This window comes from Mycobacterium angelicum, assembly GCF_002086155.1.
GTDB classification, from domain to species: Bacteria; Actinomycetota; Actinomycetes; order Mycobacteriales; family Mycobacteriaceae; genus Mycobacterium; species Mycobacterium angelicum.
Genome location: NZ_MVHE01000029.1, coordinates 1 through 56,077, shown reverse-complemented (window position 1 = coordinate 56,077; position 56,077 = coordinate 1). Strand labels below are relative to the sequence as shown.

General features: G+C 66.2%; 55 protein-coding genes, 1 tRNA gene and 2 pseudogenes (1 of these 58 cut by a window edge). 19 read left to right on the top strand and 39 right to left on the bottom strand.

All coding sequences use genetic code 11. From position 1 onward, the window contains the following. On the bottom strand, positions 1-212 hold the 5' portion of the coding sequence (gene lipL / locus BST12_RS17410) for an esterase/beta-lactamase LipL (RefSeq protein WP_083114375.1). It extends 1,048 nt beyond the left edge of the window; only the first 212 of its 1,260 coding nucleotides appear in the window; the start codon lies at positions 210-212; the stop codon falls past the left edge of the window. 51 nt (positions 213-263) lie between these two features. After that, positions 264-3,518 (bottom strand): LuxR C-terminal-related transcriptional regulator, encoded by a 3,255-nt coding sequence (locus BST12_RS17405; protein ID WP_083114374.1) that lies wholly within the window; start codon positions 3,516-3,518, stop codon positions 264-266. A gap of 226 nt (positions 3,519-3,744) precedes the next feature. On the opposite strand from BST12_RS17405, the gene BST12_RS17400 reads away from it, so the two are divergent. Together BST12_RS17400 and BST12_RS17395 are read left to right on the top strand one after the other, a co-directional pair. Then, positions 3,745-5,571 (top strand): FAD-dependent oxidoreductase, encoded by a 1,827-nt coding sequence (locus BST12_RS17400; RefSeq protein WP_083114373.1) that lies wholly within the window; start codon positions 3,745-3,747, stop codon positions 5,569-5,571. Then, positions 5,522-8,680 carry an MFS transporter gene (locus BST12_RS17395; protein WP_083114372.1) on the top strand — a complete coding sequence of 1,053 codons (3,159 nt, stop codon included), beginning with the start codon at positions 5,522-5,524 and terminating at the stop codon, positions 8,678-8,680. Before BST12_RS17400 ends, BST12_RS17395 begins: the two co-directional genes overlap by 50 nt. 558 nt (positions 8,681-9,238) lie before the next feature. Here BST12_RS17395 and BST12_RS33500 read toward each other — a convergent pair. The 4 genes from BST12_RS33500 to BST12_RS17375 form a co-directional block, all read right to left on the bottom strand. Beyond that, positions 9,239-9,385 (bottom strand): DUF4926 domain-containing protein, encoded by a 147-nt coding sequence (locus BST12_RS33500; RefSeq protein ID WP_245850380.1) that lies wholly within the window; start codon positions 9,383-9,385, stop codon positions 9,239-9,241. 691 nt (positions 9,386-10,076) lie between these two features. Beyond that, positions 10,077-10,562 carry an ankyrin repeat domain-containing protein gene (locus tag BST12_RS17385; RefSeq protein ID WP_083114371.1) on the bottom strand — a complete coding sequence of 162 codons (486 nt, stop codon included), beginning with the start codon at positions 10,560-10,562 and terminating at the stop codon, positions 10,077-10,079. Next, positions 10,549-10,836, bottom strand: a complete 288-nt coding sequence (locus BST12_RS17380; RefSeq protein ID WP_170062140.1) for a GH-E family nuclease — start codon at positions 10,834-10,836, stop codon at positions 10,549-10,551. The genes BST12_RS17385 and BST12_RS17380 overlap by 14 nt, the downstream gene beginning before the upstream one ends. Before the next feature lie 422 nt (positions 10,837-11,258). After that, entirely contained in the window at positions 11,259-11,684 is a 426-nt protein-coding gene (locus tag BST12_RS17375; protein ID WP_139801736.1) for a hypothetical protein, read from the bottom strand. 114 nt (positions 11,685-11,798) lie between these two features. Between BST12_RS17375 and BST12_RS32030 the strand changes: the two genes are divergently transcribed. Beyond that, on the top strand, positions 11,799-11,972 hold the full coding sequence (locus BST12_RS32030; RefSeq protein ID WP_170062139.1) for a hypothetical protein: 174 nt from the start codon (positions 11,799-11,801) through the stop codon (positions 11,970-11,972). A gap of 52 nt (positions 11,973-12,024) precedes the next feature. On the opposite strand, the gene BST12_RS17370 is transcribed toward BST12_RS32030, so the two are convergent. The 3 genes from BST12_RS17370 to ligD form a co-directional block, all read right to left on the bottom strand. Continuing rightward, on the bottom strand, positions 12,025-12,306 hold the full coding sequence (locus BST12_RS17370) for a hypothetical protein (protein ID WP_139801735.1): 282 nt from the start codon (positions 12,304-12,306) through the stop codon (positions 12,025-12,027). A gap of 135 nt (positions 12,307-12,441) precedes the next feature. Next, complete coding sequence (locus tag BST12_RS17365; RefSeq protein WP_083114367.1) at positions 12,442-12,645, bottom strand: hypothetical protein; 204 nt, start codon at positions 12,643-12,645, stop codon at positions 12,442-12,444. A gap of 51 nt (positions 12,646-12,696) precedes the next feature. Next, the gene (gene ligD, locus BST12_RS17360; protein ID WP_083114366.1) at positions 12,697-13,737 is read right to left on the bottom strand and encodes a non-homologous end-joining DNA ligase; all 1,041 of its coding nucleotides are present in this window, start codon (positions 13,735-13,737) and stop codon (positions 12,697-12,699) included. Positions 13,738-13,773: 36 nt separating this feature from the next. Here ligD and BST12_RS17355 point away from each other — a divergent pair, with 36 nt between their 5' ends. Continuing rightward, positions 13,774-14,859, top strand: a complete 1,086-nt coding sequence (locus tag BST12_RS17355) for an ATP-dependent DNA ligase (RefSeq protein WP_083114365.1) — start codon at positions 13,774-13,776, stop codon at positions 14,857-14,859. 45 nt (positions 14,860-14,904) lie between these two features. Continuing rightward, positions 14,905-15,339, top strand: a complete 435-nt coding sequence (locus BST12_RS17350) for a hypothetical protein (RefSeq protein WP_083114364.1) — start codon at positions 14,905-14,907, stop codon at positions 15,337-15,339. Between the two features lie 13 nt (positions 15,340-15,352). Here the strand turns inward: BST12_RS17350 and BST12_RS17345 are convergent, their stop codons facing one another. Beyond that, on the bottom strand, positions 15,353-16,591 hold the full coding sequence (locus BST12_RS17345) for a cytochrome P450 (protein ID WP_083114387.1): 1,239 nt from the start codon (positions 16,589-16,591) through the stop codon (positions 15,353-15,355). Positions 16,592-16,683: 92 nt separating this feature from the next. Here BST12_RS17345 and BST12_RS17340 point away from each other — a divergent pair, with 92 nt between their 5' ends. Further along, the gene (locus BST12_RS17340) at positions 16,684-17,736 is read left to right on the top strand and encodes a DUF2330 domain-containing protein (RefSeq protein WP_083114363.1); all 1,053 of its coding nucleotides are present in this window, start codon (positions 16,684-16,686) and stop codon (positions 17,734-17,736) included. Here the strand turns inward: BST12_RS17340 and BST12_RS17335 are convergent. Continuing rightward, positions 17,733-18,200 (bottom strand): NUDIX hydrolase, encoded by a 468-nt coding sequence (locus tag BST12_RS17335; RefSeq protein WP_083114362.1) that lies wholly within the window; start codon positions 18,198-18,200, stop codon positions 17,733-17,735. The two genes, BST12_RS17340 and BST12_RS17335, sit on opposite strands and share 4 nt — an antisense overlap. A 5-nt stretch (positions 18,201-18,205) precedes the next feature. Further along, positions 18,206-19,564, bottom strand: coding sequence for a WS/DGAT/MGAT family O-acyltransferase (locus tag BST12_RS17330; protein WP_083114361.1), 1,359 nt, complete (start codon positions 19,562-19,564; stop codon positions 18,206-18,208). A 92-nt stretch (positions 19,565-19,656) separates the two neighbouring features. On the opposite strand from BST12_RS17330, the gene BST12_RS17325 reads away from it, so the two are divergent. Beyond that, on the top strand, positions 19,657-20,685 hold the full coding sequence (locus BST12_RS17325) for an AraC family transcriptional regulator (protein ID WP_083114360.1): 1,029 nt from the start codon (positions 19,657-19,659) through the stop codon (positions 20,683-20,685). 7 nt (positions 20,686-20,692) lie between these two features. On the opposite strand, the gene BST12_RS17320 is transcribed toward BST12_RS17325, so the two are convergent. The 7 genes from BST12_RS17320 to BST12_RS17290 form a co-directional block, all read right to left on the bottom strand. Beyond that, complete coding sequence (locus tag BST12_RS17320; protein ID WP_083114359.1) at positions 20,693-20,983, bottom strand: WXG100 family type VII secretion target; 291 nt, start codon at positions 20,981-20,983, stop codon at positions 20,693-20,695. A 30-nt stretch (positions 20,984-21,013) separates the two neighbouring features. Continuing rightward, positions 21,014-21,307, bottom strand: a complete 294-nt coding sequence (esxG, locus tag BST12_RS17315; protein WP_083114358.1) for a type VII secretion system protein EsxG — start codon at positions 21,305-21,307, stop codon at positions 21,014-21,016. A 43-nt stretch (positions 21,308-21,350) separates the two neighbouring features. Continuing rightward, complete coding sequence (locus tag BST12_RS17310; protein WP_083114357.1) at positions 21,351-22,541, bottom strand: PPE family protein; 1,191 nt, start codon at positions 22,539-22,541, stop codon at positions 21,351-21,353. After that, on the bottom strand, positions 22,538-22,852 hold the full coding sequence (locus BST12_RS17305) for a PE family protein (RefSeq protein ID WP_083114356.1): 315 nt from the start codon (positions 22,850-22,852) through the stop codon (positions 22,538-22,540). Before BST12_RS17305 ends, BST12_RS17310 begins: the two co-directional genes overlap by 4 nt. A gap of 191 nt (positions 22,853-23,043) precedes the next feature. Further along, a complete protein-coding gene (locus tag BST12_RS17300) occupies positions 23,044-24,390 on the bottom strand; it encodes a WS/DGAT/MGAT family O-acyltransferase (RefSeq protein ID WP_139801738.1) in 1,347 nt (448 codons plus the stop codon). Positions 24,391-24,426: 36 nt separating this feature from the next. Then, positions 24,427-25,920, bottom strand: coding sequence for a flavin-containing monooxygenase (locus BST12_RS17295; RefSeq protein WP_083114354.1), 1,494 nt, complete (start codon positions 25,918-25,920; stop codon positions 24,427-24,429). Between the two features lie 124 nt (positions 25,921-26,044). Continuing rightward, positions 26,045-26,464, bottom strand: coding sequence for a hypothetical protein (locus tag BST12_RS17290; RefSeq protein WP_083114353.1), 420 nt, complete (start codon positions 26,462-26,464; stop codon positions 26,045-26,047). Positions 26,465-26,569: 105 nt separating this feature from the next. Here BST12_RS17290 and BST12_RS17285 point away from each other — a divergent pair, with 105 nt between their 5' ends. After that, positions 26,570-27,646 carry an NAD(P)H-dependent amine dehydrogenase family protein gene (locus tag BST12_RS17285; protein WP_083114352.1) on the top strand — a complete coding sequence of 359 codons (1,077 nt, stop codon included), beginning with the start codon at positions 26,570-26,572 and terminating at the stop codon, positions 27,644-27,646. Between the two features lie 22 nt (positions 27,647-27,668). Here the strand turns inward: BST12_RS17285 and BST12_RS17280 are convergent, their stop codons facing one another. Continuing rightward, entirely contained in the window at positions 27,669-28,655 is a 987-nt protein-coding gene (locus tag BST12_RS17280; protein ID WP_083114386.1) for a D-2-hydroxyacid dehydrogenase family protein, read from the bottom strand. 160 nt (positions 28,656-28,815) lie between these two features. Between BST12_RS17280 and BST12_RS17275 the strand changes: the two genes are divergently transcribed. Beyond that, positions 28,816-29,706: a PfkB family carbohydrate kinase gene (locus BST12_RS17275; RefSeq protein WP_083114351.1), complete on the top strand. Its 891-nt coding sequence runs from the start codon at positions 28,816-28,818 to the stop codon at positions 29,704-29,706. Here the strand turns inward: BST12_RS17275 and BST12_RS17270 are convergent. From BST12_RS17270 to BST12_RS17260, 3 genes are read right to left on the bottom strand one after another with little or no spacing between them, the layout of a single operon-like run. Then, positions 29,681-30,601, bottom strand: a complete 921-nt coding sequence (locus BST12_RS17270; RefSeq protein WP_083114385.1) for an HpcH/HpaI aldolase/citrate lyase family protein — start codon at positions 30,599-30,601, stop codon at positions 29,681-29,683. The genes BST12_RS17275 and BST12_RS17270 overlap by 26 nt on opposite strands. 14 nt (positions 30,602-30,615) lie before the next feature. Then, on the bottom strand, positions 30,616-31,800 hold the full coding sequence (locus BST12_RS17265) for a CaiB/BaiF CoA transferase family protein (RefSeq protein ID WP_083114350.1): 1,185 nt from the start codon (positions 31,798-31,800) through the stop codon (positions 30,616-30,618). Beyond that, entirely contained in the window at positions 31,793-33,184 is a 1,392-nt protein-coding gene (locus BST12_RS17260) for an LLM class flavin-dependent oxidoreductase (RefSeq protein ID WP_083114349.1), read from the bottom strand. The genes BST12_RS17265 and BST12_RS17260 overlap by 8 nt, the downstream gene beginning before the upstream one ends. Positions 33,185-33,251: 67 nt before the next feature. Here BST12_RS17260 and BST12_RS17255 point away from each other — a divergent pair, with 67 nt between their 5' ends. From BST12_RS17255 to BST12_RS17245, 3 genes are all read left to right on the top strand, one after another. Next, the gene (locus BST12_RS17255) at positions 33,252-33,896 is read left to right on the top strand and encodes a GntR family transcriptional regulator (protein ID WP_083114348.1); all 645 of its coding nucleotides are present in this window, start codon (positions 33,252-33,254) and stop codon (positions 33,894-33,896) included. 187 nt (positions 33,897-34,083) lie between these two features. Beyond that, the gene (locus tag BST12_RS17250; protein ID WP_083114347.1) at positions 34,084-37,983 is read left to right on the top strand and encodes a Pls/PosA family non-ribosomal peptide synthetase; all 3,900 of its coding nucleotides are present in this window, start codon (positions 34,084-34,086) and stop codon (positions 37,981-37,983) included. Beyond that, positions 37,980-39,305, top strand: coding sequence for a M1 family metallopeptidase (locus BST12_RS17245; RefSeq protein WP_083114346.1), 1,326 nt, complete (start codon positions 37,980-37,982; stop codon positions 39,303-39,305). The genes BST12_RS17250 and BST12_RS17245 overlap by 4 nt, the downstream gene beginning before the upstream one ends. Here the strand turns inward: BST12_RS17245 and BST12_RS17240 are convergent. Both BST12_RS17240 and BST12_RS17235 read right to left on the bottom strand, forming a co-directional pair. After that, a complete protein-coding gene (locus BST12_RS17240; RefSeq protein ID WP_083114345.1) occupies positions 39,302-39,709 on the bottom strand; it encodes a DUF2237 family protein in 408 nt (135 codons plus the stop codon). The two genes, BST12_RS17245 and BST12_RS17240, sit on opposite strands and share 4 nt — an antisense overlap. A 44-nt stretch (positions 39,710-39,753) precedes the next feature. Then, complete coding sequence (locus BST12_RS17235) at positions 39,754-40,065, bottom strand: PE family protein (protein ID WP_083114344.1); 312 nt, start codon at positions 40,063-40,065, stop codon at positions 39,754-39,756. A gap of 235 nt (positions 40,066-40,300) precedes the next feature. On the opposite strand from BST12_RS17235, the gene BST12_RS17230 reads away from it, so the two are divergent. Then, positions 40,301-40,696 (top strand): hypothetical protein, encoded by a 396-nt coding sequence (locus BST12_RS17230; RefSeq protein ID WP_083114343.1) that lies wholly within the window; start codon positions 40,301-40,303, stop codon positions 40,694-40,696. Here the strand turns inward: BST12_RS17230 and BST12_RS17225 are convergent. The 5 genes from BST12_RS17225 to BST12_RS17205 are packed head-to-tail and all read right to left on the bottom strand — an operon-like array spanning position 40,693 to position 45,428. Beyond that, entirely contained in the window at positions 40,693-41,670 is a 978-nt protein-coding gene (locus tag BST12_RS17225; RefSeq protein ID WP_083114342.1) for an LLM class flavin-dependent oxidoreductase, read from the bottom strand. The genes BST12_RS17230 and BST12_RS17225 overlap by 4 nt on opposite strands. Continuing rightward, entirely contained in the window at positions 41,670-42,137 is a 468-nt protein-coding gene (locus BST12_RS17220) for a VOC family protein (protein ID WP_083114341.1), read from the bottom strand. Before BST12_RS17220 ends, BST12_RS17225 begins: the two co-directional genes overlap by 1 nt. A gap of 19 nt (positions 42,138-42,156) precedes the next feature. After that, complete coding sequence (locus BST12_RS17215; protein ID WP_083114340.1) at positions 42,157-42,906, bottom strand: SDR family NAD(P)-dependent oxidoreductase; 750 nt, start codon at positions 42,904-42,906, stop codon at positions 42,157-42,159. Further along, positions 42,903-44,099 (bottom strand): MBL fold metallo-hydrolase, encoded by a 1,197-nt coding sequence (locus BST12_RS17210; RefSeq protein ID WP_083114384.1) that lies wholly within the window; start codon positions 44,097-44,099, stop codon positions 42,903-42,905. Before BST12_RS17210 ends, BST12_RS17215 begins: the two co-directional genes overlap by 4 nt. A gap of 51 nt (positions 44,100-44,150) precedes the next feature. Next, positions 44,151-45,428: a sulfotransferase family protein gene (locus BST12_RS17205; RefSeq protein WP_083114339.1), complete on the bottom strand. Its 1,278-nt coding sequence runs from the start codon at positions 45,426-45,428 to the stop codon at positions 44,151-44,153. 134 nt (positions 45,429-45,562) lie between these two features. Between BST12_RS17205 and BST12_RS17200 the strand changes: the two genes are divergently transcribed. The 5 genes and pseudogenes from BST12_RS17200 to ribH all read left to right on the top strand — a co-directional run bounded on the left by BST12_RS17200 (position 45,563) and on the right by ribH (position 48,546). After that, on the top strand, positions 45,563-45,985 hold the full coding sequence (locus BST12_RS17200) for a YbjQ family protein (protein ID WP_083114383.1): 423 nt from the start codon (positions 45,563-45,565) through the stop codon (positions 45,983-45,985). A 65-nt stretch (positions 45,986-46,050) separates the two neighbouring features. Beyond that, on the top strand, positions 46,051-46,410 hold the full coding sequence (locus tag BST12_RS17195; protein ID WP_083114338.1) for a hypothetical protein: 360 nt from the start codon (positions 46,051-46,053) through the stop codon (positions 46,408-46,410). A gap of 291 nt (positions 46,411-46,701) precedes the next feature. After that, entirely contained in the window at positions 46,702-47,967 is a 1,266-nt protein-coding gene (locus BST12_RS17190) for a bifunctional 3,4-dihydroxy-2-butanone-4-phosphate synthase/GTP cyclohydrolase II (RefSeq protein ID WP_083114337.1), read from the top strand. 15 nt (positions 47,968-47,982) lie between these two features. Continuing rightward, positions 47,983-48,053 (top strand): annotated as a pseudogene (locus BST12_RS34905) (hypothetical protein); the annotation flags it as partial. 16 nt (positions 48,054-48,069) lie between these two features. Continuing rightward, positions 48,070-48,546, top strand: coding sequence for a 6,7-dimethyl-8-ribityllumazine synthase (gene ribH, locus BST12_RS17185; RefSeq protein WP_083114336.1), 477 nt, complete (start codon positions 48,070-48,072; stop codon positions 48,544-48,546). Positions 48,547-48,625: 79 nt separating this feature from the next. On the opposite strand, the gene BST12_RS34290 is transcribed toward ribH, so the two are convergent. From BST12_RS34290 to BST12_RS17160, 4 genes are all read right to left on the bottom strand, one after another. Next, positions 48,626-49,402 carry a PE family protein gene (locus BST12_RS34290; RefSeq protein ID WP_083114335.1) on the bottom strand — a complete coding sequence of 259 codons (777 nt, stop codon included), beginning with the start codon at positions 49,400-49,402 and terminating at the stop codon, positions 48,626-48,628. A 137-nt stretch (positions 49,403-49,539) separates the two neighbouring features. Next, positions 49,540-49,629 (bottom strand) — tRNA-Ser (locus BST12_RS17175). A gap of 29 nt (positions 49,630-49,658) precedes the next feature. Continuing rightward, positions 49,659-50,141 carry a nucleoside deaminase gene (locus tag BST12_RS17170; RefSeq protein WP_083114382.1) on the bottom strand — a complete coding sequence of 161 codons (483 nt, stop codon included), beginning with the start codon at positions 50,139-50,141 and terminating at the stop codon, positions 49,659-49,661. Between the two features lie 170 nt (positions 50,142-50,311). After that, positions 50,312-50,842, bottom strand: a complete 531-nt coding sequence (locus tag BST12_RS17160) for a tRNA adenosine deaminase-associated protein (protein WP_083114334.1) — start codon at positions 50,840-50,842, stop codon at positions 50,312-50,314. Between the two features lie 48 nt (positions 50,843-50,890). Here BST12_RS17160 and BST12_RS17155 point away from each other — a divergent pair, with 48 nt between their 5' ends. Then, complete coding sequence (locus tag BST12_RS17155) at positions 50,891-51,895, top strand: prephenate dehydrogenase (RefSeq protein WP_139801734.1); 1,005 nt, start codon at positions 50,891-50,893, stop codon at positions 51,893-51,895. Here BST12_RS17155 and BST12_RS17150 read toward each other — a convergent pair. From BST12_RS17150 to BST12_RS17130, 5 genes and pseudogenes are all read right to left on the bottom strand, one after another. Next, on the bottom strand, positions 51,858-52,457 hold the full coding sequence (locus tag BST12_RS17150) for a putative glycolipid-binding domain-containing protein (protein ID WP_083114381.1): 600 nt from the start codon (positions 52,455-52,457) through the stop codon (positions 51,858-51,860). The genes BST12_RS17155 and BST12_RS17150 overlap by 38 nt on opposite strands. Before the next feature lie 4 nt (positions 52,458-52,461). Further along, positions 52,462-53,209, bottom strand: a pseudogene (locus tag BST12_RS17145) (ABC transporter permease). After that, positions 53,206-53,898, bottom strand: a complete 693-nt coding sequence (locus BST12_RS17140; protein WP_083114331.1) for an ABC transporter permease — start codon at positions 53,896-53,898, stop codon at positions 53,206-53,208. The pseudogene BST12_RS17145 and the gene BST12_RS17140 overlap by 4 nt, the downstream one beginning before the upstream one ends. A gap of 3 nt (positions 53,899-53,901) precedes the next feature. Next, positions 53,902-54,996, bottom strand: coding sequence for an ABC transporter ATP-binding protein (locus tag BST12_RS17135; protein ID WP_083114330.1), 1,095 nt, complete (start codon positions 54,994-54,996; stop codon positions 53,902-53,904). An 8-nt stretch (positions 54,997-55,004) separates the two neighbouring features. Next, a complete protein-coding gene (locus BST12_RS17130) occupies positions 55,005-55,943 on the bottom strand; it encodes an ABC transporter substrate-binding protein (RefSeq protein WP_083114329.1) in 939 nt (312 codons plus the stop codon). Positions 55,944-56,077: the final 134 nt, after the last annotated feature.

Below are 56,077 nucleotides of genomic sequence, written 5' to 3'. Positions count from 1 at the left end.
TCTGCGGTCCACAGGACCTCGCCGCGACGGTCCGACCAGCCGGTCCAGACGTCGACGACGGGTTCACCGTCGACGTACACCGATAGGGCACCGCCGCCGAACCGCCGGCCGGCGAACAGGCGCGCGAAGGTTTGCACGGCACACGAGAAGCGCGCGTCGGCAGCACCCTGCACGTGGGCTGGCAGGCCGTTGCCGGGTTCCAGAATGCTCATGGTGATACCCCCTGTGGGCTGCGGCAATGCCGATACATGAGAATCATATTATCACTTACGAATAAAGCGATTCTCAGAATGCTGCGTCGCTTGCTGGGCAAGTTGGACCCGGGAGTTGAAGCCGAGCTTGGTGTAGACGTGAGTGAGGTGCGTCTGCACCGTGCGTGGCGAGACAAACAGCCGCTGGGCGATGTCCTTGTTGGACAGGCCTTGGCCCACAAGACGTACCACGTCGAGTTCGGCTCGAGTCAGTGCCGCCCAGCCGCTCGATGCCCGCTTACGTTCACTGCGGCGGTGCTGGAGATAGTCGATCGCTTCCTCGGCGGAGAACGCGGCGCCATGGGCCCACGCACTGTCGAATTCGTCGCCGCTCATCGCGGCGCGCAGGGCGGCTACCGACGTCTGGTAGCCGGCGTCATAGATCTCGAACCGCACCGCCCCGGTCCGCTGCCGGATGCCCTCGGCCGCGCTGAGCAGGCGGGCGGCCTCGCGGTGGCTGCCCTGGTCAACAGCCAGGCCGCCGAGGCACTCGAGGATGTCGGGCAGGCAGGTGTGCGCCCCGACGTCGGCCGCGCACGTCAGCGCGTCGTAAGCGACACGTTCGGCTTGTTCCGGCTCGCCCTCGGCCATCGCCACCCGGGCGCGGATGGTCAGCGCCAGGCACAGGTGCCACCCCGTCGTCACCGAGACGGCCTCGTCGGCGCAGTGCCTGGCCCCGGTCACGTTCCCGCCGGCCAGGGCGATCTGGGCCTTGAAGCTGTGCCAGAACGTCGCGGCGTGCGGCTGGACCCTGAGCTTGTGCCACGCCAGATCGCTTGCATTGCGCGCTGTTTCGATGTCGCCGCCGGCCAGCGCCGCCAGTGCCACCGTCGAATAGCCAAGCCCAAGCGTGTATTCGCTTGAGTCCTGGGCATTTTCGAGTGCCGCCTCCGCTGCCGTTCGAGCCGCGCTCACTTCTCCGCGATAGGCCAGGGCATCGCCGAGTCCCTTAAAGCTCAGCGACGCAAGTTGTTCCGCGTCGGCCAGCTCATTGAATTGTCTTGTGGCACCGGTCAAGTCGCCCCGCCAGAGTTGCGCGTATCCCAGGCTCAGCCGGCACAACCGCGAACTGAACCGGTCACCGATCGCATCGGCGAGATCGCGTCCTTCGCTACCGATTCGGTGTGCCGCAACCGCGTCACCGGCCACCACCGCCGCGTTGCTCTGCCAGCTCAGGATCCGGCTGAGTCCCCACTGATCGTCCGATTCCTGAGCCAGGGCGGCCGCCTCGGCGAAGTACTGCCCCACGGCTTGGGTGTGGTGGCTGAAGCTCGCCGTCAATCCACACGCCGTCAGCGCCCGGACCAACAGGGCCGGGTCGTCGTGCTCACGCGCGATCGCCAACGCCTGGGCGGCGTGATCCAGACTGGCTGCGGCGTCGACGAACATGGTGAGCACGGCCGCATCGGCCAGCGCCCGGGCCCGCACCACCGCGCTCACCTCGAGCGTGTTCACCCCGGCCAGTACCGCGTCGAACCAGGCCCGTCCCTCGCTGATGCGGCCCCGCACCAGCCACAGCGGCTGCAGCCGCGACGCCAGCGCCAGCGCCGAATCGCCATCGGCGTTTTCCAGCAACCACCCCGAGGCGGCGCGCAAGTTCTCCAGTTCACCCTCGACCCCGGCCAGCAGGAGGTCGTAGTCGGATCGCCCGGGCTGATCCAAGTCGACGGCCAGCGCCGTGTAATGGTCACAATGGCGTGCCCGGGCGGTGTCGGCCTCGCCGGCCTCACGCAGCTTTTCCAGCGCCAGCTGGCCTACCCCCTCGAAGCGCCGGTAGCGCGTTCTGCCGTTCGAGCTGTCCGCCACCACCAGGGATTTGTCGACCAGCTGCGACAGATCTCCGAGCACGTCGCGGGGCTGCACCTCGCCGAAGCCCGTCACCGCTTGCGCCGCTTCGAGGTTGAATCCGCCCACGAACACAGCAAGTCGGCGAAACAACACCCGCTCGGTGTCGGTGAGCAGGCCATGAGACCACTCCAGCGATGCCCGCAGCGTCTGCTGGCGCGGGACCGCGGTTCGCGCACCTCCGGTCAGCAAACGAATCTTGTCATCCAGGCCGGCCGAGATCTCGGCCAACGACAGCGTCCGCACCCTTGCCGCAGCCAGCTCGATACCCAACGGCTGGGTGTCCAGCCGCTGGCAGATCTGGCTCACGATGCCCGCGTTGTCGTCGGTGCGGGCGAAGTTCGGCTGGGCCAGGCGCGCCCGGTCGGTGAACAATGCGATCGCGTCGCTGACCGCCATCGGCGGCACCCGCCAGGTCACTTCGCCGGTAACCTTGATCGGCTCACGGCTGGTAACCAACAATCTCAAGCCGGGGCAGTCGCGCAGCAGGGCACCCAGGCGGGGTGCGTTGGCGTCGAGCAGGTGCTCGCAGTTGTCGACCAGGATCAGCAGCTGCCGATCGCTGAGGTGGTGCAGCAGCGTGTCCATCGCCGAGCGGCCGGGCTGATCCGGCAGCCCCAGCGCGCGGGCCATCGCGATCGGCGCGAGGGCGGGATCGGTGATCGACCCGAGATCGACATACCGCACGCCGTCGCTGAATTGCGTCGTCAGTTGCGTCGCGACTTGTTCAGCCAGGCGGCTCTTGCCTACTCCACCCGAGCCGATCAGCGTCACCAGCCGGTTCTCCACCACCAGCCCGTGCACGTCGGCCAGCTCGCGGCCACGGCCCACGAAACTCGTCAGGTGCACCGGAAGATTGGACGCGGCAACGCTTTTCGTCACACAAAGCGGCGGGAACTCGTTGCGCAGGTTGGGATGGCACAGCTGCGCGACGCGTTCGAAGTGAATGAGATCGCGCAGCGGCGCCGATCCGCGGTCGGTCAGCCAGGCCTGCTCGGGAAGCTGGTTGACGACGATGTCTCTGGTCGCGGACGACAGCAGGGTCTGGCCGCCACGGGCCAGGTCCCGCAGCCGCGCCGTGCGGTCGGTCGTCGGGCCGACGTAGTTGCCGTCGTCACGCGGCTGAGCGTCGCCGGTGTGGATTCCGATACACAGCCGAATGGGCGTCAGCGGCGCCTGCTGCAATCGCAAAGCGCACTCCACCGCGTCCTCGGCTCGCCCGAAGGCGACCACGAAGCTCTCGGCCGGCCCCTGCTCGACGGCCCGAACACCGCCGAGAGCCGATACGACATCGGCCACGGTGCGATCCAGCTTCGCCAGCGCCGCGGTGAACTCCGTGGACTGTGCCTGCCGCAGGCGCGCGGAATCCTCGATGTCGGCCGACAGCAGCGTCACCGTGTCCGTCAGCAGCAACTCGCCCACGCTCCAGTCAATGACGGCCGGTCTGCAACCTGATCATGTTAACCAGCAACCCACCGGCGCGATCGACGAATATCGGTCGAAGTACGTATAGACGGCCGGCGGCCCTCCTAAAAGCTACGACCCCCGCGTGCGCGATTTGCGCGTTCCTACCGATTGCTGCGGTCATCGCACATAGGACAGTCGGAATGACCGCAATTTCCCATTCAGAGCATGAAGGAATTCTGTCGTGCAACCTCCCGAAGAACCGGCAAGACCGCATGTGGTCATTGCCGGCGCAGGAATTGCCGGGATGGCCGCCGCGATGATCCTGGCCGAAGCCGGAGTGCGGGTCACATTGTGCGAGTCGGCGCCCGAAGCCGGCGGGAAGGCAAAGAGCCTGCGCCGCCCGGATGGTCACCCGACCGAGCACAGCCTGCGGGTCTACCTGGACTATTACCAAACTCTGCTGACGCTGTTCTTGCGGATACCCGCCGACGGCGGGAAGACCGTGCTGGACAATCTCGTCGGCGTTAACGCGGTGCGTGTTTATCGCCACCGCACGTTTGGCCGGGCCAGCGCTCCAGTTGCGGTGCGACGACGGCAAGCCTTTGCGTGGCTCGGCAAAGTCTTTGCGCCGCTTGCCCAATTCAGCCGGATCGTGGTGCGCAGTGCAGCGGTGACGGTCGGAATGACCTCCAGGGGTGTGTCGCCCGTCGATGCCATCCGCTATCTGTATGCACACGTGCGGCTGCTCTGGATGTGCCGCGAGCGACTGATCGCGGAGCTGGCCGACGTCTCGTACGCGGATTATCTGCAACTCGGCGACAGGTCTCCGCAGGCGCAGACGTTCTTTTCGGCATTGCCACGCATTTTCGTCGCGGCCCGTCCGAGTGCCGAGGCGGCCGCCATTGCGCCCATCATTCTCAAAGGCCTGTTTCACTTCACCAGCCGGCCGCCGGCGCTGAACGGCATGGCGGCGCCGTCGATCATGATGATGAACGGCCCCACCAGCGAGCGCATGGTCGATCCCTGGGTTCGGCACCTGCGGAATCTGGGTGTCGACATCCAATTCCACACGCGCATAAGCGATCTCGAATTTCAGGATGGCCGCATTACAGCAGTGCTGTCCGCCGACGGCCGCCGATTCGGCTGCGATTACGCCATTCTCGCGCTGCCCTATCTCATGCTGCGCATGCTGGCCGAATCGGATGGCGTCAGCCGGCATCTCCCCCACCTCACCCAGCAGCACGCCATTGCGCTGGAGTCATCGAACGGAATGCAGGTATTTCTGCGCGACATTCCCTCGACGTGGCCGTCATATGTGCGCCCGGGGGTCGTAGGTACCCATTTCGAAAGCGAGTGGGCGCTAATTTCCGTGCTGCAGGGAGAAGGTTTTTGGGAAGGTGTCCGCCTGCCCGCGGGCACCAAATACGTGCTGTCGATCACGTGGAGTGACGTGGACAAGCCCGGTCCAGTTTTCGGCCGGCCGGCCAGCGAATGCACTCCGGACGAAATCGCGACCGAATGCCTGGCGCAATGCGGCCTTGATCATTCGCACATCCTGGGCTGGCAGATTGACCACGAGCTGAAACACCTGAGCGAGGCCGACTATCAAATTCTGGCCGGTGAACTGCCTCCGCATGTGGCCGGCCCGCCGGCCCGCGGCCAGCGCATGGTCAACCTTTCGCCGCTCACCATATTGATGCCCGGCGCGCGCCAACGATCCCCGCGCATTCGCACGGAGGTCGCCAATCTATTTCTGGCCGGCGAGGCCAGCTATTCGCCGGACTTGACTTTTGTGGTGCCCACCATGGAAAAGGCCGCAAGCTCCGGCTATTTGGCGGCCCACGAAATCGTCGGCGTGGCCGCCGCGCATGCCGCGCCCGATTTGCAGATCGACTTCACAGATCCCGTCCCATTCGCGGTTCTGCGGCGGGTGGATCGATGGTTTTGGAACCGTCGCCGCCCGCCTGAATCACCCTGCGATCCTCGCGACGCAGCCCGCATAGAAACCGGAGTCATCGATGGCTGTCCAGGCCTTGCCCACCACGAAGAACGCACCGCCCGTCGGTGACGCGGAGCCTGATAGACCCGGCCGCTTCGGCGGCCCTCATTTCCGGCTCGCGCGGCGCCGCCAGCCGTCGCCGGCAACGGTGCTGTTGGTAGCGGCTTTCGGCGCCTTCTTGGCTTTTCTCGACTCCACGATCGTCAACGTCGCGTTCCCCGACATCCAGCGGTACTTCCACAGCGGGATCAGCGACCTGTCGTGGGTGCTCAACGCCTACAACATCGTCTTCGCCGCGTTCCTGGTGGCCGCGGGCAAGCTCGCCGATCTGCTGGGGCGCAAGCGGCTTTTCGGCTACGGCGTGGTGTTGTTCACCCTCGCGTCGGGGCTGTGTGCGGCAGCCGACAGCGTCGGGCAGCTGGTCGCGTTCCGGGTGCTGCAGGGCATCGGCGCAGCCGTGCTGGTGCCGGCGTCACTCGGGCTGGTCGTCGAGGGTTTTCCTGCGCAGCGGCGTGCCCACGGGGTGAACCTGTGGGGCGCGGCCGGGGCGATCGCGGCCGGTCTGGGCCCACCGATCGGCGGTGCACTCGTCGAGGCACTGAACTGGCGCTGGGTCTTTCTGGTGAACCTGCCGCTGGGCGTGGTGGCGGTGTTGGTCGCGCGCCGGGCACTGGTGGAGAGTCGCGCTTCGGGCCGCCGACGGATGCCCGACGTGCGGGGAGCGGCCCTGCTGGCCATCGCGCTGGGATTGCTGACCCTGGGCTTGATCAAGGGCCCGGATTGGGGTTGGTCCAGCCTGCCGGCAATCGGATCCTTGGTGGCTGCCGCGGTCGCAATGATCGGGTTTGTCATGAGCTCGCGAATCCACCCGGCGCCGCTGGTGGAGCCCGCGTTGTTGCGCATCCGCTCGTTCGTGGCCGGCAGTGCATTGACCGCCATCGCGAGCGCCGGCTTCTACGCCTATCTGCTGACCCATGTCCTGTTCCTGAACTATGTGTGGGGTTACACGCTGCTGCAGGCCGGCCTGGCGGTGTGTCCGGCCGCGCTCATTGCGGCCGTGGTCGCGGGGCTGCTGGGCCGGGTGGCCGACCGGCACGGTTACCGCGTCATCGTCGGTGTCGGCGCACTGATCTGGGTCGCCAGCCTGGTCTGGTACCTGACATGCGTCGGGGCCACGCCCAACTTCCTCAGTGAATGGCTGCCCGGCCAGATATTGCAGGGCATCGGCGTGGGCGCCACCTTCCCGCTGCTGGGCAGCGCCGCCCTGGCCGGGCTGGCCACCGGAAGCAGCTACGCCACCGCTTCGGCGGTGACCGGAACCATCCGTCAGGTCGGTGCCGTGATCGGCATCGCGCTGCTGGTGATCCTGGTCGGCACCCCCGCGCCCGACGCCGCCGAAGAGGCACTGCGCCGCGGCTGGACGATGGCGGCGATCTGCTTTGTCGCGGTCGCGCTCGGGGCCGTCTTCCTCGGCCGGATCCGCCCAGCCCATACGGAAGCTGTCGCGCCCGAATCGGCCCCGCTGCCGGCGGCGGACTTACCGCGGCCGGCCGCGCCGCCGGTGCCGCCGGCCGCCCCGGATATCGACGTGCTGCAGGCACTGCCCGACCTGCACCGCCACGCCGAACACGTTGAGCTGCAGGCGGGTTCGTACCTGTTCCGGGCCGGCGACGTATCGAACTCGCTTTACGTGGTGCGCAGCGGGCGCCTGCAGGTGATCGACGAACACGGCTTGGTTGCCGAACGGGGCCGCGGGCAAATGGTGGGCGAGGTCGGGGTGCTGCGCAATGCGCCCCGCTGCGCGTCCGTCCTGGCCGTGCGCGACTCGTCGCTGCTGCGCTTACCCAAGGCCGAATTCGCCAAGATCGCCGACGCCCGCCTACTCGGGGTGTTGGCCTGGGTACTGGCCAACCGGCAGGTACCGAGTCCGCGCGTGGTTACTCGCCCGACGGCACGCGAGACCGTCGTCGCCGTAATCGGTGTCGACACCGGCGCGCCCGTAGCGGTGGTGGCCAACGAACTGTGCGCTGCCCTGTCCAAGCGGCTGCGGGCGGTGGCCCCCGGCCGGGTCAACGCCGACGGTCTGGAACGTGCCGAGCAGTTCGCCGACCGGGTGGTGTTGCATGCGACGGTCGGCGACGGGCCGTGGCGGGACTTCTGTGTGCGCGCCGCCGATCGGGTGGTGCTGGTGGCCCGCGACTTCGCGGCGCCTTCCCGGCGGCTGCCACCCCGGGCGCCGGGAGCCGACCTGGTGTTGACCGGACCGGCCGCGGCACCCGAGTACCGGCGGGAGTGGGAGGAACTGATCGCCCCGCGGTCCGTGCACGCGGTTCAGCCCACAACTGTTGCCGACGACCTGCGCCCGCTGGCCGCGCGCATCGCCGGCCGTTCGGTCGGGCTGGTCCTTGGCGGCGGTGGCGCGCTGGCGTGTGCCCACCTGGGCGTGTTGGAGGAGCTGGAGGCGGCCGGGATCACCGTCGACCGCTACGCCGGTACCAGCATGGGCGCGATCATGGCGGCGCTGGCCGCCGACGGCGTGGACGCCGCCGGAGTGGACGCCTATATCTACGAGTACTTCGTGCGCAAGAACCACAGCGACTTCACCGTGCCGAGCAAGGGATTTCTGCGGGGCAAGCGCACCGAGGTCGCCCTGCGCAGCGCCTTCGGGGACCGGCTGGTCGAGGAGTTGCCGAAGCAGTTCCGCTGCGTCAGCGTCGACCTGCTGGCCCGGCGATCGGTGGTGCACCGCAGAGGTTTGCTCACCGACGTGATCGGCTGCTCGATGCGGCTGCCGGTGATGTACCCGCCCATGGCCTACGCCGGTTCACTGCACGTCGACGGCGGCGTACTGAACAACGTGCCGGTCACCGCGCTGGCCGGGCAGGAAGGCCCGTTGATCGCGGTGAACGTGGCCGGCGGCAACCCGAACGGCGCCCCGAACAGCCGCCACGGCAAACGCCTGCAGGTGCCCGGCATCACCGATACTTTGTTGCGCGCGTTGACAATTGGCAGCGGGATGGCCTCGGCCGACGTGCTGGCGCAGGCCGACGTGGTGATCCAGCCCAATCCTGGTGGCATCGGGTTCCTGGAGTTCCACCAGATCGACCGCGCCCGTGAGGCCGGACGGATGGCGGCTCGTCAGGCACTGCCGCAGATCATGGAGTTGGTGTTTCGGTGAGCGTGAAGTCGCCGGCTACTTCCGGTCGGTGTCCCGGCTCGGCTGCACCCGCGGGTTCACCCGGCATCTTCGGGGTGCCGCACCGCTAAGCGCTGTACTGAACAGGGGAAATGCAGGTCTGTCGGTGGCGTTGTGCACCTTGTTATCGGGCGAATTCTCGCCTTCTGCCGAGAGGAGCACTCGATGTCCACCACCCACGACGACAACGCCACGGCTGGCTTCGATGCGTTCGTTGCTTCGTTTGGCGATCGCGTCGCCTGCGAGTTTTCAACACCTCCGTAGCGGAGGCCAGTGCCAACGTCCAACGAAAGCCAAACAGATTGCGACGGCCGTAGACGAATGCGTAGCTGAGCTGCGCGGCACCTGTCAGGGTCAGGGCGCCGAGGCCGAACGGTGAATAACACCAAAAGTGGGTAACAGCCGACCAGCAGATACGCGAAGGGCTTTCCACGCTACAGAAAAATGCTGAACTAGCGCGGCCGCGCGAGCGGAATCGAATATCCTGCGCGGCCACCAGAACCAAGGCAGGAGAACACAAAGCCGAGTCGGGGCGGACGGCTACTTATCCGGATCTGGACGCCAGACGACCTCCAGGTCTTCTTCGCGAACTGTGACCAGGGCTTGGGTTATACCGTCGGCGTCTGAGAATTCCACTTCGTAAGCAGGGGGCAGGTCGCCATGCGCAGACTTCGTATAGTCCAACACGACCGCCCCCCTTTAACCGGCCGGAAGGTTGTACTCCAACAGTGGCCGCCGCAATTGGACTACGTCGTGTTCTTTGGGTTTCATGTCTGTCGTTCTCTCAACTACTGGCAGGAATCGCCGTGACCAAACGCACGACTCCGTCATTGCCGCGTATCCATGCAAATGTTACGTCAATAAGTTTTTCCATTCGCTCCTGTAATTGATATTACTTGGTTGTATTTTATCCCGTATTGTGTCACACCCGTTTGTACCGCCTTGCTATCGTTAAAAACGATCTGTCTGGCAAGGTCGGATTCATTCTGGCGGGTGAAACCTAAAGCCTGCTCGAACCATTTCGCCTCGGGGCCCGGCCGGTTACTTCAGCCCCGTGTCCCGGCTCGGCTGCACTCGTTTGGGTTCGCGCGGCATCTTCGGAGTGCCGCCTGTCCCTCCAAGCACGCTTCTATGTCTGTCAGTGCACGACTGAGGCATTGAAGGCGCAACAGAGTTCGCGGGCGGCATAGCGCCTGAGAGCGCGGCGGAATCCGCAAGCATTGTTGTCGATCGGCAGTGTCGCCATCGCCGTACGGTTGGTGGTGATGACGCTGCGGATCTTCAAATACCGTTGGGAGACAACCTGAAACAGCGCGCAGGCGCGGGCGCAGGCGTAGCGCCGGTGGCTCGATCAGAAGAACTCGCAGCCAGTTGGGTTCTAGAGCAAATCGGCAAAGGCTTCCTTCTCTTCTGGCTTGCCGTAGCGGGTTACAAATCGCAATGCACTTGATCCGTTCGCTGTTTCGATCGTGGGATCAGCGCCACGCTCGCGAAGCAACCGGACGATGCTAAGGGCCGCGTCAGTCGTGTTACGGACAGCGTTGTACAACGGCGTCTCACCCTTTGCATTCTTGGCGTTGACATCGGCGCCGGCGTCGAGAAGTAGCCGGACGATATCCTCGCTGTCACGTGACGCTGCTGCGTGCAATGCCGTGAACCCTTGGTCGTCTACCGCATTCACATCCGCGCCCTCCGATAGCAAACGGATGGTGTTGGCGATCTTATACTCGTTGGCTTTGCGGAGGTTCGCTTCAGCCAACACCGGATCAGTCAACGCCGAGGTGTAGTCGAGGCCGACGGGGTCGTCACCGACCGCGTAGTGCAGCGGTGTCCGGCCCGCTCGGTCACGGTCATTTACGTTCATCCCGCCTCTCTCGGTAATTCAAACGCGTGGCTGAGGTTTCCAGGCGCGTCTTCGAGCTGATAAAGCTTGGGCTGTTGCAGTACTCGATGAGCTGCTGGCGAGTCCAGTGTTCCCGGATAGCGGTGTCGCGAATCCGCCACCACTCTTCGTTCGGAAGGTGGCCCAGATGGTAAACCGGGTCCACCGGATAGCGCACCCCGTCAGGACCGAGGTAGTACTTGCCGTCGGCGCTCTTGGACAGATTCAAAATCGCATCCTCGTACTGCTTGGCCACCGGGACCAACATATTGTCATCGCTGGCGCTGATGTAGTACTTCCCGTCGGGCGTCTTCCTAGCTACCGCCTGCCGAGCGGATACCATGCGCTAGGGCAACAGCCAGGAAGGTCGTCCTCTTTATCGTGGCTGAATTCACGGGCGCTTGCGTAACCGATCACCTTCGCCTGGTTCCTCACGGAGTACGTACTCATTCAGCATGTCGAAGACCGTCGGCCACGTAGAGGGTCCGGGTATCGCGGTCCAACATCCAATCCGCGTTGGGCGTCAGGTCATGCGTCGTCAAAGCCGATGATTCGTATCCGGCGACCCTGCACTCAGGTGCCACCATTTCACTCTCGTCCCACTGGCTGAACCCCGCCGCGGGTCGGCACGTTACCGGCACGGGGGTTCGTCGGCTGCGTTCAGCGCGGCGAATCGCGTTACGCGGTAGCGAATTCCACGGTCTTGGCGTCACGCGCGCAAGCTGCGTGGCCCACAGCGGCGGACACCGTGACGCCGTTCGGGTGAAGTTCGAGGTAGTCGAAGAACATTCCCACAGTGGCGTCTGCGCCCGGGCTGTCATCGGGGCCGAGCATTTTGTCGTCAGGCTTCGGGATCGCGCAGCGTTCGCCGATCACGGACGCAGTGCGGACACGTCCGTCGACGCCCTTCACGAATAGGTTCGCGAAGCCACCGACGGCACGCAGCCGGCCGAGCAAGACCGAGTATCGTTCGTCCTCCAACGCAACAACTACAGGAAATCCGCCGTCATCACTGGTGACGGGCAATTCCACGCCCGCCAGGGCGCCACACGCGAGGTTCCAGTCAACTACCCGGCGGAACACATCAGGTCGGTCAGCACTCATTACCTGCTCACGCTCCTCATCCCCGGATAATACGCAAACGTTCGTAGATCAGCGGTTGTGCCATCCCGTATGCATTCTGCACGTCTTCAACGACATCCAACCGAACAACCGTGCGTGTCAGACCGTTTTGTGGGTGATGGTGGCAGCAGCCGTGGCAACAGCTGCCTCGCGGCGCGCTTTCCGCAGCTCCTGCTGCCCCTGCTGCTCGCGCCTAACCATGCCGACCACCATACGGGCGAGGTTCAGGTGATCAACTGCAAACTGCCGCCGATGCTCTGGTCGATGTAGCGACTATCCGCAGGAGATGAAGCGGTATCCCCCGGATCGGGAAGAGGGTTCGTCACCGGAACCACTCAGCGGGATGCGCCAGTGCGCCAGGGTATTCGCTGTCCAGACCATGACCGATCTGGGTGACCGGCATGGTGTTGTCGGGCACGGACGCCAGGACGTCGGCCATGCCGGAGTCGGCGGTGATGAGGGTCCCATCGAGACAGTTGTCCTCGATGCCGTCAAGGCCGGCAAAGGCCGGCAAGATCGCCCCAGCCCGCCAAAAGCATTGGGTCAGCTCGATCAGCGGTCGCGCCAATACGCGTAACCCGCTACCGCACAACGTAATTGACAATCTAAAAACCTTTGTTCCGCAACGTGTTTGGCGGCAATATTTTTACCTCGTGTGTAAAAGTCGTGAAGATCGTCGCGACTGCCTTGGGAGTGGCCCGTCAGAATAGACGGGGGGACCGTTGTAGCACAATGCATTTCACGCATCTAATGCCATTGTGCCGCAATGGATTTCGGTCTCCCGATCCAGGCTTGACAGGTCGACCGGCTGCCCGCGTAGTGCCAGCCAGTTGGAGAAGTAGGTAATCGACTGGCAGTAGAGAACCAGGGTCCGGTCCGCCTTGCCCTCGACGCGCAGTGAGCGGTTGAAGCGGCCCCGCCGCGATTCGAGGGATTCGGTCACGAGTATTGAGGTTGTCGGGCGAGCATGCGTCATGCTAGGCGCCGCACGATGTCAATCCGGGTTGTTTTCCCTTTTCAGATCGGTATTTCGAGAGGGCTGCACACGTTTGGGTTCGCCCGGCATCTTCGGGTAGTTCGGCGGATACGGCATGTCGCCAAGCCCGCGCTCTTCGTCGGCTTCGACCATCTCCAGCAACGGCGCGATCGACTGAGCCACATCGTCCATGCCGGCCCACGGATCCTCGCGGCTGGCGACCAGATCGGGAACGGTGGCCATGGTGTAGTCGTCGGGGTCGGCGCCGGCCAACTCCGCCCAGGTCAGCGGCGTCGACACGGTCGCGATCGGGGTACGGCGCACCGAATACGCCGAGGCCATCGTCCGGTCGCGGGCGTTCTGGTTGAAGTCGAGGAAGATCCGCTCGCCACGCTCCTCTTTCCACCACGACGTGGTCACCGCGTCGGGCGCACGGCGCTCCACCTCCCGCGCCAGCGCGATACCCGCCCGGCGCACTTGGACGAAATCCCAGTCGGTGGCGATCCGCAGAAAAACGTGTACTCCGCGGCCGCCGGACGTCTTCGCAAAGCCAACCAGCCCGAGTTCGTCCAGGAGCGGCCGCAGCACATCGACGGCCACCGCACGCGCTTCCACGAAACCGGTGCCGGGTTGGGGATCCAGATCGATGCGCAACTCGTCGGGGTGTTCGGTGTCCGGACAGCGCACCTGCCACGGGTGCAGCGTCACCGTGCCCATCTGGGCGGCCCACACGATCGCCGCGGGATGGGTCACCTTCAGCGCGTCGGCGGTCCGGCCGGACGGAAACGTCACCCGGCACGTTTCCAGATAGTCGGGATGATGCTGCGGCACCCGCTTCTGGTAGATCTCCTCGCCGTCGATGCCGTCGGGGAAGCGCTGCAGGTGCGTCGGCCGGTCCTTCAACGCGGTCAGCATCGGGCCACCGGCCACCGCCCGGTAGTAGTCGACGAGCCGGCCCTTGGTGCCTTCGGCGCCGAGGGCGGGAAAGTACACCTTGTCGCGGTTGGTCACCCGCACGGCGATGCCGTCGACGTCGACTTCTTCTGCTGCAGAGGCCATACCTGATTCCAGCACGGCGCAGGCCAGAATGAACCAATGGACTTACCTGTGATGCCGCCGGTCTCGCCGATGCTGGCCAAGTCGGTCAAGACCATCCCGGCCGATGCTTCGTACGAACCGAAATGGGATGGCTTTCGGTCCATCTGCTTTCGCGACGGCGACGAAGTCGAGCTGGGCAGCCGCAACGAACGGCCGATGACCCGCTACTTTCCTGAATTGGTCGCCGCGGTCCAGGCCGAGCTGCCGCCCCGCTGCGTGATCGACGGCGAGATCGTGATCGCCACAGACCACGGGCTGGATTTCGAAGCGCTGCAACAGCGCATCCACCCCGCCGATTCGCGGGTGCGGCTGCTCGCCGCGCAGACGCCGGCCTCCTTCATCGCCTTCGATCTGCTCGCCCTGGGCGACGACGACTACACCACCCGCCCGTTCAGCGAGCGGCGCGCGGCACTGGTCGACGCGCTCGAAGGCTCCGGTCCTTCCATCCACGTCACGCCTGCCAGCACCGACCTGGCCACCGCGCAGCGGTGGTTCGACGAGTTCGAAGGAGCCGGCCTGGACGGCGTCGTCGCCAAACCGCTGACCATCACCTACCAGCCCGACAAGCGGGTCATGTTCAAGATCAAGCACGAACGCACCGCCGACTGCGTGGTCGCCGGCTACCGGGTACACAAGTCCGGCGATGACGCGATCGGCTCGCTGCTGCTCGGGCTCTACCAGGACGACGGCCAACTCGCGTCGGTCGGCGTGATCGGCGCATTTCCGATGGCCGAACGGCGGCGGCTGTTCACCGAACTGCAGCCGCTGGTCACCGGTTTCGACGGGCACCCGTGGAACTGGGCGGCACACCAGGCCGGCGAACGCACACCACGAAAAAACGAGTTCTCCCGCTGGAACGCCGGCAAGGACCTTTCGTTCGTGCCGCTGCGGCCCGAGCGGGTGGTCGAAGTGCGCTATGACCACATGGAAGGCGTGCGTTTTCGGCATACCGCTCAGTTCAACCGGTGGCGTCCCGACCGTGAACCGCGCTCGTGCACCTACGAACAGCTAGAGCAACCAGTCACTTTCAGCCTGGACGACATCGTGCCCGGCCTCGGTAGCAACAATGCCGATAAGCCGTAATACAAATGCGAACACTTTTCTCCCAACACACCTTAGGCTGTCGCAATGCACATAGCCGCATTGTTCGTGGCCGGCTCGGCCACCCTCGATGGCGCCGCGATTAACGCCACACAGATCCCCACGACCAGCTACGACGTCGACCAAATCCCCATGTGGTTGACGGTTCCGGTAGTGCTGGTGGTGCACGCGCCGTCCGGTGGCGACTACGACCCGCAGATCTATGTCGTCTGCAAGGACCCCGCCGGCGAACGGCGCGGAGCGATCCGCTCGATTTGGGACTGGCCCGACGAAGACAACAAACCATCGAAGTACCGCTGCTTCACCTACGATCTGTCGTTCGCCATCGAGTCCGAAGGCGAGTACACCGTCGGCGCCTATCGCGACGCGGAAGCCACCGACGAGTTGGGCACGCCTATACCGTTGGCGATCAGGCTGGGCGGTCCGCGCGCAGCCGGCAACAACGGGTCCGGGGCCGACTAGGTCGAGCGACGAATCACACCGCGACCGCCAATTCCGCTAGCCCGCGCAGGGTGACGTTGGGTTTGTAGTGCGGCTCGCTGTCCAGTAACCGCGCGTCGGGGAAGCGTGCGGTCACTGCCGCCAGCGCGACGCCGGCTTCCAGGCGCGCCAGCGGCGCGCCCAGACAATAGTGCGTGCCGAGGCCAAATCCCAAGTGGCGCACCGTACCTCGGTCCGGGTCGAAGACGTCGGGCCGGTCGAACTCGGTGTCGTCGCGCTGCGCGGCGGCCAGCAGCAGCATCATGCTGTCGCCCTTGGGCACGGTGAGCCCCCCAATCGTCATGTCCTCGAGCGCAATTCGGCTCGTCAACTGCACCGGCGGGTCGTACCGCATCGTCTCCTCGACGACGGCCGGGGCGCGACCGGCGTCCGCACCCAGCGCGGTCCATTGCCGGCGGTGACGCAGCAGCGCCAGGACGGCGTTCGCGATCAGGTTCACCGTGGTCTCATGTCCGGCGATCAGCAGCAGTTGGCAGGTGGCCACGATCTCTTCGGTGGTCAGCTGGTCGCCGGCCTCCTCCACCGCGACCAGACCCGACATCAGGTCGTCGCCGGGATGGGCACGCCGTTGCTCGATCAGGTCGCGCAGGTAACTTCGCAACCATCGCCCGGCCTGCAGCCGCTCCTCGACGCCGTCGTTCGATTCGCCGTTGAAGGAGACGAACGGGTCCAGCGACTGCGCCAGCTGACCCGATGCACGGCTGAATTGCGGCTCGTCTTCCAGCGGCACGCCGAGCAACCGGCAGATCACGGCTACCGGTAGCGGGTAGGCGAAGTCGCGAATGACGTCGAACCGGCCGTTTTCGGCCACCCGGTCCAGCAATCCGTCCACGAGCGCGCTGATGTCGGGTTCCAGTGCATTCACCACCTTCGGTACGAACGCCTTGCTGACCAGTCTGCGCAGCCGGGTGTGGTCCGGCGCGTCGAGGAAGATGAATCCCGGCGGACCCAGCGGCCGTATCTGCGCACCGTTGCTGATCGCGCGTTGGGCCTCGGTGGAATTGAGTTGGTCGCTGCTGGACGCGTGGTGGCGCAGCACCTCGTCGCAATGCCGATACGCGGAGAAGACGGCGAGGTTGGCCGCCGGCAGCAGAAACGGCCCATGCTCACGGAACTCGGCGTAAACCGGATACGGGTCGGCCCGGTTGGCCGGATCCAGCAGCTGCTGCAACAGCGCCTGCGATTCGGCCTGAACAGTCGGGGAGGTCGTCATCTGCACAGTTTGCCTGCCATATCTGAGAACGCCTGAGAACACCGGATGCAAAGTCTGGGGTCTGCGACATCCCTCCGCGTAGCATCGGCGGAATGGCGATGCGTCGTGGGGGCCGCTTAGGAATCGTTGTCGTCGTGCTGGCCGCCATGATGGTGCTGGCGCCGCCCAGCTACGCCTGCGCATGTGGTGCCGCGATCGCTCCGGCGGGTGCGCAGGCGACGATGAACCATGAAGTCGCGCTGGTGCATTGGGACGGGACCACCGAGAACATCCTGATGCAACTTGCGATGAACACCTCTACCGACAACGTCGCCTTGGTGGTGCCGACGCCCACACCGGCGACCGTCTCTGCCGGCGACAAGGCCGCATTCTCAGAACTCGAGGAAGTCAGCGCGCCGCAGATACAACACCAGCGGCACTTGCGGCTCAAGATGTCGCTGGGTGCCCGCTACTCCACAGCGCGGGAGGGCGCCATGGCGGCGTCCAGGGCCCCGGAGGTCATCAACCAGGTGCACCTGGGACCGCTGGAGGCCACCACGCTGGCCGGCGGTGATCTGGCCGGTCTGCAGAAGTGGTTGGCGGACAACGAATATGCCATCCGGCCCGAGGTGGCCGAGGCGCTGGATCCTTACGTGCGCGACGGATGGGCGTTCGTCGCCATGCGCCTGACCAGCGCCGCACCGATCCAGGGCGGCCTCGACCCGGTGCGACTCACCTTCGGGTCGTCGCAGTTGGTATATCCGATGCGTCTTTCGGTCGCCGCCCAGGAACCGCAGCACGTCACCATCTTCACTTTGTCCGATCACCGGCAGCAGCGCACCGACGCCGACGTGGCCGGCCAAACCACCACCGTCCAATTCGCCGGCAACATAAGCCAATCCGTTCACGAGTCGCTGCTGCGCGAATTCGCCGGCAATCACGGGGCGTATCTGACCAAGACCCAAACCGACATCTATCAGACGTCGAAGATCACTTCGGATTTCGTCTTCGCCAACGCGCCCAACGACGACGCCTTCCGGCAGGTGGTCGTCGTCAACGACTACATCGATATCCCGGTCGAGCTCATCGTATTGGCCGCGGTAGTGATCGCCATCGTCGCTGTGGTGATCGTGTTGCTACTGCGCACCCGGCGCGTTCATCCCTAGTGCGCTAAGTACCCCTGCAACCGGTCGAGGAACGGCCGCTGCCCCTTGAGCAGCTTCTCGTGAGCCTGCGCCACCGAAAACCAGCCCACCCGATCGACTTCGGGAAACTCCCGCAGCTTGCCCGAACCCTTCGGCCACTCCATCTCGAAGGTGTTGCTGCGCGCGTCGGTGATGTCGAGGTCGCCGCGGACCGCGAACGCGGTCACCGTCTTGCCGCCGGCCTGCTGCACCGAGCCCAGGTCGATGCGCGGCCCGTCGGGCACCGCCAGCCCGAGCTCCTCGGCGAACTCACGTTGCGCCGCCAGCCACGGATCTTCGTCGTCGCCGTACTCACCTTTGGGAATCGACCAGGCGCCGTCGTCTTTTCGGGCCCAGAAGGGGCCGCCGGGGTGCGCGATGAGCACCTCGACGTCACCAGCGGCACTCCCGCGGTACAGCAGCAGGCCCGCGCTGAGTTTGGGCATGGTGGTTAGACGCCGACGGCCTGTTCCAGATCTTTCAGCGACGACTCCAAGTGTGCGAGCAACCGCTGCAGGTGCGGCACACTGCGGCGGCAGCCGACCAGCCCGAAATCGAGACTGTCGGCATTGTTGACCAGGGTGATGTTCAGCGCCTGCCCATCGGGAATGTTCGACAGCGGGTAGCTGCCGTCGAGCCTGGCGCCGCCGTAGTACAGCGGCTGCGACGGCCCCGGCACGTTGGAGATCACGATGTTGAACGGGGGCGGCACGGTGGACAGGAAACCCGGGACACCCGCCAGCGCCAGGGGCATCATGTTCAGCGCCGAAAGTGCCAGCACCTGCAGCCGCGGCAGGTCGGCGAGCACCTTCTTGTTGCCGCGCATGGAGTCGCTGATGACCTGAATCCGTTGCGCCGGATCATCGACGTCGGTGGCGAGGTTGCACAGGATGCTGCCGACCTTGTTGCCGCCGTCGTCGGCCTCCTTCTCCGAACGCAGGCTTACCGGAACCATCGCGACCAGCGGGGTGGCCGGCAACGCATCCTGCTCGATCAGGTAGTAGCGCAGCGCACCGGAACACATCGCCAGCACCGCGTCGTTGAAGGTCACACCGGCGGCCTTCTTGACGTTCTTGATGCGATCCAGCGACCAGGACTGAGCCGCACACCGGCGGGCTCCGCCGATTTTCACGTTGAACATGGTGTGCGGCGCCGCGAACGGCAGGGTCAGCTGCTGTTCGATCAGGGCGCCGCGGGCCAGCCTCAGCGTCGAAGGGGCAAGTCCCACAACGGATCCCGCCAACTTAGCCAACGAATCCAGCGGTGACGAGCCGGCGGACGGCTCGCGCGGCGGCCGGGGCAGGCTCCACATGGCCCGCACTTGCGTGTCGTCCGGGTCCGGCGACAGCGTGCGCTGCATCAGCTTGACCGCCGAAACACCGTCGATCAGCGCGTGATGCATCTTGGTGTACATGGCGAACCGGCCGTCGTTGAGTCCCTCGACGACATGCAGTTCCCACAGCGGGCGGTGGCGGTCCAGCAGGCTGGTGTGCAGCCGGGAACTCAGCTCGAGCAGGTCGCGAACGCGTCCGGGCGACGGCAGCGCCGATCGGCGCACGTGGTAGTCGACGTCGATCTCGTCGTCATACGCCCATGCCACCCGGGCGATTCCGCCGGCGATCGTGGCGGGGGGCTTCCGGAACACGGGCTGAAAGTCGTCGTTGGCGACCAACGCGTCGGTGAACTGCCGCACGAACTGACCGTCGGCGCCCTCCGGCGGCTGGAACAACGACAAGCCGCCCACATGCATGGGGTGCTCGCGCGATTCGGCGAACAGAAACATCGAGTCGGTGGGCATCATCAGCTCCATGCAGACATTAGATCGCGATGTGCTGGCAAAGCGGTAGCAGCCAGCTGTGATGCCCTTGACAGGGCCACCTTGTTCCGCTGAGGGTCAACTGCATGTCGGTGGTGCGCGGGACGGCGCTCTCGAACTATCCGAGCCTGGTCGCCGAGCTCGGCGGCGACCCGGCCGCCCTGCTGCGCGCGGCCGGCATCCGGGAGCAGGATGTCGGCAACTACGACGCGTTCGTTCCGTTCCGCGCGGCGATCAGGGCGGCCGAGTCGGCCGCGGAGGCAACGGCCACACCGGATTTCGGCCGCCGCCTGGCACAGCGGCAAAGCATCGAGATCCTCGGCCCGGTGGGGGTGGCGGCCCGGACCGCCGCCACCGTGGCCGACGCCCTGGCGATCTTCAACACCTTCATGGCGGCCTACAGCCCGGTGATCTCCATTCAGATCGCCCCGGTGGCCCACCCCGAACGGTCCTTCATCACACTTGAGTACCTGCTCGACGAACCGATCCCACACCCGCAGACGCTGGAGCTGGCCCTGGGCGTCTCGCTCGGGGTGTTTCGCCTACTCATGGGCGCCACCTATGCGCCGCTGTCGGTGCACCTACCCCACGACCCGCTCACACCCGAGGCGAGCTACCTGCAGTACTTCGGCTGCAAGCCCTACTTCGGCGAACCGCGCGGCGGCTTCACGGTCCGTACCGCCGACCTGAGCCGGCCGCTGAACCGTGACGACATCGCCCACCGCGCGGTCGTCGACTACCTGAGCAGCATCACCCCGCTGGGCGCGGGAATCGTGGAGTCGGTGCGCACCATCGTCCGCCAGCTTCTGCCGACCGGGGCGGCGACGCTCGACGTCGTCGCCGACCAGTTCCATCTACACCCGAAAACCCTGCAACGCAGGCTGGCTGACGAAGCCACCACGTTCGCCGCGGTGGTCGACGAGGTACGCCGGGATGCCGCCGATCGCTATCTGCGCACCACCGGGATGGGCCTGTCGCACCTGGCCCGGGAACTGGGTTACGCCGAGCAGAGCGTGCTGACCCGGTCGTGCAAGAGGTGGTTCGGCATCGGCCCCGCCGCATACCGGGTGCAGACGGGCATGCCGGCCCCTTTGCCGACCGTAGCGAAGGCTTAATGCCTTGCTAGCCGCCCCATTTGGCGGCTTCGGCCATGTCGCGGGCGTTCATCGCCAGGGTGTTGGACTCATGCGTGCTGGCCATCGATTGATAGGCCCGCACCAAGTCCTCGGTGGCCTGGTTCCACTGGCTCTGCCAGCCCTGGTAGGTCATTCCGGTGTCGCCCTGCCAGGCATTCGACAACGCGGTCTGTTCGCTGGCGATGTCGGCCGCCATGCTTTGCAATGTGCCTGCGTAGCCTGACATTTCGCCGGCGTGGCCCAGCATCGCCGCGTAGTTGTACATAATCTGTGACATCACAAGGCCTTTCGTGTTGGGTGAGGTGGCTCAGAAGCCGGTGTAGGAGGACGCGGCGGCGGCGTCGGCGGCCACATAGGTGCCCGCGGCATCGCCGAGGTTTGCCTGCGCTACATCGAGCAAGGTGTTGACCTTGGTGGCCGCTTCCACGAACCGGGCGTGCGCGGCCTGGAACGCCGCGGCGGACTCACCTTGGTGAAAGGCTTGCGCCGACATCGCCGACTGCTCGGCCTGTCCGATCGTGTGCCGCATCAATCCCGCCTTGGCGGCGAACGCCGACTGGGAGGCGACCAATTGCGGAATGTGGGCATCCAACAGACTCATAACGATCCTCTCGGTGTGGGTTTCTCGTTTTCTTTGTTGACGATCAGACGAATTCCCAGGTGGCTGGCAACATCGGCACCCGGGTTGGGCCGCTGTACTCGTTGCTGTCCAGCACGGAAATCCCGGCGGGTTGCGCATCGTGCTTGCCGGCGGTGCCGGCATAGCCGACCGTGCTGGCCCCGCCCGCAGACGGCGACACCGCCGAAACCAAGCTCACCGCGGGCACCACCGCGGCGGCAGCGGGCAACGGGGTTACCGAGCTTGCGGCCACGGCACCGACAGCCGCCGGAGCGGCCGCCACGGATATGCCCGCCGCCTGCAGCAGCGAGGTGGCCAGCGGGGCAAGGGCCGGCGGCAGCGCGGCCACCAACGCCGCCCCGGCGCCCGTCGTCACCCCGGCCACCAGCGCCTCGGCCGGCGCTCCGCCCTGCACCACCGTGTAGCCCAGCGCGAAAATCATTGGGCCCCACTGGAACAGCGCACTGATCGGATCGGTCGTGAAGGCATTGAACATCGCGATCAGATTGCCGATCGGGTCCTGCAGGAAGAGGGCGTCTTCCTTCAAGACCCACAGGTTGAAGTCGATGTACATTTCCAGTGCGAGCTTTGCGAGTTCCCAGATCCAGTTCCACGGGATGTCGCCGAAGACGGACTGGGTGGTCGTGGTCAACGCGTCGGCGGCAGGACCGACGCCGGGCTTGACTATCAGCGGAGCCGGCGTGGTCGGCGGCGCCGCTACTATCGCCGCACTCGCAACCGCCTGATACGCGCTCATGGTGGTGGCGGCCTGAACCCACATCCGCAAGTAGTCTGCTTCATTGACTGCGATCGGAATGGTGTTGATGCCAAAGAAATTCGTGACCAGCAGCACCCCGTGCGTGACGTGGTTGGCGGCCAGCTCCGCCAGCGTCGGCATCGCCGCCAACGCGGTGGCATACGCCGCGGCCGCACTCTCCTGCTGCGCGGCCACGGCAGCGCTGTCGGTACTGGTCTTCGCCAGCCAGGCCAGATACGGCAGGTGCGCGGCGACATAGCTTTCGGCGCTCAGGCCCTGCCATGCTCCGCCCTGCACCGCGGCCAGCACGGCGGTGAGTTCTGCTGCCGTCGAGGCGTATTCGGCACTCAGCGACGACCACGATGCCGCCGACGCCAGCAGCGCTTCTGGACCGGGACCGGAAACCAGCAACGCCGAATGCACCTCCGGCGGCGAGGCGACCCAGATGGGCGCCGTCATACCCAGCTGCCGAGCGCGAGGTACGAGGCCACCGCGGCGCCATCGCCGACGGTGTAGCTGATCCCGGACTCGGCGACGCCGGCGGCCGACCGGCCAAGCTCTTCGATGCCTTCGGCCACCAGCGCGACATGCTCGTCACCCTTGGCACTGAACTCGGCGGCGGTCTGCAGCGACACCGGATCCGCCGCAGGCGGCACCACCGCCGTGATGAGGGGCGCGACCGCGGCTTGCGCCGCGACCAGCCGCATGGTCAGCGCTTCCACCGCAGCACTGGCCGCGGCCAAACCTTCCGGAACTACTTGCAGCGTCATTCCCGACACTCCTTTGGGCGCGTTTCAACAGGCCGCAAGCCCGAAGGTTTTCGGTCGCGGCCGCATATTGCACAGATGTCGGGAAATAAATCTCACGGATCGTAACTATTGTCAATAGTTACTAAAGGCTACGGTCGCGTAGGTAATAAATGACGCTGGCGTCAGGATTTGCCCAGCGTGCAGCGCTGCGGCTAGAGGCCGACGGCTCGCTCCAGTTCCTTCAGCGACGTCTCGAGGTGGCTGAGCACCCGCTGCAGGTGCGGCACGCTGCGGCGGCATCCCACGACCCCGAAGTCCAGGCTGTCGGCGGTACTGGTCAACGTGATATTGAGAGCTTGTCCGTTGAGCGCCAAGGACATTGGGTAGTTGCCGACCAGCCGGGCGCCGTTGAAGTAGTGCGGCTCACGCACGCCGGGCACATTCGAGATGCACACGTTGAACGGCGGCGGGGTCACCTTGGCCAGTCCGGGCAGGATGTTGATGGCGGCCGGGCTCAGCAATGCCATCGAGAGCGCCAGCGCTTGCGCCCGCGGCAATTGGGCCAGCACCCGCTTGTTGTCGCGCATCGAAGTGTGGATCGCCTCGAGACGCTGCGCCGGATCGTCGAGGTGGGTCGCCAGGTTGCACAATACGGCCCCAACCATGTTGCCGCCGAGCGCATCTCGCTCGTTACGCAGGCTCACCGGGACCATGGCCACCAGCGGCGCGTCCGGCAGTGCGTCGTATTCGTCGAGATAGGTACGCAACGCACCGGCACACATCGCCAGCACGACGTCGTTGAGACTCACGCCGGCCGCGTCCTTGACCCACTTGACCCGGTCCAGCTCCCACGACTCGGCGGCACAGCGCCGCGCTCCCCCGACCGGAACGTTCAGCATGGTGCGCGGGGCGCCGAAGGGCAGCGTCAACTGCTGCTCCAGCAGCGCGGCGCGGGCCAGCCGGATCGTCGACGGACCCAGTCCCGCAACGGATCCCAGCAGGCCGCCGAGTTGCTGCAGTGCGTTTCGCCGTCCTTGCGTTGTCGCCCCCTTCGGCGCCGGCGACCACGTCGCCCGGAAGTCCGGGTCGGTGGGGTCGGTGGGCAGCGACTGCCGCATCAACGCCAGCCCGGAAACCCCGTCGACCAAGGCGTGATGGATCTTGGAATAGATCGCGAAGCGGCCGTCGCGCAGGCCTTCGATCACGTGTGTTTCCCACAGCGGACGATGCCGGTCGAGCAGGTTGGAGTGCAGCCGCGAAGTCAGCTCCAGTAGCTCGCGTACCCGTCCCGGCGCCGGCAGTGCGGACCGCCGCACGTGGTAGCCGAGGTCGACGTCGTCGTCGGTGGACCAACCGACGTTGGTCAGTGCGCCACGAAAAGAACTGGGCCGCTTGCGAAACAGCGGCGAAACGTCGGTGCATTCCAGCATCGCCCGGTGGGTCTCGCGGACGAACCCGCGTCCGGCACCCACCGGCGGCTCGAACAGTTGCAACGAGCCGACGTGCAGCGGATGCTCGCGTGATTCCGCCGATAAGAACAGCGCGTCGACCGGTGACATCAATTCCATCGTGTGCTCCTCGTGAGTTAGCCGGTGCTACCCGGCCAGCGCCGGCGCGGGTTCATCAGCCGAGTTGGTGAAGCGCAGGTGGTCGTCGTCGACCGGCCCGTCGCGCAACATCTTTCGATCCGTTCGGTAGTCCATGCAGGTGCGCCAAGGCCCTTCGGTCCCCTGGTGCGGCAATTGGCCGGCGGCTCGCCTGGCATAACCGGAGGTGATTTCCAGTAGCGGCCGGGTGGGCATCGATTCGGGCGGTTGCGGGTAGCAGATGGTGTGGCCGTGGGCGTCCATGTGCGCCAACAGCCGGCAGAAGTGTTCGCACACCAGGCCGACCTTCAGCGTCCATGACGAGTTGGTGTAGCCGAACACGTACGCGAAGTTGGGCACATCGCTGAGCAGAAATCCTTTGAAGGCAACCTTTTCCGAGACTTTGACCGCAACTCCGTCGACGGAGAATTGGATGCCGCCGAAGGCCAGCAGGTTCAGACCCGTTGCGGTGACGATGATGTCGGCTTCCAGTTCCTCCCCCGATTGCAACCGGATGCCCGTTTCGGTGAAGGTGTCGATCCGGTCGGTGACCACCGATGCCCGGCCGTCGCGGATGGCCCGGAACATATCGGCATCCGGCACGGCGCACAGGCGCTGATCCCACGGGTTGTAGGCGGGCCGGAAGTGCTCGTCGACCGGATAACCGGCGGGCAACTGCTTGGCATTGAGGTGGCGGATCAGCCGGCGTGCGGCCCCGGGATACTGCTGGCACAACCGCCAGACCACTCGTTGTTTGAGGATGTTCTTGCGGCGGGTGAGCGCAAAAGCCCGGTCGCGGCCGACCAGCTTGGGCAGGGCGTTGGCGATGCGGTCCTCCGACGGCACCGGCACGATGTAGGTCGGCGAGCGCTGCAGCATGGTGACATGCCCGGCGGTCTCGGCCATGGCGGGCACCAGCGTGACCGCGGTCGCGCCGCTACCGATTACCACCACCCGCTTACCGCGGTAGTCCAGATCCTCGGGCCAGTGCTGCGGGTGCACGACCTGGCCGGTAAACCGTTCGCGGCCAGGGAATTCCGGAGTGAAACCTTCGTCGTAGCGGTAGTAGCCGCTGGCGCAGAAGAACCATCCGCAGCTCATGGACAGGCGCTCGCCGGTGTCGTTACGCTCGATCACGACCAACCACCGGGCGTCTTGGGTGTGCCACGCCGCTGCGATCACCTTGTGCCCGAACCGGATTACCTTCCTGATGCCGTCCTGGGCGACCGTCTCGCGCAGGTAGGACATGATGGCTTCGGCGCTGGCGATCGCCTTGTCGTCCTCCCACGCCTTGAACTCGTAGCTGAACGTGTGCAGATCGGAGTCCGAGCGAATTCCCGGATACCGGAACAGGTCCCAGGTGCCGCCGATGTCGTCGCGCGCCTCAACGATCGCAAATGACTTGGCGGGCTGCATGGTCTGTAGGTAGTGGGCAGCGCCGATGCCCGAGATGCCGGCACCAACGATCAACACGTCGACGTGTTCGATGCTGCTGGAGTTCATGGGTTCGTCCTGTTCGGGTTCTCCCCCGAACTCCTCTGTCCGGGGCGGTACTACCCACAGTGCCGCAGCACCCGCTCAGTCGTCTTGACAGCAGAGGACAAATTTTTGACAGTTGAGGACAGCGCTAGCCGACCGGTGTGACACCCGCGGTGGAGATGGTGAAGCCGCGGCCTCCGGTGACGGTACAGGTGACCCCGCTGGATTCCGACCGGCAGTTGAACGGGCCGAGCCCGGCGGTCATGCCGTAGGCCAGGGTCGGAGTGCCTTGGCCCGCATTGCCCAGACAGGTCTCGCCCGTGCAGGTCTTGAACGATCCGTCGGTGGCCATGCGCACCGACTGCGGCGGCGAGTCGGTCTGACAATACGTTTCATCGCCTATGCCACTGCCGCGGTGATAGTTGATCTCGCAACCCAGGTTGTGCGAGGGAGCCAGGAAGGAACACCAGGTCGATGTGCAGACCGGGTTGTCGGCGGCGGCCTGCGGGACCCCTAGCCAAGCACCGACAAAGACGACCGCCAGCGCGGTGATGATTGTTCGATACACGGTGCCTCCCCTTCCCGTCTTTTCGCGAGCGTAACGCCACTGCGAGATTTGCGTTTGTTTTTCGCGGTGGCGTTACGCTCGCGCTAGGCAAGCAGGGAGGTCACGATGGGTAATCCTGGCAAGCTTCGTGTCATCCAATGGGCGACGGGGGGTGTGGGCAAGGCCGCGATCGAATGCGTGCTCGATCACCCGCTGCTGGAGCTGGCCGGCTGCTGGGTGCACAGCGCCGACAAGCACGGCGTCGACGTCGGCCGGATCATCGGCGCCGCGCCGCTCGGTGTCACCGCGAGCACCAGCGCCGACGAGGCGCTGGCGCTGGATGCCGATTGCGTGGTGTACAGCCCGCTCGTCCCCAAAGACGAAGAAGTCGTGGCTATTCTGCGGTCCGGGAAGAATGTGGTCACCCCGGTCGGCTGGGTGTATCCGGACCTGAGCAACCCTGCGGTCAAGGCGATCGCCGACGCGGCAGTCGAGGGTGGGGTGACCCTGCACGGCTCGGGCATCCACCCCGGCGGCATCACCGAACGCTTCCCGCTCATGGTGTCGTCGCTGTCGTCGGCAATCACGCACGTGCGCGCCGAGGAGTTCTCCGACATCCGGACCTACAACGCCCCCGACGTGGTGCGGCACATCATGGGGTTCGGCGGCACCCCGGAGGAAGCCATGCAGGGACCCATGGCAACCCTGCTCGAATCGGGATTCAAGATGTCGGTGCGAATGATCGCCGACCACATGGGTTTTCGCATCGAACCCAACATCAGAACCAGTCAGGACATCGCGGTGGCAACCGCCGACATCGACTACGACCCATTCCCAATCACCGCGGGAACCGTTGCCGCGCGCCGGTTCCGCTGGCAAGCCCTGGCCGACGGCGAGCCGGTCATCACCGCGGCGGTCAACTGGCTGATGGGCGAAGCCAACCTGGAGCCGGCCTGGAATTTCGGTGGTCGGGGCGAACGGTTCGAGGTCGAGATCACCGGTGATCCCACCGTGAGCCTCACCTTCAAGGGTTTGCAGCCGCCGTCGATCGCCGAAGGGCTGCACCGCAATCCGGGTGTGGTGGCGACGGCCAATCACTGCGTCAATGCCATTCCCGACGTCTGTGCCGCCGAGCCGGGCATCAAGACTTACCTAGACCTGCCGCTGTTCGCCGGACGCCCGGCGCCGGGGCTGGCGCGCTGACAAGTGGGCGGCTGCGGGCCTCCTAGTGCGGTAGCGCCTCGGGATTGGCGATCCGGACGGGCTCGCCGTCCAGCCAGGCCGTCACTGCTTCCACGGTGTCGGCGTAGAAGGCGCCCAGCATCTCGCGGGTGACATATCCCAGATGGGGGCTCAACGTCACGTTCGGCAGCGACCGCAGCGGATGATCCGGCGGCGGCGGTTCGACGTCGAACACATCCAAGCCGGCTCCGGCGATGCTCCCGCTCCGCAGCGCGGTGATCAGCGCGGCCTCGTCGACGATCGGACCGCGCGACGTGTTGATCAGATATGCGTGCGGCTTCATCAGGGCCAACTCAGGCGCGCCCACCAGACCTCGCGTGCGCTCGGAGAGCACCAGGTGAACGGAGACCACGTCGGCTTCTTCGAAGAGCGCCGCCTTCTCCACCCGGCGGACACCGGCGGCCGCGGCGGCCGCCGGGGTGAGGTTCTGGCTCCACGCAATGACCTCCATACCAAACACTTTGGCGTACTCGGCCATGCGGCTGCCGACCCTGCCCAGGCCGAGGAGCCCAAGTGTCTTGCCGGACAGCGTCATTCCGGCGCTAGCCTGCCAACCCCCCGCACGCATACGCTCGTGCTCCGCGGCGAGATTGCGCACCGTCGCAATCAACAGTCCCCAGGCGAATTCCGGTGTCGCGTCACCGATGGACCGGAATCGCGGGTGGGCGAAATTCGTGTGAGCGACCAGGACGCGCTGCTCGGTCGCGGCGGCCATATCCAGGTTGGGCAGGTTCCTGCCGACGATGGTGATCAGCTTGAGAACCGGCAATTGCTCAATCAGGCTGCGCGGAAACGCCATCCGTTCGCGCATGGTGCACAGTACGTCGAACGGCCGCAGCAGGTCCGCGGCCTCGGCTTCGGAGAGGTGGTGGTCGAAAACCGTCACCTCTGCGCTGCTCTGTACCGCCGACCAATCAGCGAGGTCCAGGGCCATCCCGGCATAGTCGTCGAGTATCGCCACCCGGGGCATGCGCTCTCCCATGGCAGTCATCGTGGTCCCGACCGCATTGGGCCACGCTAGCCGATCTCAGGGTGCGACGGCATCTTGACGTGTGGTCCGTTCCGGGGTTACCGCCGTCGGCGCTTTGAGACGCGTTTACGCGCAATCAAAATGGGTATCGCGGCCGGTAATGGGTGTGGTGGTCATCGGTCAGATCGGGCGCGACCTGGTATTGCGGACCGACGGTGCGCCGACGGCGGGTTCGTCCAGTACCGTGCTGCAGCGACAGGAATGCCTGGGCGGCAAGGGGGCTAACCAAGCTGTGGGCCTGGCCCAGCTCGGAGCGCCGGTCGCGTTGATCGGCGTGGTGGGTGACGACGCCGTCGGGGCATCGATATTGGGGCAAGCCGCACAGGATGGCATCGACATCGAGGGGGTAGTGCGCCGCGGTACTACCGCGCTATTGATCGACGTCATCGGTCCGCCGCCGAATCGTATTCTGCTGGAAGCTATTCCGGAGCCGTCCCTGGTTCAGGTGGCCGACGTGGGCCGATCGGCTGCGTTGTTCGACCGCGCGGACACCGTCTCGATCCAGCTGCAGCAACCGGCCGCTACCGTCCTGGACGCGGCGCGGCGGGCAAAGCGATCTGGTGCGCTCGTAGTGGCCGATGGCGCACCAGAACAGCGCAGCCAAGCCGCGCTTCTTGCGCTGGTCGATGTGCTGCGCGCCGACGCCGCGGAGGCCGCCCTGATCGCCGGGCACGACGTCGCCAGCATGGAAGCGGCGAAGGAGTTGGGCGATCGGATACTGGCGGATGGACCTCGGATGGTCGCGCTCGCCATCCCGGACGTAGGCGACTTACTGGTGTGGAACGGGGGCAGCCGCCTGTTCGAATTCGCCGACGTGGACGTGGTCGATCGAACGGGTGCCGGCGACGCATTCGTGGCCGGGCTCATCGCCGCGCTGCGCACGGGCGCGCAGCCGGAGCAGGCGGGTGAGTGCGCGGCTGCGGCGGCCAGCTGCACGGTGCAGCACCTCGGCGGTCGGCCCGATCTCAGCGAGCTGAGTCGCCGGCGTTGATCAACGCCGCCCGGGCCAGCGTTTCCTGCGCCATCTTCACATGCGCGGCGTCGACCAGCACACCGTCGACACCGACCGCGCCACGTCCCTTGGCCTCCGCCTCACGGTAGGCAGCGAGATTGCGCTGCGCCAAGGCGATTTCGTCGGCAGTCGGCGCGTATACCTCGTTGGCGACGGGAACCTGGGAGGGGTGGATCGCCCACTTGCCGGTGTAGCCGAGCAACGACGCCCGCCTGGCGTCGCGCTCGTATCCGGCCAGATCGCGGTAGTCGGGATAGGGCGCATCGATTGCGTCGATGCCCGCGATCCGCGCGGCGACGATGACCTTGTTGCGCGCGTAATGCCAGAAGTCGCCGGGATATTCGCCCAGCGGAACGAAGTTGGTGTCCACCCGGGCGCCCTGGGACAGGGAGAAGTCGCCCACCCCGAAGATCAGGGCATCCAGCCGGGGGCTGGCCACCGCGATCGCCTCGGCATTGGCCAGGCCCTCGACTTCTTCGATCAGGACTTCAAGCCGAATAGGGTCGTCCAGCCCTAACTTTGACTCCAGCTGAGTGAGCAACACGTCGACCCACCAGACATCGCGCGCGGTACGGGCCTTCGGGATGATAACCGTGTCGAGGTTCGCCCCGGCCTTGGTCACCACCTCGATGAGATCATCGTGACACCATTGGGTGTCCAGGCCGTTGATGCGCACCGCGCGAGCCGTTGTGCCCCAGTCGATGTCGTTGAGGGCGGCGATCGCCTTGGCACGCGATTCCGCTTTGAACGCCACGGGTACCGCGTCTTCGAGGTCAAGGAACACCAGATCGGCCCCGCACGCCGCGGCCTTGTCGAACATGTTGTCATTGCTTGCGGGTACGGCCAGCTCGGAGCGACGCAACAGGTCTGTCACCGCCAATCCTTTCCTCACACCACGCCGCGGGCGCGTAGGTCGTCGATATCGTCGACGGTCAACCCGAGTAGCTCGCCGTACACCTGCGCGTTGTGTTCACCCAGGCGCGGACCCAGATGTCCTACCGTCCCATCCGCACAGGAGAATCGCGGCACCGGGGCCTGTACCGTCATCGGCCCGAGCTGTTCGTCGGCGACCGACACGAACACCCCGCGATGGGCCAGCTGCTCGTCGGCCAACAGATCGCTGATGTCATACACCGGGGCGGCCGCGACCTCGTGCGCTTCGAAGACCGCCATGGCCTCCGAAAGTGTTTTGCCGGCAACCCAATCCGCAACGACAGTGTCGACCTCGATCGCCCGGGCCAGACGCCGTTGCGGGTCGGAGAAGTCGGCGTCGGTGAGCAGGTCGGCTCGGCCGATCGCCTTGAACACCCGCAACGCCAGTGCCGGCGAACTACCGGACATGGCCAGCCACCGGCCATCCGACGTGCGATAGGTGTTGCGCGGCGCCGAGATGTCCCACCTATTGCCGGATCGCTCGGGCACCAGGCCCAATTGGTCGTAACCCAACAGCGTCTGCTCCAGCAGGCGCGCCAGCGGGTCGATGAGGTTGACGTCGATCAGCTGTCCCGGGCCGCCGTGCACGTCGCGGTGATACAGCGCCATCATCACCGCATACGCGGCATTCAACGACGCGACCCCGTCGGCGAGCATGAACGGCGGCAGCGTCGGTGGCCCGCCGGCCTGCCCGGTGATGTGGGCGAAGCCGCTCATCGCTTCGCCGAGCGTGCCGAAGCCCGGGCGCTCACTCTTAGGCCCGGTCAACCCGTATCCGGTGATGTGCAGCACCACGATTCGCTCGTTTACCGCGCGCAGGCTTTCGTAGTCCAGGCCCCAGCCGCGCAACGTCTGCGGCCGGGTATTGAAGATGGCGACGTCGGCGTGGCGCACCAGCCCGCGTGCCAGTTCCTGGCCTTCGGCACGCCGCAGGTCCAGGGTCACCGATCGCTTATTGCGCGAGATCGACTTCCACATCAAGCCGATGCCGTCACGCTGGTTGCCCCAGCCGCGGATCGGGTCGCCGTATTGGGGTTCTTCGACCTTGATCACGTCGGCGCCGAACTCGCCGAGATACGTCGCCACCAACGGAGCCGCCGCCAAGGTGGCGAGGTCGAGCACCCGCAGGCCGTCAAGCATCCGCACCAACGCGCTCCCGCACGTTCGAAGGCCTCGAAGGCCTCGAAGGCCTTTGCAGCCCAAGGTGTCCCCGCAACGTCGACGATTCGTACTCGGTGCGGAACAACCCGCGGCGTTGTAGTTCCGGCACCACCATGCGCACCACATCCTCGAATGCGCCTGGCAAATGCGTTGCGGCCAAGACGAATCCGTCGCAGGCTCCACCTTCGAACCAGTCGGCCATCTGGTCGGCGACCTGCGCGCCGGTGCCGACGAATCTTGGACCCTGCAATAGGGTGGCCCGGTGGCCGGCCAGGTCGCGCAGGGTGATGCTGTCCCCACCGATATGGGCGCGCAGGTTCTGCACAAGTCCGCGGATGCCCGAGACCGACGCAATCAGGTCGTCGGTCACCGGATCGTCCAGATTGTGTTGGGCGAAGTCATAATTCATCAACTCCGACAACAGCGTCAGCGACGCCATCGGATGCACCAGGTCGTCGAGGAACATGGCCTCGCGTTCCTTGGCGTGCGCCTCGGACTCCCCCACTACCGCATAGGCCATCGGACAGATCCGCACCGAGCCGGGATCACGGCCGGCTTCACCGATGCGGGTCTTCTGGTCAGCGTAGTGGTTGCGCGCGACGTCCAGACCCGGATCGCCGGTGAAGATCAACTCGGCCCAGCGCGAAGCGAATTCGCGCCCGCGGCCGGACGAGCCGGCTTGAATGATCACCGGCCGGCCCTGCGGAGTGCGCGGCACCGTCAGCGGTCCGCGCGCGGAGAAGTACCGGCCTTCGTGCCCCAGCTCGTGCACCTTGGCCGGGTCCGCGTATTGACCGGAGGCCCGGTCGTGCAGGACCGCCTCGTCCTCCCAGGTGTCCCAGAGTCCGGTCACCACGTCCATGAATTCGTCGGCGCGGTCGTAGCGTTCGTCATGCCCCAGGTGGGCCTTGACGCCGAAGTTCTGCGCCTCGCTGTCGTTGACGGAGGTGACCACGTTCCAGGCGGCCCGCCCCCGGGACAGGTGGTCCAGCGTGGCGAAGGTTCGGGCCACGTGGAACGGGGCGTAATACGTCGTCGAGTACGTGGCGCCGAGTCCGATCTTCGACGTGGCCTGCGCCAGCACCCCCAGCACCAGCCCCAGGTCCAGCTTGACGGGACGGGCGCCGTGGAACACCGCCTCGGCCACCGATCCGCCGTAGACGCCCGGCATGGCCAACCGGTCGTCGAAGAACATCAGGTCGAAGCAGCCCTCTTCCAGCTGGCGACCGATCTTCGCGTAGTAGGAGGCGTCCAGATAACCGTGCTCGGTGGCGGGGTGCCGCCACGAGCCCGCGTACACCGAGGTGCTGCCCGCCTGCATGAACGCCACCAGGGACATCTTGTCGTTTCGCCGCTGAGACATATCCCGAAACTAACATCTGATATTTCAGATTTCAAATGTAAGGTCATCTGTTTGATATGCTGCGGCCGTGGCAGCAGCGATCGACATCTCCGGGACCGTGCGCGAGCGCGCCGCCCGCGAACTCCGGGACCGCATCCTCACCGGCGCCCTGCCGGCCGGGTCCCGCATCGACCTCGACGCCATCACCGAAGAGTTCGCCACCAGCCGCACCCCGGTCCGCGAGGCATTACTGGAGCTGTCCTTCGAAGGCTTGGTCAAAGTCGCGCCGCGCAGCGGCATCACCGTCATCGGCATCAGCCCGTCCGACGTGCTGGACAGCTTCACCATTCTCGGCGTGCTCACCGGGCAGGCCGCCGCCTGGGCGGCCGAGCGTATCGAGCCCGACGAGCTGGCCACGCTGCGTGAACTCGCGGCCGACGTCGTCGCCCGGTCCGGGGACGACAGCATCGGCGAGGCGAACTGGCTCTTCCATCAGCGCATCCACCGCGCCGCCCACTCCCCGCGGCTGCTGACCCAGATCAAGCAAGCCGCCCGGGTGGTCCCCACCAACTTCCTCACCGTCTTTCCCGACCACGAGAAGCATTCGCTCGACGAGCACGAGGAGTTGCTGGACGCGTTCGGCGCCAAGGACGCCGAACGGGCCCGCGCGGTCGCCGAACGCCATGTTCTCGACGCCGGGCGCTTCCTGGCCGAGTGGCTGGAACGGCGGTAGCGCTTAGCGGAGATGGCGCGGGGCTGATATCGCCCGCGATATCGCTCTTGAAAAGGAGTCATGCCCGGGAAGGCGCCGGTTCGGACCATACATACCGTTTCAAATGCGATATCGCATGCGATAGCACCAAGGCGGCCCGGGGCCTGTCGACATCCACGAGTGCGGCAATCTCGCGTAGAAATATTGGGTGATTCCGGCGCAGTACCTGCTGTCAAGCGAGGCACCCAAGCCGCGCACGCTCATCGACATCCTTTATGACACCGCTGCAAGCTATCCGGACGCCGCGGCCATCGACGACGGCGAAGTCCAGCTCACCTACAGCGAGCTGATCTCCGACATCGAGGACAGCGTGGGCTGGCTGGCCGCCCGGGGGGTGGGACGCGGCGACCGGCTCGGCATCCGCATGCCCTCCGGGAGCTATTCGCTCTATGTCGCCATCCTGGCCGCACTTGCCACCGGCGCGGCATACGTTCCGGTCGACGCCGACGATCCCGACGAGCGGGCCGAATTGGTGTTCGGCGAGGCCAATGTGGTCGCCGTGATCACCGAAGCGGGAATCGAGCGCGGCCCCGGCTCGTCGCGCGGCTGGCGGGCCGGAAACCCGCAAACCCGCGACGACGCGTGGATCATCTTCACCTCGGGATCGACCGGGACGCCCAAGGGTGTCGCTGTCACGCATCGCAGCGCCGCCGCGTTCGTCGACGCCGAGGCGCAAATGTTCTTGCGGGACAACCCAATTGGCCCCGGCGACCGGGTGCTGGCCGGGTTGTCGGTAGCCTTCGACGCATCCTGTGAGGAGATGTGGCTGGCGTGGCGGCACGGCGCATGCCTGGTTCCCGCGCCGCGATCGCTGGTCCGCAGCGGCATGGACCTGGGCCCATGGCTGGTCACCCGCGACGTGACCGTGGTGTCCACGGTGCCGTCGCTGGCCGCGCTGTGGCCCGCCGAAGCACTGGAAGCCGTGCGGCTGTTGATCTTCGGCGGCGAGGCGTGCCCGCCGGAGCTGGCCGAACGGCTCGCCGTGGAAGGTCGCGAGGTGTGGAACACCTACGGCCCCACCGAAGCAACCGTGGTCGCCTGCGCCGCCAAACTCGACGGCGCCGGACCGATCAGCATCGGACTGCCGCTGACCGGATGGGACCTGGCCGTCGTCGACGCCGACGGGCACCCGGTCAACCCCGGCGACACCGGCGAGCTGGTGATCGGCGGCGTCGGGCTGGCCCGCTATCTGGACGAGGACAAAGACGCCGAGAAATACGCCGCGCTGCCGACGCTGGGCTGGACGCGCGCCTACCGCAGCGGCGACCTGGTGCGGCTGGAACACGACGGGCTTTACTTCTGCGGACGCGCCGACGACCAGGTCAAGGTCGGCGGCCGGCGCATCGAGCTGGGCGAGGTCGACTCGGCGCTGATGAATCTGCCCGGCGTCAGCGGCGGTGCCGCAGCCGTTCGTCAAACCAGTTCTGGCACAACGGTATTGGTCGGTTACGTGGTCAGCGCGGATCCGTCGTTCGACATCGCCGCAGCGCGTGCTGAGCTGGCCCGGCACCTGCCCGCGGCGATGGTCCCGCGTCTGGTCCACATCGACGAGCTGCCCACCCGCACGTCGGGCAAGGTCGACCGGGATGCGCTGCCGTGGCCACCGCCGGGCAGCGCAGATATAGAGGAAGCACCCGAACTGGCCGGGACCGCGGGCCGGCTGGCCGAGATGTGGCGCGACCTACTGGGCGCCGCCGTGGCGGGCCCGGAGGCGGACTTCTTCGCGCTCGGCGGCGGCTCGCTGGCCGCCGCCCAACTCGTCGCCACGCTGCGGCACCAATACCCGCAGATCACCGTCGCCGATCTCTATGACCATCCGCGGCTGGGCTCGCTGGCCGGGTTTCTCGACGAGCTCGAGCCGCCCCCGCAGGTCACCGAGCGGGTAGTGCGTCCGACTCCACGACTGACCCAGCTGGCCCAAACCATGCTGGCGGTGCCCCTGGCGACGCTGGCGGCGTTGCCGTGGCTGACCTGGCTGGCGCTGCTCAACAACGTCGCCCGCGCCTTCCATCTGGTGCCCTGGACCGTGGCGGTCAACTGGTGGGTCATTGCGGTGGCGTTCGTCGTGTTCGTGACGCCGCTGGGCCGGATGGGCATCGCGGTGCTCTTCGCGCGCATCCTGCTGCGCAAGTTACAGCCGGGCAGCTACCCGCGGGGCGGCTCGGTGCACCTGCGGGTGTGGTTCACCGAGCGGCTGGCCGCCGCCAGCGGCGCCGAGAACCTGGCCGGGGCGCCGTGGCTGGTGTACTACGCCCGGGCGCTGGGCGCCGACATCGGCAAAGGCGTTGACCTGCATTCGATTCCGCCGGTCACCGGGTTCCTCGCGGTCGGGGCGCGCAGCGCCATCGAACCCGAGGTGGACCTGTGCGGGCACTGGATCGACGGAGACGTGTTCCACCTCGGCACGATCACGATCGGCAACGACGCGACCATCGGCGCGCGGACCACGCTGCTGCCCGGGGCGGTCGTCGGCAAGAACGCCGACGTGGCGCCCGGCTCGGGCGTGCTCGACAAGATCAAGAACGGCCAATACTGGAAGGGCTCGCCGGCGGTGAAGTCCGGAAAGGCCCGGCACCCCTGGCCCGACGAGCGGCCGGCCCGCAGATCACACTGGGTCGCCGGCTACGGGTTGACGTCGCTGTTGCTGGCCGGCCTGCCGCTGCTCGCCGTGGCCGGCGGTCTCGCGGTGATCGCGGTGGCCGTGCGCCACACCCGCCGGCTGTCGCAGGCAGTACTGCCCGCGCTGGCCTGGTCGCCGGTGGCGGCGCTGGCCGCGCTGGCGGTGTACGGGTTGCTCACGGTTCTCGCCGTGCGGCTACTGTCCATCGGCCTGCGCGAGGGCTACCACCCGGTGCGCAGCCGCGCCGGCTGGCAGCTGTGGACCACCGAACGGCTGATGGACGCCGCACGCAACTATCTGTTCCCGCTGTATGCCGGCCTGCTGACACCGCTGTGGCTGCGCATTCTCGGCGCCCGCGTGGGCCGGGGCACCGAGATCTCCACGGTGTTGCTCATCCCCAAGTTCACCGTCGTCGAGGACGGCGCCTTCCTGGCCGACGACACCATGGTCGCCTCCTACGAGCTGGGCGGCGGCTGGATCTACGCGGCCGAGACCACTGTGGGCCGGCGCGCATTCCTCGGCAACTCTGGGATCACCCAGCCCGGGCGCCGCGTTCCGGACGACGGGCTGGTCGCGGTCTTGTCGGCGACGCCGCCCAAGGCTAAGCGCGGATCGTCGTGGCTGGGCAGCCCGCCGATGCGGCTGCGGCGGCGGCCCACCGAGACCGACACCCAGACCACCTATGACCCGCCGCTGCGGTTGCGAATCATGCGGGCCGCGGTGGAGACCTGCCGGCTGGTGCCGGTCTTCGTGACGACGGCGATCGGCCTGGCGGTGGCCGGTGCGTTGCAGGCGATAGCCGGGATTTTCGGCATCTGGTGGGCGGCGCTGGGCGGCGGACTGGTACTGCTGGCCGCCGGTGCCGTCGCCGGCGCCATCACCGTCGCCGCAAAATGGCTACTGGTCGGGCGGATCAAGACGAGCGAATTTCCGCTGTGGTCGTCGTTCGTCTGGCGCAACGAGCTGGCCGACACGTTCGTGGAAACCGTTGCGGCGCCGTGGTTTGCCCGCGCGGCCAGCGGAACGCCGGTGATGAATATGTGGCTACGGGGGCTGGGGGCGCGCGTCGGCTCTGGTGCCTGGTGCGAGACCTACTGGCTGCCCGAAGCGGACCTGGTCGAGCTCGGCGCCGGCAGCACCGTCAACCGCGGCTGCGTGGTGCAGACACACCTGTTCCACGACCGGATCATGCGGATGGACCGTGTGGTGCTGGAGCCGGGCGCGACCCTGGGGCCGCATTGCGTCGCGCTGCCGGCGGCCCGGCTGGGCGCCGGAGCGGCCGTTGGCCCCGCGTCACTGGTGGTACGCGGCGACGAGGTGCCGCCGTCGACGCGCTGGCAGGGCAACCCGATCAGGCCGTGGGACGCCAGGCGCAAGAAAGCCGCCAATAAGAAGCCGGCCGAAGGCGTCCAGGAGACCGCCGCATGAAAGGTTCGGCCAAGAAAGCCCCCGCCGTCCCCCAGGTGATCGACCCGTACCTGCCGAAGAACGGCAACTTCGGCTACCGGGTGTCGCGTTACGAGTTGGATCTGGAGTACAAGGTCGCCAGCAACCGGTTGTCGGGGACGGCGACCATCACCGCCGTCACGCTCACCGAGTTGCAGCAATTCACCCTCGACCTGTCCGCGGCGCTCAGTGTCGCCAAGGTGTCGGTGAACGGTAGGCGGCCGGCCCAATTCTCCTCGCGCGCAGGCAAATTACGTGTTCGGCTGGAAGCCAAACTGCCGACCGGCGCGGCCTTGACGATCGTGGTGCGCTACAGCGGCGCGCCACGGCCGCTGCGGACGTTATGGGGCGACGTGGGCTTCGAGGAACTAACCGACGGCGCTCTGGTCGCCGGACAGCCCAACGGCGCCGCATCCTGGTTTCCCTGCGACGACCACCCCAGCGCCAAGGCCGCATTCCGCATCCAGGTCAGCACCGAAAGCGGTTACCGGGTAGTGGCCAATGGCAGGTTGGTGTCGCGGCGGGCCCGGGCTTCGCAAATCGTGTGGACCTACGAACAACCCGAACCGACGTCGACATACCTGGTCACCCTCCAGATCGGCAGGTACGAGCTGGCGCGGCTGGACGAGACGCCGGTGCAGATGCAAGCCGCGCTGCCGGAGCGGCTGCGCGACGAGTTCGACCACGACTTCGCCCGCCAGCCGCAGATGATGGAATTCTTCGTCGACCGGTTCGGGCCCTACCCGCTGGCCAACGGGTACACGGTCGTGGTGACCGACGACCCGCTGGACATACCGCTTGAGGCCCAAGGGATTTCGATATTCGGATGCAACCACTGCGACGGCACCGGGGACAGCGAGCGACTGATCGCACACGAGCTGGCGCACCAGTGGTTCGGCAATTCACTGACCGCGCGGCGATGGCGCGACATCTGGCTGCATGAGGGCTTCGCGTGTTACGCGGAGTGGTTGTGGTCCGAGCACGGCGGCGGCCCCAGCGCCGACGAGCTCGCCGGCTTCCATCACGAAGAGCTGCGCGACAAGCCCCAAGACCTGGTGCTGGCCGATCCCGGGCCGCGCAACATGTTCGACGACCGGGTGTACAAGCGCGGCGCGTTGACCCTGCACACCCTGCGCGGGCGCCTGGGTGACGAGAATTTCTTCGCGCTGCTCAAGGAATGGACCGCCCGGTACCGGTACGGCACCGTCGTTACCGAGGACTTCACCGCGCTGGCGGCTACCTACTGCGACCAGTCGCTGCGCCCGTTGTGGGACGCGTGGCTGTACTCGACGGAATTGCCCTAGGGCTGCTCCAAATTCGCCAAATCGTCGGGCACGTCGACGGAGTGCTCCTGCAGCACCTCGAGCGGAATCACTTCAAGGGTTCGCTCGTGGGTGGAGGCCAGCACCACCGGGGCGGCGCAACCGTCGTCGTGGGCCCGCAGCCAGTTCACGGCGGTGACGCACCAGCGATCTCCCGGCAGCAACCCCGGGAATCGGTACTCGGGCACCGGCGTCGACAGATCGTTGCCGATCGAGCGCTGGTGCTCCAAGAATTCGGCGGTCACCACCGCACAGATCGTGTGCCAACCGACGTCTTCCGGCCCGGTGGAACAGCAGCCGTCGCGGTAGAAGCCAGTCATTGGCTCGGTACCGCACGGCTCCAGCGGGCCGCCCAGCACATTGCGATCAGGCCGGCGATCAGACATACCTCAGTATCGCGCTTCCGGCGCGAAAATTTGCCAAAGCTTGGCTATCGCAGCGCAGCACCCAATAGCAGGCCGGCGGCATGGGCGTCGACGTCGGCATACATTCGGGCGATGTCGATCAACGCCGCGCCCGCCCGGGCCAACTCTTCCTGCGCCGCCTGGTTCAGGGCGATCATCCGGGCGCCGTCGGCCGCGAATGACATCGCCGCTTGAGCAGAGACCTCTTCGCCACCGGCGGGCAGCAGTGAGGTCAGCGACGTCGACGCTGTCGCAGCAGCCTGCAGGCCCTGGAAAGCGTTGTCAGAGATTTGTGAACCGATGTCGGCGGCAGCCGAACCGATTGTCATGGGCTGCATGGGTTTCTCCTGTATCAGTCCGCGAGCTGGTCTTCTACAGTTACTCACTGCGATAGTAGCGCTGAGCGACTGTTTCCGGATGCAAAATTAGAAAACTGCAACGGTGCTGCGCCGGACGCATTGCAATGGACCAAACCTTGTCCACAAGTACGCTGCGGCGCCGGCGATGGTTCACCGCTTTTTCAAACTCGTCCTTCAGCGCAGCGGCTGGGCAGGGTGCGGTAGGTTCGTCGGCGTGATACTCACGGGCGCCTTCCTGGCCGACGCGGCCGCCGCGGTAGACAACAAACTCAATGTGTCGGGCGGCGTGCTGTCCAGATTCGCGCTGGGGCCGGACCGGTCGGCCCGCTTCGTGCTGGTGGTGCTGACCCAGGCGGAGCCCGGCAACACCGAACGCCAGGTCGAGATCGAGATGCGGCCGCCGACCGACGACGGCGAACCGATCAAGCTGCAATTCGAAGTACCCGAATCGGCGGTGGCGGAGTTTCCCGGGTTTGCCTTCTTCGAACTCCAGCTTCAGCTCCCGGTCAACGGCCGGTGGGTGTTGGTGGTGTCCGGCGGCAGCGGGGCGATCTCGCTTCCGATTCTGGTCAGCGACATCCCGACGCAGCAGCCTTCGTTCGGTCTCTAACCGCGGGTCAGCTCCGGCAGCACGGCGTCGGTGAGCAACTGCACCGACTTCCACGCCTCCTCCACGGGCATGCCGCCCACCAACGGATGCAGCACCAACGGTCCGTAGTCTTCGCAATCGCGCACTTCGGCGACGAGCTCTGCGGGCGTCAGAAATCGGTAGCGCCCCGACGCTTTGACTTGCTCCAGCGTCTGGACTCCCGGTAGGTGCATCAGCGACCGCGACTCGCTGGACCAGGCGCCGTAGGTGACGGCCTCCCACAGGATGTGCTCACCGAGTTCGGCCCACGCCCGGTCCGGGTCTTGGTGCAGGAAGATCATGCCGCGATTGGTGGCGGACGGCATGATGACGAACGGCGCGATGCCGGCCTCGCCGCAGAGCCGGCGGTAGTAGGCGGCGATGTCGGGCAGGTGATCGGCCAGGCTCAGCGGCAACCCGAAACGCGCCGCCCGCCGTGCCGTGGCGCGCACACCGCCGCCGACATACAGCGGCGGGTGCGGCCGCGTCCACGTCCCGGTACAGATCCCGGCATCCGGATCGGCGCCGGACCAGATCGACAGCATTCGCTCGATCAGAGCGTCCATCAGTGGGCCGCGCCGGCTGAAATCCGCCCCCAGCGAGTCGTATTCGACAGTCCGGTAGCCCAGTCCGATCGTGGTATGCAGCCGACCGCGACTCATATTGTCAACCAGCGCAATGTCTTCGGCCAGCCGCACCGGGTTCCACAGCGGCCCCAGCGCGCAGTCCACGCTGGCGATCAGCCGCGAGGTCCGCGCCAGGAACATCGATGCTGCCATGATGGGATTGCAGCTCCAGCCGTGCCCGCTCGCGTGATGCTCGTCGACACTGACGGTGGCGATCCCCCGCGATTCGCCCCATTGCACGAGTTCGAGTGCGGCGCGGATCAACTCGCCCTGAGTGCGTGGATTGCCTTGCGGCGAGGCGAAGTTGAACCGGAGAACGGTCAGCACCATTACCGAGCCTGTGATTCCAGGAACGCGGGAAAGTCGGGGAACAGTGCGCGGTCGACGATTTCGATGCGGATGCCGGCCGGGTCCAGGTAGTAGGCGAACATGGCGAGTTCGGAACCGGGTACGGCGCCGGTCATTTCGAACGTGCAGCCGTTGCGCTCCAGCTCTCGTGCGGTGCCGGCGAGATCGTCGGTGAAGTAGCCGAGGTGGTGCACGGCATTGCCGGGTGCGGCCGTCCACGAGGTTCCGGGCACTTCTTGCAGGAGTTCGATGTGTGGACTCTGCACGGAGTACACGATGGTCGACGTCAGCTCTTGGGTTCCGGCGGCCGTCCGAAAAGGCAGCGTATAGGACAGCGGTTTGATCCAGCGGTAGCCGGCCAACGCGCTGAGGCGGGCCATCGCGGCATCGAGGTCGGGCACCACGATGCCGGTGTGGTAGAGGTCTTCGGGTTTCAATGCGAAGGTCATGGCGGGTTCCTTACTCCGGTCACACGCAATCCGATGCGCCGTCGACGACGAAGACGGCGCCGCTGGTGTAGCTGCTTTGCTCGGTACACAGAAATGCCACCGTAGGTGCGATCTCTGTCGCAGAACCGAAGCGGCGCAATGGAATATGCGCCAACTCCGTATCCACCAACTGCTGTGCGAGAAGCATGGGCGCGGTCATGGGTGTGTCGATGGTGCCCGGTGCCACCGCGTTCACCCGGATGCCCTTGCCCGCCCATTTGACGGCGAGATTTCTCGTCACACAGACGATTCCGGCTTTCGCCGCACCATAGCCCGGCACCAAGGTGACCGCCCGCAGCGCCGACATGGATGCCAGGTTTACCACGCTGGCTCCACCCGCGGCGGTCGAGGACTTGAGTGCCCGGTAGAGACCGACCGTCAACCGGTACGGCCCGGTCAGGTTGAGAGCTACCGACGCGTCGAACCCGTCCGGTTTCGATTCGTCAAGTCCGCCTGGGAAATTGGCGCCGGCGTTGTTGACCAGTATGTCGAGCCCGGTGATGCTCTGCGCCAACGTGTCGACGGATTCGGGATCGGTGATCTGCAGCCGGCGATAGGCCATGCCGGCCAGATCCGCGTCGTATTCCCCGGCGCCCGGCTTGGTTCCGGTGATGGTGACGTCGGCGCCCGCATCCCGAAACAGCGTCGCGATCGCATGCCCGATCCCGCTGGTGCCGCCGGTGATCAGGGCCGTGGTTCCGGTGAAGTCGAAACTCACCCGTGCCGTCATGAATTGCTCGCTATCTGTTGTTTGAGCCAGGCGCTCTCCCAGAAGTTGACACTGCCGGCCAGCAGGTTCTGGTGCGCTTGGCGCAGTACGTCCCGCCCGCCGGGGTGGTCTGGGGGGAGCAGTTCGGCCAGGTGAATGGCGTGCAGCGGCCGGCCTTCGTCCAGGTGGGTGCGGGCCCGGCGCACCAGCTCGTCGGCGCCCGCCAGTTCCACGATGTCGGTGGCGACGGCGTCGAAACCGACCGGATAGAGTTCGGTGGTCGACCGGTGGTGGAACCAGCCCGAGTAGTTCTCCCAGATGGCCCGCACATCCCAGGACACCTTCCCATAGCCCTGTCCCACTTCGTATTCCGCGGGCAAAGCGATTTCGCGCATCAGGGTCGCGACATCCTTTCCGGCGTTCATCCCGGCGACGGTTTGATCGTGGAGGTACTGGATGGCGTTGCGCAGCCGGGTCAGCTCGGCGTCGATCCTGGCGACGCCGGCGATCGGGTCGAAGTGGCCGGTGACCAGCAACTCGGGTTGCAGCTGGCGCACCCGCTCGACGGACGCGACGGCCGTCAGCGCGTCCCGGTACCGGTCGCCGCGAATGGTAACCAGGTTGGGGATGTGTCCGAACAGCGGACCAAATGTGTTCCCGCATAGACAGATCCGCTCGTCGGGCAGCCAGACCACCAGCGAGTCGTTCGTCTCGCCGCCCGGCACGGAGATCAGCTCCAGCCTGCGCCCGCCGACCTCCAGGCTCAGCGTGTCTTCGAAGTCGAGATCGACGGTGGGCACACTCTGGCCGGGCAGGCGGCGGGTGCCCAGGCGTCGTTGGATGGCCTGGATGCCGGTGGCCAGGGTGTCTTTGAACGCGAATGCGCTCCGGCTGGCGCGGTATGGAATGAGGCGCTCGTTGTCGTCGCGCCAAAGGGTCCAATTCGCCTGCGCGACAACGGTGGTTTCGGGATCGCGCACACTGTCCAGGCCGCCGACGTGGTCGACGTGCCCCTGGGTGAAGATGATGTAGCGCACCGGCGAGGAGTCGACGGCGTCGAAGTTGGCGCGATGCACCGGGCCCTCAAAACCCATGCCGGTGTTGACGATAACCCGGCCATCCCCCGTGGTCAGCAGGTAGGCATTGGACAACCCCGGCGAGCACCACAGCCCCGGGGCGATCTGCTCGGCCCGCTCGGCACACGCCGGGCGCATCGCGTCAGCGCCGGGCCGGCTGCGGTAGACCGGTTCCAACTGTTGCCTCCTTCATTCAGGGCGGACGTCGAAACTGTCGAAATAGAAACCGAACCGCCCGCGCAGCTCATCGGCCGAAATGCCGAAATGCCTCTGCAATTCGTAGCGAACGCGGCCGTGCTTGCCGCGCGGATTACCGTCGAGATATCGCTGGAAGCGCTCCCGCACCTGGGGTGTCAGTTCGACCCCGCCGCGCCGGTAAAGCTCTTCCAGCAACGACATCTCGTTGCCGTTGAGGTGGTGAAAGCCGATGTCGATGCTGTGTTCTGCGGAGACGAGATCGCGGTCGCGCACGCACGCGCTCAGCAGCCGCCGCACTCGGTCGCTCCAGTAATCCAGCAGCCACTCGGGGTCGATACTGGTGCGGCGCAGCCGGTCTGAGTAAGCCATCATCGTGATCGCCGACTGGATGACGGCCACCGGGTCACGGTGTGTGAAAGCCACCGTGGCGTCCGGGAAGGTGGCCATCAGCGGTCCGAGCTGTTCACAGTGCTGCGGACTTTTCAGTATCCAGGTCTGCGGGCCACGCAGAAACGTCAAGGCCTGCAGCACCTTCTTCAGGTATGCGTAGTGCCGCGTTTGGTCGAGACTCAAGTAGTAGTCGCGCCAATCCGCTACGCGCGCATGCCATTCCAGCACATAGCCGGCCAGATCCAGGTCGAGGAGTTCGACTTCTTCCTCGATGGCCTCGGGGAACCGGTCGTGCATGGCGGCCACCACCGGCGCGCTGGCCATCAGGGCGTCGTGTTCCTGCTTGGCCCGCGTGTAGCGGGGGTCGACGCCGCAGATGTCGGGGCCTTGACCGCGTGCGGGTATCGGCTCCTGGCTCTCCCAGTACGGCAGCGCGCGGCGGCGCGGATCGGCGGCGATGAGGTTGACCAGATGCGTGGTACCGGATCGCGGCATGCCCACGACGATGAACGGCTTCTCGATGGGAATCGATTCGATCTCGGGATAGCGCTTGACGAGTTCGGTCAGCGACAGGCGGTTGCGCAGCAGGCGTACGACTCGCTGGCGCAGGGTGGAACGGGTGAGCTGGGTGAGGCCTGCGTCGGATTCGATCGCGGCCACGTGTGCGGTCAGCCGGTCGCCGAAGCCGTCAGTGTCGTTCAGATCGTCGGCACCGGCCTGTTCAATGGCTTCGGCGAGCATCCGGTCGATGTCGAATTCGACGTGCCTGGACTCGGTGAACTTCAAGATCTGGCGCTGCACGTCGGTCAACTGGGGCGAGATCAGGTCGTCGAAGTCGATGTCGTCGATGTCCTGGCTGTGGGGGCCCAGCGAACCCATGACACAGACGGTAGCCGCGTATGCGGATCCGCCGTCAACAGACCTGCCGCCAACCGCACAGCAAACGACCGGAAATTGCGGGGGTGCGCGGTACCCTGCACCGGAAGTTCTTATCCCGGCAGAAAGGCTGTCCGTTGCTCGTCGTCACTACCAATGACATTCCCGGATGGGAGATCCAGCGCGTATGCGGCGAAGTCTTCGGACTCACTGTCCGGTCGCGGAATGCCTTCTCTCAGATCGGCGCCGGCTTCAAATCCATGTTCGGCGGCGAGCTGCAGGGCATGACGAAGAATCTGGCTGAAAGCCGCAATGAGGCGATGCACCGGCTCATTAACGAGGCCCGCAACAAAGGCGGCAACGCGATCATCGGAATGCGCTTCGACACGACCGAGCTCGGCGACGTGTGGACCGAGATCTGCGCCTACGGCACCGCGGTGCAAGCCGTCCCGGTCACCGACGGGGCGCGCTACACCGCTTCCCAATTGGGCTACGGCGGTGCCCCCCAACCGCAGGCCCAGCAAGCCCCGCCGCAGCAACAGCCCTATAGCGCCGGTTGACCCAAACGGGTGCTCCAACGCACCCTCGACCGTCTCGACGAACTACAGAGCGGTAAGTTCGCGGGGTGATTGTCGGGGCCTTTCTGGCCGAAGCGGCTTCGGTGGTGGACAACAAACTCAACGTGTCGGGCGGTGTGCTGTACCGATTTGCCGTCGAGCCCGACCGGTCGGCCCAGTTCCTGCTCGTCGTACTCACCCAGGCGGAGACGGGAGGCCCGGACCCCCGAGTCGACGTGGAGATCAGGCCGCCGACCGATGACGAGCCGCTTTACCTGACGTTTGAGCTGCCGGAGGCCGCCACCGCGGCCGAGGTGGGGTTCGCGATCTTCGGCATCGACATAGTGATGCCCGTCGACGGCCGTTGGGTGATCGTCGTTACCGGCGGCGCGGGAGCGGTTTCACTGCCATTGCTGGTGAGTGGCTGAGGCCCCGCCCTTCACGGAATTGTCCAGGAATTTCCAAGCTACTTGGGCATTATTACTAATGTTAATTGTCCGCATAGGGCCTTATAGTTTTTCATGTCACAAGCCGCTAAAGACCTCCGATGTGGATCACCATCGGGGGATCAATAAACGTGCGAATCGGCTCCGCGCCAAACGGACGCTTCCCAGCGGCGGCTTTGCTGATTTACGCTGCAGCGGTCGGGCTGACCAGCCTTTCCGCCTTTTCGACCCCCCGGCTTCTGTTGTGAGCCGGCCTGACAACAAGGTGGCACGATGACAAAGTTTGACTCCGTTGAGCGGGCGGTAGCCGACATTGCTGCCGGCAAAGCCGTCGTCGTCGTTGACGACGAGGACCGCGAAAACGAAGGCGACCTGATCTTCGCCGCGGAAAAGGCGACGCCGGAGTTGGTGGCGTTCATGGTCCGCTACACCTCGGGCTATTTATGTGTGCCGTTGGACGGCGCGGTCTGCGACAAGCTGGGCCTGCTGCCGATGTATGCGGTCAACCAAGACAAGCACGGCACCGCCTACACCGTCACCGTCGACGCCAGAAGCGGTGTGGGAACCGGCATTTCGGCGTCCGACCGGGCGACCACCATGCGGCTGCTGGCCGATCCGGCCAGTGTTTCCGAGGATTTCAGCCGTCCCGGCCACGTGGTTCCGTTGCGGGCCAAGGACGGTGGGGTGTTGCGCCGTCCCGGTCACACCGAGGCCGCGGTGGATTTGGCGCGGATGGCCGGGCTGCAGCCGGCGGGGGCGATCTGTGAGATCGTCAGCCAAAAAGACGAGGGCTCGATGGCCCAGACCGACGAGTTGCGGGTCTTCGCCGACGAGCATGGTCTGGCGATGATCACCATCGCCGATTTGATCTCCTGGCGGCGCAAGCACGAAAAGCACATCGTCCGGGTCGCCGAGGCGCGCATCCCGACGCTGCACGGAGACTTTCGCGCGATCGGCTACACCAGCATCTACGAGGACGTCGAGCATGTTGCGCTGGTGCGCGGTGATATTTCCGACGGCGCCGACGTGCTGGTGCGGGTGCACTCGGAGTGCCTGACCGGCGACGTGTTCGGGTCACGCCGCTGCGACTGCGGGCCGCAGCTGGATGCCGCGATGGCCTTGGTGGCCCGCGAGGGCCGCGGGGTGGTGCTCTACATGCGTGGTCATGAGGGCCGCGGCATCGGGCTGCTGCACAAGCTGCAGGCCTACCAGCTGCAAGACGCCGGGGACGACACCGTCGACGCCAACCTCAAGCTGGGCCTGCCCGCCGACGCCCGCGACTACGGGATCGGCGCCCAGATTCTGGTCGACCTCGGGGTGCACTCGATGCGGCTGCTGACCAACAACCCGGCCAAGCGGGTGGGTCTGGACGGCTACGGTCTGCAGATCACCGAGCGGGTGGCCCTGCCGGTGCGGGCCAACGCCGACAACATCCGGTACCTGATGACCAAGCGCGACCGGATGGGCCACGAGCTAACCGGTCTGGACGAGTTCCACGAGGCCGTTGCGATGCCGGGTGAACTCGGCGGTGCCATATGAGCCGCGCCGGCGACGATGCAGAGCGCAGCGATGCTGAGGAGCGGCGCAAATGAGCCGCGCCGGCGACGATGCAGAGCGCAGCGATGCTGAGGAGCGGCGCATATGAGCGGCGGCACCGGCGTGCCGGAATTCCCGGTACTTGACGCCTCCGGTGTCCGGCTGGCCATTGTGGCCAGCACCTGGCACACCCAGATTTGTGACGCCCTGCTCGATGGCGCCCTCAAGGTAGCCGCCGACTCGGGCATCGGCAGTCCAACGGTGGTGCGTGTACTGGGGGCCATCGAGATCCCGGTGGTAGTACAGGAATTGGCTCGCAACCACGACGCCGTCGTCGCACTCGGCGTCGTAATCCGCGGCGAGACACCGCATTTCGACTACGTCTGCGACGCGGTGACCCAGGGGTTGACCCGGGTCTCTCTCGACACTTCCACGCCGGTGGGCAATGGCGTGCTGACCACCAACACCGAGGAACAGGCGCTCAATCGCGCGGGGCTGCCCACGTCGGCCGAGGACAAGGGCGCCCAGGCAACCTCGGCGGCCTTGGCCACCGCGCTGACCCTGCGGGAGTTGCGGGCTTAAGCCGTCGTCGAGATTGCCATGAGGGTCGCGACAACCGCGCAACCACGACCATGGCGGCAATCTCGGCAACCTGGCTGGCTTACAGGAACGCGCCACCCAAAAGCAGCAGCGCAAGCAGCACTTCGGGCCCATTTGCCTGCAGGTTCGTCACGAGGCCGCCAACTTCCAGCCCCAGCGGGAAGATAATCGGCGGATTCCCGGGCGTCGCCACGGTCAGGGTTATCTGCTGTAGCGGAGCCAGCAGCCCGCCAAAGGGAATGTCGAGCGTGATTGCCTGCAGACCCGATATCGAACCCGGCAGCGGTATGGAGACCGTGTCCTGGCCGTATACGAACGCGTTACCGGCGATCGGGCCGGCATTGCCGAGTACCGTCATGGCCGCCGCCGAGTCCCCTGCCCGCACCGCGTTGACAAACGCTATCCCGCTCGGTTCCAGCGCGCGCGCTGCGACGACCACCGGGCCTGCCACATCGAGCGGGAGTTCAAGCTGCTGCGCATTGGCGCCGGTCAGAAGCGACAGGAAGTTGCCGCTGAAGGACGGGAATATGTCGCCGGACGCAGCAGCAGCCCCCGCGTTGGTGACTTCGGTGCTGAGATAGGAGCCTGCGCCGGCGTTCAGCAAGTTCGTGAACTGGGATTGGAAGGCGGCCGCCTGCGCATTGACGGCCTGAAATTCCTGGGCATGGCTGGAAAACAGCGAGGCGATCGCCGCTGACACCTCGTCACCCGCAGCGGCCAGCAGCCCGGTAGTCGGCGCTGCGGCCGCCGCACTGGCCGCATTCAACGCCGAGCCGACGTTCTCCAATTGTCCGGCCGCTTGGCCGACAAAGTCCGGCACCACCGTCACAAAGGACATAGCCCGCCTCCCTAGGCCCACAGCGATTCGGTGATGAGAAGCCTAACGGTGCGGCGACCTTTCGTCACCGAGATTGCCGTGAGGGTCGTGATCGGGGCGAAGCCGCGACCATGGTGGCAATCTCGGCGAACGCAAATTGGCGGTGGCGGAGGGATTTGAACCCTCGGACGGTGTTAGCCGTCACACGCTTTCGAGGCGTGCTCCTTAGGCCGCTCGGACACGCCACCGCCGAGCAGCTTACCGAACCAATGGCCCGTCACCCCAATCGCTGGCGGGCGAAGAACTCCTCCAAGGGCGCCGCGCACTCCGCGGCCAGCACGCCACCCCGGACTTCGGGGCGATGGTTGAGCCGACGGTCGCGGACCACATCCCACAGCGAACCCACCGCGCCGGTCTTGGGTTCCCACGCCCCGAACACGAGGCGACCGATGCGGGCCAGCACCAGCGCGCCGGCGCACATTGTGCACGGCTCGACGGTGACGGCCAGCGTTGCGCCTTCGAGTCGCCAACCGTCACCCAGCACGCGGGCCGCGGCACGTAATGCGAGGATCTCCGCGTGCGCGGTGGGATCGCCGAGGGCCTCGCGAGCGTTCACCGCTCGGGCGAGTTCGGTGCCGTCGGCGCCGACGACCACCGCACCGATCGGCACATCGCGCGGCCCAGCCGTCACAGCGACGGCCAACGCGGTACGAATCAGCTCTTCGTCACCCGCCGCGCCCGGCTCCGCCGCGCTTGCGATCACCGACGGGGCCTGATGGCGGCGACCCGCCGCGCCCGGCTCCGCCGCGCTTGCGATCACCGACGGGGCCTGATGGCGGCGACCCGCCGCGCCCGGCTCCGCCGCGCTTGCGATCACCGACGGGGCCTGATGGCGGCGACCCGCCGCGCCCGGCTCCGCCGCGCTTGCGATCACCGACCGAGGCGGTCGATCACCGCCGACAGTTGCTCGGCGAAGCCCATCTCCCGGGCGATACGGCCGAGTTGCTCGTCGGCATAGAGGTCGGACTCGTCGAGGATGACTCCCAGCACCGCCTCGGACAGCCCGATGTCGGACAGCAAGCCCAAATCCCCCTCTTCAAAGGGATCGGAATCCTCGAGGTCATCGGGATCGATCTCGGCGTCCAGATTGTCCAGAACCTCGGCCGCGATGTCGTAGTCCAGCGCGGCGGTGGCATCCGACAGCAACAGCCGGGTCCCCGACGGCGCCGGGCGCACGATGACGAAGAACTCGTCGTCAACGTCGAGGAGGCCGAAAACCGCGCCAGAGCTGCGCAGCTCACGCAACTCCGTCTCGGCGGCAGAGAGGCTGGTGAGCGCCTTGGGGCCCATCGGGGCACAGCGCCATCGGCCCTCTTCACGCACGACCGCTACCCCGAAGCCGTCCGGCGTGTCCACCGACGGTCCCGAGGCGGCCCCTGCGGATGGGCGTTGTGCTCCCATGGGCGCCTACGGTAGTCCCCACCAGGTCGCTTTACCAGACGAGCGGAAATCCGAACCCACCGGAAGCGGCCGAACTGTGCCAACCTTAGGACTGTGACGGGGAGACCGGTGTGTGTGCTGGGACTGGGACTCATCGGCGGCTCGATAATGCGGGCCCTGGCCCCCGCCGGTCGTGAAGTCTTCGGCTACAACCGGTCGGTCGAGGGCGCCCAGGGCGCCCGGGCCGACGGCTTCGACGCCACCACCGACCTGAACGAAACGTTGAAACGAGCCGCCGATACCGAAGCGCTGATCGTGCTGGCCGTCCCGATGCCCGCGCTGGCGAACATGCTCGCCCACATCCACGAAACGGCTCCCCACTGTCCCCTGACCGACGTCACCAGCGTCAAAAGCGCCGTGCTCGACGAGGTCACCATGGCCGGTCTGCAGGCCCGCTTCGTGGGCGGACACCCGATGACGGGCACGGCCCACTCGGGGTGGGCCGCCGGACACGGCGGACTCTTCAACCGGGCGCCTTGGGTCATCAGCGTGGACGACCACGTCGACCCCGACGTGTGGTCGATGGTGATGACGCTGGCCCTGGACTGCGGGGCAATGGTGGTGCCGGCCAAATCCGACGAGCACGACGCCGCCGCGGCCGCGATCTCGCACCTGCCGCATCTGCTCGCCGAGGCCCTGGCGGTCACCGCCGCGGAGGTGCCGTTGGCTTTCGCCCTGGCCGCAGGCTCATTCCGGGACGCCACCCGGGTTGCCGGCACGGCCCCAGACCTGGTCCGGGCGATGTGCGAAGGCAACTCTGTCCAGCTGCAGCCCGTCACCGACCGGGTGATCGAACTGTTGGACCGGGCCCGCGGTTCGCTGGCCCGCAACGGCTCGGTAGCCGATCTCGTCGACGAGGGCCACGCCGCACGCACGCGTTACGAGAGCTTCCCGCGCTACGACATCGTCACCGTCGTCATCGGCGCCCCGAACTGGCGCGAACAGCTGGCAGCCGCCGGCCGGGCGGGCGGCGTGATCAGATCAGCTCTGCCAAGCCTGGATAGTCCACGATGAACCCGTCGGCGTCGACGGTGACCATCGTGTCGGCCACCGGCGAACGCAGTTTGATCGCGTCGAGCCGACCTTCGCTGGTGTAGCTCACCGTGTCGGCAACGACCGACATGTCGGGCACTTTCACGTAGACCACCGGGAGCGTGATCGATTCCGCTCGTTCATGTAGCCCGAGGCGACGGATCGGCAAAGCGTTGAAGAACGGGCTGAACACCACATCGATGTCCAGGGCGCCGTTGTAGCCGGCCCGCCGTTCGCCCTGGTGGTCAGTGATCAACCACATGTTTTCCTCGTCACGGGCGATCGCGAGCTGGCGTTCGCGTTCAGCCAACGTGACGGTCAACCCGAATCGCTTGGTAGCCCCGGTCTCGTCGGTCTGCACTTCATAGAAGGCTCCGAATGCCGGATTGCTATCGGTGGCCGCCGCCACGATGCGGCCATTGGCCCTGATTCTCTTGCCGGACAATTGAATTCGTACCGATTCCATACGGGAGATGTCCTGCGCACGCCAGGTTAACATCGCAGGCCACATGCGTGGAGTCGGATCAGAGGAGGCTGCGTTCACACGTCTACCGTAGGACGTGTCCATCGGCCGCGGCAGGTTTGTCGCTAACTGATGCGTCAATTGGCCGAGCGAGACATCCAGCGCGGTTTGCTGAGCCGCCCGGTGCCGGGCACCGAAGCCCACACCGCCGATGCCAGCAAGCCATCGAGGACCAGCGCCAATGCGGCCACCACCAGCGCGCCGACCAGCGCGATATGAAATTGGCGCTCCTTGATCCCGTCGATCAAATAGCGGCCCAGACCACCGAGACTGGCGTAGGCGGCAACGGTCGCGGTGGCAACGACTTGCAGCGTCGCACTGCGTAATCCGCCCAGGATCAGCGGCAGCGCGTTGGGCACTTCGACGCGCATCAGCACTTGCGGCTCGGTCATACCCATCGCGCGGGCGGCGTCGACCACACTTGGATCGACATTCGCCACGCCCGCGTAAGCACCGGCCAGTAGCGGCGGGATGCCCAGCAGCATCAGCGCCACTATCGGCGGTCCCATGCCCAATCCGTAGCTGAGCACCCCGAGCAGCAGCACGCCGAGCGTGGGCAGCGCGCGCAATCCGTTGACCGCGGTCACCACCACCAGCTGGCCACGCCCGGTATGCCCGATAAGCAGCCCGATGGGGACCGCGATCAAGGCCGACGCCGCCACGGCCAGCGCGGTGTACTCCAGATGCTCGACTATGCGCGCCGTCAGACCGGCCGGCCCGGCCCAATTGCTCGCGGTGAATAGGTAGGACAGGGCCTGTCCGATGAAGTTCATCGCGCGCCCCCGGCAATCGGGGCGGCAACCCTGCGGCGACGACGTCTCGGGCGGCGCCTGGCGTGTTCCCAAGGCGTGGCCAGCCAGCCGCCCAGCACGATCAGCACATCGATCACCACGGCAAGTACGAACATCGCGATGATTCCGGCCACGATCTGGTCGCTCTTGTTCATCTGATAGCCCGCGGTGAACCAGGTGCCCAGGCCGCCGATACCGATCACCGAACCCACCGAGACCATTGCGATATTGGTAACCACCACCACTCGCAACCCAGCCACCAGGACCGGAATCGCCAGTGGCAGTTCAACTTTCAGCATCCGGCCGGACCACCCGTAGCCGACCGCGACGGCCGCGTCACGCACCTGCTGGGGCACCGAGTCCAGCGCCTCCAGCACGCTGCGCACCAGCAGCGCGGTGGTGTAGGCCGCCAGCGCGACGATGACGTTGGCCTCGTCGAGGATCCGGGTCTTGATGATCAGCGGCAGAACCACGAACAGCGCCAGCGACGGGATGGTGAACACGATGCTGGCCGTCGCCGTCGTCAGCCGCCGAAGTACCGGCGCGCGCTGCACCAGCAGCCCAAGCGGCACCGCGATGGCCAGCCCGATCAGCACTGGGATCAGGGCCAGGCGCAGATGGACCACGGTCAGTGCCCAGGCCGAGCCGAGGTGCGTCATCAAGTAGTGCACGTCTCAGCCCTGCCTTCGGCCGTTGACGGCGGCCAGCACGTCGGCCGCCAGTACGCCGCCGATCACCTTGCCGTCGCCGTCGACGGCAACACCCACCGCCGACGGCGAGGACAACGCGGCATCCAGCGCCTGGCTGAGGTTCCCGTTCGGGCGAAACACCGAGCCAACCACGGTCATGCTCTCCGACAACGCCGCGCCACCCTGGTGGCGGCGCAGGCCCTCGGCGTCGATCCAGCCCAGCGGTTCACCTTCGGCGTTGGTCACCAGCGCCCAGCCGTCGCTGAGTTGTGCCGTGCCAAGACTGTCGACGGAGAGGCGCTCGATGTCGTGCACCGTCAGACCGGCCCCGTCGATGAGTTGCAGCCACCGATAGCCGCGCCCGAGGCCGATGAACTTGGACACGAACTCGTTGGCCGGACGCGAAAGCAGTTGTGTCGGTTTGCCGTATTGCTGCAGGCGGCCGCCCGGCGCGAACACCGCGACCAGGTCAGCGAGCTTGAACGCCTCGTCGATGTCGTGTGTGACGAAGACGATGGTCTTATGCAATTCGCTTTGCAGCCTTAGGATTTCGTTCTGCAGCTCGTGCCGGACCACTGGGTCGATGGCCGAAAACGGCTCGTCCATCAACAAGATCGGCGGGTCGGCGGCCAGCGCACGGGCCACGCCTACGCGTTGTTGTTCACCGCCGGAAAGTTGCGCCGGATAGCGGGTGGCGACCTTGGGATCGAGACCGACGCGCTCGAGTACCTCATAGGCGGCTTTGCGGGCAGCGCGGCGGGATTGGCCCCGCAGTACCGGGACCGTCGCGACGTTGTCGATCACCCGTTGATGCGGCATCAGTCCGGCGTTCTGAATGACGTATCCGATGCCGAGGCGCAACCGCACCGGGTTGACACCGGCGACGTCGGTTCCGTCGACGGTGATGGTGCCGGAGGTCGGCTCGACCATGCGGTTGATCATGCGCAGCGCGGTCGTCTTGCCGCAGCCTGAGGGCCCGACGAAAACCGTCAGCATGCCGGTGGGCACGTCCAGGCTCAGTCGGTCCACCGCGGTGGTGCCGTCCGGGTACACCTTGGCGACGTCGTCGAAGCTGATCACCGCGGTTCCTACTGCTGAATGGGTTGGTCGAAGCCGTTGTCCCGCACCCATTTTCGGGCCGCTTCATCGGGGTCGACGCCGCCGTTGCCCGACACCGCGGCGTTGAGTTCGGCCAGACCGGCGGTGGTTAGTTTTGCCGATACCGCATCCAACACATCTTTAAGACGATCCGACTTCTTCTGAGAGTTCACCAGCGGCACGATATTGCCGGCCAGAAAGTTGTGTTCGGGATCGTCGAGCACCACCAGATGGTTCTGCGGGATGGCCGCCGAAGTGCTGAAGATGTTGGCGGCGGTGACCGTTGCGTCCACCAGGGCCCGCACGGTGACGGCGCCGCCCCCGTCATTGATCGTCACGAAATTGCCGGGGCCCACGTCGAGTCCGTACTTCTGCCGCAGCCCGGGTAGCCCGGACGGCCGGGTGGTGAACGCCGACGGTGCCGCGAACCGCACGTCTTGGGAATGCGCCGCCAGGTCGGCGATGGTTCGCAGATTCCACATGGCGGCGGTCGCGGCGGTGACGGTGACGGTGTCGGTGTCAGATGCCGGCGACGGCGTCAGGATCGACAGGTCGCCGGGCAGTTTCTTGTAGAGCTCCAATTCGACGGCGTCGAGCAGGGTCGCCTTGGAGTCGGGTTCGAAGTACAGCAGCAAATTGCCGATGTATTCCGGAACCAGGTCGATGGAATGATCTTTGAGCGCCGGGATGTAGGTCTCGCGGCTGCCGATGCCCATCCGCCGTCCTACGTCGAACCCGTTGGCCTGCAACGCCTGCGCGTAGATTTCGGCGACGATCTGCGATTCGGGGAAGTCGCCCGATCCGACCACGATGGATTTCACGTTCCCCGTTGCCGACCCGAGCGGATCGGCACTCCCGCACGCCGCAAGCAGGCACGCCGCAGCGAAAGACCCAGCCGCGGCGAGTGCCGTGCGCCGCGGCATTCCCATGCCGTCGACAGTATCGGCAGAATCGTCGCGACGCCCCCGCAAGTTTCCCGCGTGGTTTGGTTTCAATCCGTGCGGGATGGGACAAAGATGGCACTATGACCAGCACTCCCCCTGGCCCACCCGCTCAGCCACCC

Bases quoted from the DNA above. Each gene is read 5' to 3' on its own strand.
- BST12_RS17355 (WP_083114365.1), top strand. From the start codon at position 13,774: ATGGACTTACCTGTGATGCCGCCGGTCTCGCCGATGCTGGCCAAGTCG.
- BST12_RS17260 (WP_083114349.1), bottom strand. From the start codon at position 33,184: ATGTCTCAGCGGCGAAACGACAAGATGTCCCTGGTGGCGTTCATGCAG.
- BST12_RS17350 (WP_083114364.1), top strand. From the start codon at position 14,905: ATGCACATAGCCGCATTGTTCGTGGCCGGCTCGGCCACCCTCGATGGC.
- BST12_RS17190 (WP_083114337.1), top strand. From the start codon at position 46,702: ATGACAAAGTTTGACTCCGTTGAGCGGGCGGTAGCCGACATTGCTGCC.
- BST12_RS17395 (WP_083114372.1), top strand. From the start codon at position 5,522: ATGGCTGTCCAGGCCTTGCCCACCACGAAGAACGCACCGCCCGTCGGT.
- BST12_RS17310 (WP_083114357.1), bottom strand. From the start codon at position 22,541: ATGACGGCGCCCATCTGGGTCGCCTCGCCGCCGGAGGTGCATTCGGCG.
- BST12_RS17285 (WP_083114352.1), top strand. From the start codon at position 26,570: ATGGGTAATCCTGGCAAGCTTCGTGTCATCCAATGGGCGACGGGGGGT.
- BST12_RS17275 (WP_083114351.1), top strand. From the start codon at position 28,816: ATGGGTGTGGTGGTCATCGGTCAGATCGGGCGCGACCTGGTATTGCGG.
- BST12_RS17205 (WP_083114339.1), bottom strand. From the start codon at position 45,428: ATGGGTTCGCTGGGCCCCCACAGCCAGGACATCGACGACATCGACTTC.
- BST12_RS17335 (WP_083114362.1), bottom strand. From the start codon at position 18,200: ATGCCCAAACTCAGCGCGGGCCTGCTGCTGTACCGCGGGAGTGCCGCT.
- BST12_RS17210 (WP_083114384.1), bottom strand. From the start codon at position 44,099: ATGCGCCCGGCGTGTGCCGAGCGGGCCGAGCAGATCGCCCCGGGGCTG.
- BST12_RS17215 (WP_083114340.1), bottom strand. From the start codon at position 42,906: ATGACGGCACGGGTGAGTTTCGACTTCACCGGAACCACGGCCCTGATC.
- esxG (WP_083114358.1), bottom strand. From the start codon at position 21,307: ATGAGTCTGTTGGATGCCCACATTCCGCAATTGGTCGCCTCCCAGTCG.
- BST12_RS17130 (WP_083114329.1), bottom strand. From the start codon at position 55,943: ATGGGAATGCCGCGGCGCACGGCACTCGCCGCGGCTGGGTCTTTCGCT.
- BST12_RS17325 (WP_083114360.1), top strand. From the start codon at position 19,657: ATGTCGGTGGTGCGCGGGACGGCGCTCTCGAACTATCCGAGCCTGGTC.
- BST12_RS17295 (WP_083114354.1), bottom strand. From the start codon at position 25,920: ATGAACTCCAGCAGCATCGAACACGTCGACGTGTTGATCGTTGGTGCC.
- BST12_RS17240 (WP_083114345.1), bottom strand. From the start codon at position 39,709: ATGTCTGATCGCCGGCCTGATCGCAATGTGCTGGGCGGCCCGCTGGAG.
- ribH (WP_083114336.1), top strand. From the start codon at position 48,070: ATGAGCGGCGGCACCGGCGTGCCGGAATTCCCGGTACTTGACGCCTCC.
- BST12_RS17280 (WP_083114386.1), bottom strand. From the start codon at position 28,655: ATGCCCCGGGTGGCGATACTCGACGACTATGCCGGGATGGCCCTGGAC.
- BST12_RS17305 (WP_083114356.1), bottom strand. From the start codon at position 22,852: ATGACGCTGCAAGTAGTTCCGGAAGGTTTGGCCGCGGCCAGTGCTGCG.
- BST12_RS17220 (WP_083114341.1), bottom strand. From the start codon at position 42,137: ATGACCTTCGCATTGAAACCCGAAGACCTCTACCACACCGGCATCGTG.
- BST12_RS17375 (WP_139801736.1), bottom strand. From the start codon at position 11,684: ATGAGTGCTGACCGACCTGATGTGTTCCGCCGGGTAGTTGACTGGAAC.
- BST12_RS17245 (WP_083114346.1), top strand. From the start codon at position 37,980: ATGAAAGGTTCGGCCAAGAAAGCCCCCGCCGTCCCCCAGGTGATCGAC.
- BST12_RS17340 (WP_083114363.1), top strand. From the start codon at position 16,684: ATGGCGATGCGTCGTGGGGGCCGCTTAGGAATCGTTGTCGTCGTGCTG.
- ligD (WP_083114366.1), bottom strand. From the start codon at position 13,737: ATGGCCTCTGCAGCAGAAGAAGTCGACGTCGACGGCATCGCCGTGCGG.
- BST12_RS17235 (WP_083114344.1), bottom strand. From the start codon at position 40,065: ATGCAGCCCATGACAATCGGTTCGGCTGCCGCCGACATCGGTTCACAA.
- BST12_RS17160 (WP_083114334.1), bottom strand. From the start codon at position 50,842: ATGGGAGCACAACGCCCATCCGCAGGGGCCGCCTCGGGACCGTCGGTG.
- BST12_RS34290 (WP_083114335.1), bottom strand. From the start codon at position 49,402: ATGTCCTTTGTGACGGTGGTGCCGGACTTTGTCGGCCAAGCGGCCGGA.
- BST12_RS17225 (WP_083114342.1), bottom strand. From the start codon at position 41,670: ATGGTGCTGACCGTTCTCCGGTTCAACTTCGCCTCGCCGCAAGGCAAT.
- BST12_RS17330 (WP_083114361.1), bottom strand. From the start codon at position 19,564: ATGGAGCTGATGATGCCCACCGACTCGATGTTTCTGTTCGCCGAATCG.
- BST12_RS17345 (WP_083114387.1), bottom strand. From the start codon at position 16,591: ATGACGACCTCCCCGACTGTTCAGGCCGAATCGCAGGCGCTGTTGCAG.
- BST12_RS17265 (WP_083114350.1), bottom strand. From the start codon at position 31,800: ATGCTTGACGGCCTGCGGGTGCTCGACCTCGCCACCTTGGCGGCGGCT.
- BST12_RS17385 (WP_083114371.1), bottom strand. From the start codon at position 10,562: ATGAACGTAAATGACCGTGACCGAGCGGGCCGGACACCGCTGCACTAC.
- BST12_RS17320 (WP_083114359.1), bottom strand. From the start codon at position 20,983: ATGTCACAGATTATGTACAACTACGCGGCGATGCTGGGCCACGCCGGC.
- BST12_RS17300 (WP_139801738.1), bottom strand. From the start codon at position 24,390: ATGTCACCGGTCGACGCGCTGTTCTTATCGGCGGAATCACGCGAGCAT.